This window comes from uncultured Enterovirga sp. (genome assembly GCF_964242715.1).
Classification (GTDB): domain Bacteria; phylum Pseudomonadota; class Alphaproteobacteria; order Rhizobiales; family Beijerinckiaceae; genus Enterovirga.
This window is the reverse complement of sequence record NZ_CAXTAZ010000014.1, coordinates 1-55,921: the sequence shown is the minus strand read 5'-3', so window position 1 is coordinate 55,921 and position 55,921 is coordinate 1. Positions and strand designations below refer to the sequence as shown.

At 69.4% G+C, this 55,921-nt stretch carries 53 protein-coding genes and 1 pseudogene (1 of these 54 cut by a window edge); 18 read left to right on the top strand and 36 right to left on the bottom strand.

Translation table 11 applies throughout. The features are described 5' to 3' along the window. A pseudogene (locus tag ACFE87_RS09475) lies at positions 1-387 on the bottom strand (dihydrodipicolinate synthase family protein); it reaches 548 nt to the left of the window's first position. A gap of 82 nt (positions 388-469) precedes the next feature. Continuing rightward, entirely contained in the window at positions 470-1,300 is an 831-nt protein-coding gene (locus ACFE87_RS09470) for a tetratricopeptide repeat protein (RefSeq protein ID WP_375459378.1), read from the bottom strand. Between the two features lie 72 nt (positions 1,301-1,372). Between ACFE87_RS09470 and ACFE87_RS09465 the strand changes: the two genes are divergently transcribed. The 3 genes from ACFE87_RS09465 (at position 1,373) to ACFE87_RS09455 (ending at position 4,652) form a co-directional block, all read left to right on the top strand. Next, positions 1,373-2,773, top strand: coding sequence for a M17 family metallopeptidase (locus ACFE87_RS09465; protein ID WP_375459377.1), 1,401 nt, complete (start codon positions 1,373-1,375; stop codon positions 2,771-2,773). Between the two features lie 71 nt (positions 2,774-2,844). Further along, on the top strand, positions 2,845-3,714 hold the full coding sequence (locus ACFE87_RS09460) for a C40 family peptidase (RefSeq protein WP_375459376.1): 870 nt from the start codon (positions 2,845-2,847) through the stop codon (positions 3,712-3,714). Between the two features lie 41 nt (positions 3,715-3,755). After that, positions 3,756-4,652: a histone deacetylase gene (locus tag ACFE87_RS09455; RefSeq protein WP_375459375.1), complete on the top strand. Its 897-nt coding sequence runs from the start codon at positions 3,756-3,758 to the stop codon at positions 4,650-4,652. A gap of 292 nt (positions 4,653-4,944) precedes the next feature. Here the strand turns inward: ACFE87_RS09455 and ACFE87_RS09450 are convergent, their stop codons facing one another. From ACFE87_RS09450 to ACFE87_RS09405, 10 genes are all read right to left on the bottom strand, one after another. Next, positions 4,945-5,250, bottom strand: a complete 306-nt coding sequence (locus tag ACFE87_RS09450; RefSeq protein WP_375459374.1) for a type II toxin-antitoxin system ParD family antitoxin — start codon at positions 5,248-5,250, stop codon at positions 4,945-4,947. A gap of 68 nt (positions 5,251-5,318) precedes the next feature. Beyond that, positions 5,319-6,263 carry a 2-hydroxyacid dehydrogenase gene (locus tag ACFE87_RS09445; protein ID WP_375459373.1) on the bottom strand — a complete coding sequence of 315 codons (945 nt, stop codon included), beginning with the start codon at positions 6,261-6,263 and terminating at the stop codon, positions 5,319-5,321. Then, a complete protein-coding gene (deoA, locus tag ACFE87_RS09440; protein WP_375459372.1) occupies positions 6,260-7,579 on the bottom strand; it encodes a thymidine phosphorylase in 1,320 nt (439 codons plus the stop codon). The genes ACFE87_RS09445 and deoA overlap by 4 nt, the downstream gene beginning before the upstream one ends. A gap of 28 nt (positions 7,580-7,607) precedes the next feature. Continuing rightward, on the bottom strand, positions 7,608-8,405 hold the full coding sequence (locus ACFE87_RS09435) for an NAD-dependent epimerase/dehydratase family protein (RefSeq protein WP_375459371.1): 798 nt from the start codon (positions 8,403-8,405) through the stop codon (positions 7,608-7,610). Positions 8,406-8,441: 36 nt separating this feature from the next. Next, complete coding sequence (locus tag ACFE87_RS09430; RefSeq protein ID WP_375459370.1) at positions 8,442-9,266, bottom strand: purine-nucleoside phosphorylase; 825 nt, start codon at positions 9,264-9,266, stop codon at positions 8,442-8,444. Then, on the bottom strand, positions 9,263-9,691 hold the full coding sequence (locus tag ACFE87_RS09425) for a cytidine deaminase (protein ID WP_375459369.1): 429 nt from the start codon (positions 9,689-9,691) through the stop codon (positions 9,263-9,265). Before ACFE87_RS09425 ends, ACFE87_RS09430 begins: the two co-directional genes overlap by 4 nt. A gap of 150 nt (positions 9,692-9,841) precedes the next feature. Further along, complete coding sequence (locus ACFE87_RS09420) at positions 9,842-10,528, bottom strand: hypothetical protein (protein ID WP_375459368.1); 687 nt, start codon at positions 10,526-10,528, stop codon at positions 9,842-9,844. A gap of 152 nt (positions 10,529-10,680) precedes the next feature. Beyond that, positions 10,681-10,803, bottom strand: coding sequence for a hypothetical protein (locus tag ACFE87_RS09415; protein ID WP_375459367.1), 123 nt, complete (start codon positions 10,801-10,803; stop codon positions 10,681-10,683). A 276-nt stretch (positions 10,804-11,079) separates the two neighbouring features. Next, a complete protein-coding gene (locus ACFE87_RS09410) occupies positions 11,080-11,664 on the bottom strand; it encodes a protein-S-isoprenylcysteine O-methyltransferase (protein ID WP_375459366.1) in 585 nt (194 codons plus the stop codon). Further along, complete coding sequence (locus tag ACFE87_RS09405; RefSeq protein WP_375459365.1) at positions 11,661-12,884, bottom strand: hypothetical protein; 1,224 nt, start codon at positions 12,882-12,884, stop codon at positions 11,661-11,663. The genes ACFE87_RS09410 and ACFE87_RS09405 overlap by 4 nt, the downstream gene beginning before the upstream one ends. 304 nt (positions 12,885-13,188) lie before the next feature. Between ACFE87_RS09405 and ACFE87_RS09400 the strand changes: the two genes are divergently transcribed. After that, positions 13,189-13,704: a L,D-transpeptidase gene (locus tag ACFE87_RS09400; RefSeq protein ID WP_375459364.1), complete on the top strand. Its 516-nt coding sequence runs from the start codon at positions 13,189-13,191 to the stop codon at positions 13,702-13,704. A 6-nt stretch (positions 13,705-13,710) separates the two neighbouring features. Here ACFE87_RS09400 and ACFE87_RS09395 read toward each other — a convergent pair whose 3' ends face one another. The 5 genes from ACFE87_RS09395 to ACFE87_RS09375 form a co-directional block, all read right to left on the bottom strand. Next, complete coding sequence (locus ACFE87_RS09395) at positions 13,711-14,139, bottom strand: CoA-binding protein (protein WP_375459363.1); 429 nt, start codon at positions 14,137-14,139, stop codon at positions 13,711-13,713. After that, positions 14,136-14,357, bottom strand: a complete 222-nt coding sequence (locus ACFE87_RS09390; protein WP_375459362.1) for a hypothetical protein — start codon at positions 14,355-14,357, stop codon at positions 14,136-14,138. Before ACFE87_RS09390 ends, ACFE87_RS09395 begins: the two co-directional genes overlap by 4 nt. 84 nt (positions 14,358-14,441) lie before the next feature. Beyond that, positions 14,442-15,485 (bottom strand): DNA polymerase IV, encoded by a 1,044-nt coding sequence (gene dinB / locus ACFE87_RS09385; RefSeq protein WP_375459413.1) that lies wholly within the window; start codon positions 15,483-15,485, stop codon positions 14,442-14,444. Positions 15,486-15,630: 145 nt separating this feature from the next. Continuing rightward, a complete protein-coding gene (locus ACFE87_RS09380) occupies positions 15,631-17,235 on the bottom strand; it encodes a heparinase II/III family protein (protein WP_375459361.1) in 1,605 nt (534 codons plus the stop codon). Between the two features lie 233 nt (positions 17,236-17,468). Further along, positions 17,469-18,815 (bottom strand): RsmB/NOP family class I SAM-dependent RNA methyltransferase, encoded by a 1,347-nt coding sequence (locus ACFE87_RS09375; protein WP_375459412.1) that lies wholly within the window; start codon positions 18,813-18,815, stop codon positions 17,469-17,471. 113 nt (positions 18,816-18,928) lie between these two features. Here ACFE87_RS09375 and ACFE87_RS09370 point away from each other — a divergent pair, with 113 nt between their 5' ends. Beyond that, a complete protein-coding gene (locus ACFE87_RS09370; RefSeq protein ID WP_375459360.1) occupies positions 18,929-19,162 on the top strand; it encodes a DUF1674 domain-containing protein in 234 nt (77 codons plus the stop codon). 52 nt (positions 19,163-19,214) lie between these two features. Continuing rightward, the gene (gene bla, locus ACFE87_RS09365; protein WP_375459359.1) at positions 19,215-20,108 is read left to right on the top strand and encodes a class A beta-lactamase; all 894 of its coding nucleotides are present in this window, start codon (positions 19,215-19,217) and stop codon (positions 20,106-20,108) included. Positions 20,109-20,111: 3 nt separating this feature from the next. Here bla and ACFE87_RS09360 read toward each other — a convergent pair whose 3' ends face one another. From ACFE87_RS09360 to ACFE87_RS09345, 4 genes are all read right to left on the bottom strand, one after another. Beyond that, positions 20,112-21,104 (bottom strand): Bug family tripartite tricarboxylate transporter substrate binding protein, encoded by a 993-nt coding sequence (locus tag ACFE87_RS09360; RefSeq protein ID WP_375459358.1) that lies wholly within the window; start codon positions 21,102-21,104, stop codon positions 20,112-20,114. A 103-nt stretch (positions 21,105-21,207) separates the two neighbouring features. Continuing rightward, the gene (gene pstS / locus ACFE87_RS09355; RefSeq protein WP_375459357.1) at positions 21,208-22,254 is read right to left on the bottom strand and encodes a phosphate ABC transporter substrate-binding protein PstS; all 1,047 of its coding nucleotides are present in this window, start codon (positions 22,252-22,254) and stop codon (positions 21,208-21,210) included. Positions 22,255-22,315: 61 nt separating this feature from the next. Further along, on the bottom strand, positions 22,316-24,025 hold the full coding sequence (locus tag ACFE87_RS09350; RefSeq protein WP_375459356.1) for a Na/Pi cotransporter family protein: 1,710 nt from the start codon (positions 24,023-24,025) through the stop codon (positions 22,316-22,318). A 161-nt stretch (positions 24,026-24,186) separates the two neighbouring features. Beyond that, positions 24,187-25,788, bottom strand: a complete 1,602-nt coding sequence (locus tag ACFE87_RS09345; RefSeq protein WP_375459355.1) for a glucan biosynthesis protein — start codon at positions 25,786-25,788, stop codon at positions 24,187-24,189. Between the two features lie 177 nt (positions 25,789-25,965). On the opposite strand from ACFE87_RS09345, the gene ACFE87_RS09340 reads away from it, so the two are divergent. Then, entirely contained in the window at positions 25,966-28,005 is a 2,040-nt protein-coding gene (locus ACFE87_RS09340) for a TRAP transporter permease (protein WP_375459354.1), read from the top strand. A 34-nt stretch (positions 28,006-28,039) separates the two neighbouring features. Here ACFE87_RS09340 and ACFE87_RS09335 read toward each other — a convergent pair whose 3' ends face one another. Then, complete coding sequence (locus ACFE87_RS09335) at positions 28,040-29,254, bottom strand: CoA transferase (RefSeq protein ID WP_375459353.1); 1,215 nt, start codon at positions 29,252-29,254, stop codon at positions 28,040-28,042. A gap of 179 nt (positions 29,255-29,433) precedes the next feature. Between ACFE87_RS09335 and ACFE87_RS09330 the strand changes: the two genes are divergently transcribed. Continuing rightward, entirely contained in the window at positions 29,434-30,414 is a 981-nt protein-coding gene (locus tag ACFE87_RS09330; protein WP_375459352.1) for a TAXI family TRAP transporter solute-binding subunit, read from the top strand. On the opposite strand, the gene ACFE87_RS09325 is transcribed toward ACFE87_RS09330, so the two are convergent. From ACFE87_RS09325 to ACFE87_RS09315, 3 genes are all read right to left on the bottom strand, one after another. Then, complete coding sequence (locus tag ACFE87_RS09325; RefSeq protein ID WP_375459351.1) at positions 30,411-32,204, bottom strand: ABC transporter permease; 1,794 nt, start codon at positions 32,202-32,204, stop codon at positions 30,411-30,413. The two genes, ACFE87_RS09330 and ACFE87_RS09325, sit on opposite strands and share 4 nt — an antisense overlap. A gap of 73 nt (positions 32,205-32,277) precedes the next feature. Continuing rightward, entirely contained in the window at positions 32,278-33,297 is a 1,020-nt protein-coding gene (locus tag ACFE87_RS09320; RefSeq protein ID WP_375459350.1) for an extracellular solute-binding protein, read from the bottom strand. 98 nt (positions 33,298-33,395) lie between these two features. Next, complete coding sequence (locus ACFE87_RS09315; protein WP_375459411.1) at positions 33,396-33,575, bottom strand: hypothetical protein; 180 nt, start codon at positions 33,573-33,575, stop codon at positions 33,396-33,398. 144 nt (positions 33,576-33,719) lie between these two features. Here ACFE87_RS09315 and ACFE87_RS09310 point away from each other — a divergent pair, with 144 nt between their 5' ends. Beyond that, on the top strand, positions 33,720-35,312 hold the full coding sequence (locus tag ACFE87_RS09310; protein WP_375459349.1) for a gamma-glutamyltransferase family protein: 1,593 nt from the start codon (positions 33,720-33,722) through the stop codon (positions 35,310-35,312). A 7-nt stretch (positions 35,313-35,319) separates the two neighbouring features. Here ACFE87_RS09310 and ACFE87_RS09305 read toward each other — a convergent pair whose 3' ends face one another. Together ACFE87_RS09305 and ACFE87_RS09300 are read right to left on the bottom strand one after the other, a co-directional pair. Continuing rightward, positions 35,320-35,982, bottom strand: a complete 663-nt coding sequence (locus ACFE87_RS09305) for a Fic family protein (protein ID WP_375459348.1) — start codon at positions 35,980-35,982, stop codon at positions 35,320-35,322. Then, positions 35,963-36,160 (bottom strand): hypothetical protein, encoded by a 198-nt coding sequence (locus tag ACFE87_RS09300; RefSeq protein ID WP_375459347.1) that lies wholly within the window; start codon positions 36,158-36,160, stop codon positions 35,963-35,965. The genes ACFE87_RS09305 and ACFE87_RS09300 overlap by 20 nt, the downstream gene beginning before the upstream one ends. A gap of 161 nt (positions 36,161-36,321) precedes the next feature. On the opposite strand from ACFE87_RS09300, the gene ACFE87_RS09295 reads away from it, so the two are divergent. Continuing rightward, a complete protein-coding gene (locus ACFE87_RS09295) occupies positions 36,322-37,071 on the top strand; it encodes a dienelactone hydrolase family protein (protein WP_375459346.1) in 750 nt (249 codons plus the stop codon). 80 nt (positions 37,072-37,151) lie between these two features. Further along, entirely contained in the window at positions 37,152-38,126 is a 975-nt protein-coding gene (locus tag ACFE87_RS09290) for a Bug family tripartite tricarboxylate transporter substrate binding protein (protein WP_375459345.1), read from the top strand. A 6-nt stretch (positions 38,127-38,132) separates the two neighbouring features. On the opposite strand, the gene ybaL is transcribed toward ACFE87_RS09290, so the two are convergent. Continuing rightward, positions 38,133-39,989 (bottom strand): YbaL family putative K(+) efflux transporter, encoded by a 1,857-nt coding sequence (gene ybaL / locus ACFE87_RS09285; protein WP_375459344.1) that lies wholly within the window; start codon positions 39,987-39,989, stop codon positions 38,133-38,135. A gap of 80 nt (positions 39,990-40,069) precedes the next feature. Between ybaL and ACFE87_RS09280 the strand changes: the two genes are divergently transcribed. Next, a complete protein-coding gene (locus ACFE87_RS09280) occupies positions 40,070-40,342 on the top strand; it encodes a helix-turn-helix transcriptional regulator (protein WP_375459343.1) in 273 nt (90 codons plus the stop codon). Between the two features lie 17 nt (positions 40,343-40,359). Here ACFE87_RS09280 and ribA read toward each other — a convergent pair whose 3' ends face one another. Continuing rightward, positions 40,360-41,478: a GTP cyclohydrolase II RibA gene (ribA, locus tag ACFE87_RS09275; RefSeq protein ID WP_375459342.1), complete on the bottom strand. Its 1,119-nt coding sequence runs from the start codon at positions 41,476-41,478 to the stop codon at positions 40,360-40,362. A 133-nt stretch (positions 41,479-41,611) separates the two neighbouring features. Between ribA and ACFE87_RS09270 the strand changes: the two genes are divergently transcribed. Together ACFE87_RS09270 and ACFE87_RS09265 are read left to right on the top strand one after the other, a co-directional pair. After that, positions 41,612-43,108 (top strand): hypothetical protein, encoded by a 1,497-nt coding sequence (locus ACFE87_RS09270; protein WP_375459341.1) that lies wholly within the window; start codon positions 41,612-41,614, stop codon positions 43,106-43,108. A 41-nt stretch (positions 43,109-43,149) separates the two neighbouring features. Continuing rightward, positions 43,150-43,500: a tRNA-binding protein gene (locus ACFE87_RS09265; RefSeq protein ID WP_375459340.1), complete on the top strand. Its 351-nt coding sequence runs from the start codon at positions 43,150-43,152 to the stop codon at positions 43,498-43,500. A gap of 22 nt (positions 43,501-43,522) precedes the next feature. Here ACFE87_RS09265 and ACFE87_RS09260 read toward each other — a convergent pair whose 3' ends face one another. The 5 genes from ACFE87_RS09260 to chlG all read right to left on the bottom strand — a co-directional run bounded on the left by ACFE87_RS09260 (position 43,523) and on the right by chlG (position 49,086). Continuing rightward, a complete protein-coding gene (locus ACFE87_RS09260; RefSeq protein ID WP_375459339.1) occupies positions 43,523-45,064 on the bottom strand; it encodes an alpha/beta hydrolase in 1,542 nt (513 codons plus the stop codon). 91 nt (positions 45,065-45,155) lie between these two features. Further along, entirely contained in the window at positions 45,156-45,548 is a 393-nt protein-coding gene (locus ACFE87_RS09255) for a c-type cytochrome (RefSeq protein ID WP_375459338.1), read from the bottom strand. 90 nt (positions 45,549-45,638) lie between these two features. Next, positions 45,639-46,823 carry a geranylgeranyl diphosphate reductase gene (locus ACFE87_RS09250; RefSeq protein WP_375459337.1) on the bottom strand — a complete coding sequence of 395 codons (1,185 nt, stop codon included), beginning with the start codon at positions 46,821-46,823 and terminating at the stop codon, positions 45,639-45,641. Then, positions 46,820-48,175 carry a BCD family MFS transporter gene (locus tag ACFE87_RS09245; protein ID WP_375459336.1) on the bottom strand — a complete coding sequence of 452 codons (1,356 nt, stop codon included), beginning with the start codon at positions 48,173-48,175 and terminating at the stop codon, positions 46,820-46,822. Before ACFE87_RS09245 ends, ACFE87_RS09250 begins: the two co-directional genes overlap by 4 nt. Further along, a complete protein-coding gene (chlG, locus tag ACFE87_RS09240; RefSeq protein WP_375459335.1) occupies positions 48,172-49,086 on the bottom strand; it encodes a chlorophyll synthase ChlG in 915 nt (304 codons plus the stop codon). Before chlG ends, ACFE87_RS09245 begins: the two co-directional genes overlap by 4 nt. Positions 49,087-49,209: 123 nt before the next feature. On the opposite strand from chlG, the gene ACFE87_RS09235 reads away from it, so the two are divergent. Beyond that, positions 49,210-50,244, top strand: a complete 1,035-nt coding sequence (locus tag ACFE87_RS09235; protein ID WP_375459334.1) for an alpha/beta fold hydrolase — start codon at positions 49,210-49,212, stop codon at positions 50,242-50,244. Here the strand turns inward: ACFE87_RS09235 and ppsR are convergent. Both ppsR and ACFE87_RS09225 read right to left on the bottom strand, forming a co-directional pair. Beyond that, positions 50,205-51,647, bottom strand: coding sequence for a transcriptional regulator PpsR (gene ppsR, locus ACFE87_RS09230; RefSeq protein ID WP_375459333.1), 1,443 nt, complete (start codon positions 51,645-51,647; stop codon positions 50,205-50,207). The two genes, ACFE87_RS09235 and ppsR, sit on opposite strands and share 40 nt — an antisense overlap. A 28-nt stretch (positions 51,648-51,675) precedes the next feature. Next, positions 51,676-52,536, bottom strand: a complete 861-nt coding sequence (locus ACFE87_RS09225) for a B12-binding domain-containing protein (protein WP_375459332.1) — start codon at positions 52,534-52,536, stop codon at positions 51,676-51,678. 364 nt (positions 52,537-52,900) lie between these two features. On the opposite strand from ACFE87_RS09225, the gene bchF reads away from it, so the two are divergent. The 3 genes from bchF to ACFE87_RS09210 form a co-directional block, all read left to right on the top strand. Further along, positions 52,901-53,413, top strand: a complete 513-nt coding sequence (bchF, locus tag ACFE87_RS09220; RefSeq protein ID WP_375459331.1) for a 2-vinyl bacteriochlorophyllide hydratase — start codon at positions 52,901-52,903, stop codon at positions 53,411-53,413. Continuing rightward, entirely contained in the window at positions 53,410-54,690 is a 1,281-nt protein-coding gene (locus ACFE87_RS09215; RefSeq protein ID WP_375459330.1) for a ferredoxin:protochlorophyllide reductase (ATP-dependent) subunit N, read from the top strand. The genes bchF and ACFE87_RS09215 overlap by 4 nt, the downstream gene beginning before the upstream one ends. A 1-nt stretch (position 54,691) precedes the next feature. After that, the coding region (locus tag ACFE87_RS09210; protein ID WP_375459329.1) for a nitrogenase component 1 at positions 54,692-55,921 on the top strand (1,230 nt) is incomplete at its 3' end.

Sequence of the window (55,921 nt, the reverse complement as noted above, 5' to 3'; positions counted from 1 at the left end):
CCCAACCGCCTCGGCCGCCTGGCCGAAATAGGTCACGATCTGGTCGTCGGTCCGGAGCGTCGGGGGCGGTGCGATCATCACCCCGGCCGCGCCCGCCTCCATGACGGAGGTGCTGAGAGACCGCATGGCGGCAAAGCCGGGCGCCGAGACACCGACCACGACCGGGAGCCGACCGGCCCGGCGCACGACGCGCGCGGCCACCGCGACGGCCTCGGCAGCGTCGAGCTTCGGCGCCTCGCCCATCATGCCGAGGACCATGATGCCGGAGGCGCCGGCCTCGCCGAAGGCATCGACCATGCGGTCGATCGAGGCCTCGTCGACCCGTCCGTCGGGAGAGAAGGGCGTGGGGGCGATGACGTAGACGCCCCGCGCCGTGGAATCGAGCATGGTCGGGCCCCGAAACTCAGTCGCTTCGGGTTAGGCGACGGTCAGGCTCGATGCAATCTCGGGGTCGTCCGGCAGGACCAGATCAGAGCGCCGCCTGCCGCTCCGCTCGCGCGCCCTGGTCGGATTGCCGGATCGCCTTCCAGCTATTCGCCTGGCTCACCATCCGGCGGATCGCGGCCATGTTGGTCGCAACCTCGGTCGGGCCGAGGTCGCGCTTCAGCACCGTCTCGGCCTCCGCGAACTTGCCCTGCAGGCCGAGAACGAGTGCGAGATTCTGCCGGACGCGGGCGTCGGCTCGAGGGTGGCGCGATGCCTCGGTCAGCGCCCGCTCGGCCTCGTCGAGGCGGCGGGCGAGCGCGAAGGAGAGGCCCTGGTTCGTCAGGATCGAGGGCTCGCCGGGAGCGATCCTGAGGGCGGCGACGTAGTAGCGCTGGGCGGAGGCGAAATCACCGCCCTGGTCGGCCACGGCGCCCTGGACGGACAGGATGCGCCAATCGGGCCGTTCCGGCCGGTGGGCGCTGGACAGGACGGTGGCGGCCTCCTTGAACCGCCCGACATCGGCCAGCGCCTTGCCGTAGGCGGAGAGGAGGGCCGGATCGTCGCGGGTGCGAAGCGCCGCCTGCTGCAGGACGGCGACGGCCTGCGTGGTCTGGCCGAGGCCGCGCAGGACGCGGGCATAGGCGAGCGCCACCGCCGGATCGTTGGGAGCCTCGTCGTAGCGGCGGGCGAGCGTGACGGCCTCGCGGCGGAGATCGCCCTCCGACCCCGAGGCGGCGCCGGTTGCGGATCCGATCGAGCCCGTCGTGTCGGCCGCATTGCGGGACATGCAGCCGCCGAGCGACAGGGCCACGAGGGCGGCGGCGAGCCAGGGTCGGAGCCTCGGCCGAACAGGTTGCAGCCACCGAGACGACATGACACGAACCCTCACGAACTCGGTCGTCAGGGGTAGGTCGTTAACCCTAATCGCCGGTTAAGGAGCTGCCCGATGACGTCGTCCCACCATCCTGGCTGGGCTCCCGCGGACGGGGGTGCGGCCGTCCCGGTCCGGCTCGTCACGCCGGAAACCTGGCCCGAGGTCGCGGCCGAACTCTCCCCTGTCGCCCGCGCCTTTGCGGCGGCGTCCGGTTTCGAGCCGAAGGCCGGTGCCTTGGTGCTTCTGCCGTCGACGGAGGGGTTGCTCGACGCCGTCCTGTTCGGGATCGACGAAACCGGGTCGCGCGCTCCGGACCCCTTCCTGCTCGGCAAGCTCGCTGCGGCGCTGCCGCCCGGCGATTACCGCCTGGCCGACGATCCCGCAGAACCCGCGACGGCGGCGCTCGCCTGGCTCCTCGCCGGCTACCGCTTCGACCGCTACCGCGAGCGCGCCGCGAAGCCCGTGAGGCTCGTCCCGCCCGCCGGTGTCGATGCCGAGGACCTGGGCCGGATCGCGACCGCGGTCGCGATGGGTCGCGATCTCATCAACACGCCTGCCAACGATCTCGGGCCGGACGATCTGGAAGAGGCCGCCCGCCGCCTGGCCGAGCGTCACGGCGCCGAGATCACCGTCACGACCGGCGACGATCTCCTCGACGCCGACCTGCCGCTCATCCACGCGGTCGGCCGCGCCTCCGACCGGGCGCCGCGCCTGATCGACCTGACCTGGGGCGATCCGAACGCGCCGCTCGTCGCCGTCGTCGGCAAGGGCGTGTGCTTCGACACCGGCGGCCTCGACATCAAGCCCTCTTCCGCCATGCTCCTGATGAAGAAGGACATGGGCGGGGCCGCCTCGGCGCTGGCGCTCGCCGACATGATCATGGGCGCCAACCTGCCCGTGCGCCTCCGGATGCTGGTTCCGGCGGTCGAGAACGCGATCTCCGGCTCCTCCTTCCGGCCCGGCGACGTGCTCCGCAGCCGCAAGGGCCTCTCGGTCGAGATCGGCAACACCGATGCCGAGGGCCGCCTCGTCCTGGCCGACGCGCTCGCCCTCTCCGACGAGGACGCGCCGGAGCTGATCGTCGACTTCGCTACCCTCACGGGAGCGGCCCGAGTCGCGCTCGGTCCCGACCTGCCGCCGGCCTTTACGCATGACGAGGCGCTCGCGGCCGACATCGCGCGGATCGGCCTCGCCGTGAATGACCCCGTTTGGCGCCTGCCCCTCTGGCCCGCCTACCGGAAGATGGTCGACTCGAAGATCGCCGACCTGACAAATGCGCCGGCGGGCGGTTTCGCCGGCTCGATCACGGCGGCCCTCTTCCTCGACCGCTTCGTGGTCTCCGCGAAAGCCCACCTGCATCTCGACATCTACGGCTGGGTGCCGTCCGGACGGCCGGGCCGGCCCGAAGGCGGCGAGGTCCAGGGCGCGCGGCTCGTCTACGCGCTCCTTCGGGAGCGCTACCCGCCCCACTGAGGGCCATGTCGAGCGCCGAACGGCGTGGCCATGTTAACGTCTCGCCGGCATCGTGGGCCTGGAACGCCGCCATGACAGCTCTCGACCTTCGCCTCACACCTGCCCGGCCCGACCTCGCGGACCTAAGCCTGCGCGGACGCGTCGAGGCGCCACGCTACGTGGCAGGGGTGGCTCGGCGGGTCATCGCCCCGTCTGCGCCCCTTCGGCGCCGGCCCGCCCCCGACGCGCCCCAGGACAGCGAGGCGCTGATGGGCGAGCCCGTTCGGGTCTTCGACGAGGCGGGCGGCTATGCCTGGGTCCAGCTCGAACAGGACGGCTATGTCGGCTACCTGCCGAGCTCGGTCCTGGGCGATCGGGGAGCCGGCCCGACCCACCGGATCGCGGCGCTCCGGACCTTCGTCTATCCCGGACCCGACCTGAAGCTGCCACCCGCGTCCTTCCTCAGCCTCGGAGCCGGAGTAACCGCGGCGGGACCGTCGCGATCCGGCTACCTGCCGCTCGCCACGAGCGGCTTCGTCACCGAGCGGCATGTGACGCCGGTCGAGGCGCGCGAGCCGGATTTCGTCGCGGTGGCGGAGCGGATGCTCGGCACGCCCTATCTCTGGGGCGGCAAGACGAGCCTCGGCCTCGATTGCTCGGGCCTCGTCCAACTCGCCCTGGCGGCCGCGGGAGTGGCGGCGCCGCGCGACAGCGACCAGCAGCAGGGTGGGCTTGGCCGGCCGGTCGAACGCACGGCCGACCTCGCCGGGCTCCGGCGCGGGGACCTCGTCTTCTGGCGCGGACATGTCGGCATCATGCTGGACGGCGATCGCCTTCTGCACGCCAACGGGCATCACATGGCCGTCGCGATCGAGCCGTTGGGGATCGCCGAACGCCGCATCCGCGAGAGCGGCGCGGGACCGATCACCGACATCCGCCGGCTCCAGCCTCCGCCCGCGTGATCGTGACGGGACGCCCGACCGCCCTCGCGCGTTGAGCCGCGATGGTGCCGATCGTCTCCCACCCCCTGTACGAGGCCGCTCTTCCGGCCGGGCATCGCTTTCCGATGGGGAAGTATGGCCGCCTCGCGACACGGATCGAGGCGCTCGGGCTCGTCCCCGACGGCTTCGTCCTCCCCGAACCGGCCTCGGCCGACCTCATCGCGCTCGCGCACGACCGGGCCTATGTCGATGCCGTGCTCCGCTTTGCGGTCGCGCCCGAGATCGAGCGACGGATCGGGCTGCCCGTGACCGAAGCCGTCGCGCGCCGGGCGAGCCACGCGGCCGGCGGAACGATCGCGGCCGCCCGGCTCGCGCTCGTGCATGGGCTCGCCGGCTCCGCGGCCGGAGGATCGCATCACGGCCAGCGCGCGACCGGCGCAGGTTTCTGCGTCTTCAACGACGTCGCCATCGCGGCCCGAGCCCTCCAGCTGGCGGGCGAGATCGGGCAGGCTCTCGTCATCGACCTCGACGTCCACCAGGGCGACGGCACGGCCGACTGCCTGGCCGGCGATCCCGACCTCTTCACCTTCTCGCTCCACGCCGAGAAGAACTACCCGGTCCGCAAGATCCCGAGCGACCTCGACGTCGGCTTGGCGGACGGGACCGAGGACGAGGCCTACCTGGCGGTCGTGGCCCAGCATGTGCCGGTCCTCCTCGACCGGCTCGAGCCGGACCTCGTCTTCTACAATGCAGGCGTCGACCCGCATCGCGACGACGCCCTCGGGCGCCTATCCCTCAGCGACGATGGCCTCCGCCGGCGCGACCGTTACGTCGTGGGCGAGGTGCGCCGGCGCGGCATCCCGCTCGTCTCGGTCGTGGGCGGCGGCTACGGGGCCGATCTCGACGCCCTCGCCCGGCGACATGCCTTCGTGTTCGAGGCGATGGCGGAGTTGGAGTGACGGGGCTCACCCGAATGCCGCGTCGACATCCTGACCCGAGCGGAGAATACGAACGATTTCCACCGTTCTCGTCTTCACACGGTACACGATCGTCACACGACGATCGAATGAAATGCTCCGCAGACCCGGGCCGAGTTCGCCACGCCGGCGACCGATCAAGGGCTATTCGCCGAGGAGAGAGCAGCGTTTCCGGATCTCGACAACATACAGGTAAGCAGCGGACGGGCTGCTTACGGCAATGAAGTCGTCGATCGCGTTTAGATCGCGTTCGGCTGAAGCTCTGAAAATCGTTCTATGCGGCACGTTCGCCGGCGAGCTTCATTCTCTTTCGATGCTTGAGTTCGAGCCGTTCGAACACCTCTTCCGCCGGGATGGGAGGCGTCGGGTCGTCGAGGCTTTCCTTCACCTTTGCCCGCATCCATTCGATGGTGGCCGGGTCCTCGAGCCAGGCCTCGTGATCGTTGATGTCCTCGCGCAGCGCCTGAAGCGCGTCCTGGACGACGTGATCCAAGGACAGATAACGCCCCGATGAGACGAGTTTCTCCGCATAGGATTGCATCTCGCCCAGGTTCACCCTGACCGGCTCCTTGTCGTCCATCCTGAGCTCCCGAGCCACGAGAGCATGATCCTGCCGGGAGGGTCCGCGGTCAACGTGCTCCTCTCGCCTCAATACCCTCGCCGGAGGTCGACCGCGTGCCGGAACGGCTCGCCGGCCTCATGCCGGCGGATCTGGGCCGCGATGGCGGAGGCGATCGCGTCGGGGTCGCTCATCGCGGCGTTGTGGGGCGTGACCTGCACGGCCGGATGGGTCCAGAGCCGGGAAGCCGCCGGCAGGGGCTCGCTCTCGAACACGTCGAGCGTGGCTGCGGCAAGCGTGCCGTCGTCGAGGGCAGCCAGGATGTCGGCCTCGACCTGAAGGCCGCCGCGGCCGGCATTGATCAGGATCGGACCGGCGAGGCGCCCATCGCGGGCGAGCCCGCGGAACAGGGTCAGATTCAGGAGGCCGCGCGTCGCGGGCGTGAGCGGGAGCAGCGAAACTAGGATGTCCGTCCGGGAGAGGAAGGCCGACACGCCGCTCTCGCCGGCGAAGGTCGGGATACCGTCGAGGTCGCGCGGGCTGCGGCTCCAGCCGGCCACGTCGAAGCCCATGATCGCGAGCTTGCGGGCGGCATCCTGGCCGAGGATCCCGAGCCCCATGATCCCGACCCGGATGTCCCGCGCCGCCGGCTGGTCGCGCTCGTCCTGCCAGAGTCCTTGCTGCTGCCGCTCGGCATAGAGCCAGCCTCGGCGGAGATGCATCAGGCAATGCATCACGACATATTCGCTCATCCGCTCGGTGAGGTCCTGGTCGACGACGCGCAGCACCGGCACGTCGGGCAGGTCCGGGTCGCCGACCAGGTGGTCGACGCCCGCGCCGAGCGAGAAGATCGCCTCGAGCCCCGGCAGGCCGGCGAGACTGCCCGGGCGGTGCTTCCAGGAGGCGGCGTAGCGGATCGCGGTCGGATCGTGCGGCGCGTCAGCAAAAACGACCGGGCGGTCGGGAAGCAAGGCTCGGAAACGGTCGAGCCAGGGGTCGGGATCCCAGCCCGTGATGGCGACGAGGAGGGTCATGAGGCTGCGATGCGCTCCTGGATCAGTTGCGGCAAGGAAGGCGCGCCGTCGCCGATGCGGTAGGCCCGCGACACCGCCCGGGCTACCGCGTCGGCGGCAGCTTCATCGGTCGCGTGGATGAGCGCCAGAGGACGGTCCGGACCGACGGCCTTCCCGATCCCGGCGAGTCGGGTCAGGCCGACCGCGTGGTCGATCCGGTCCTCGGCCCGAATGCGCCCTCCCCCAAGGGCGACGACGGCGAGTCCAATGGCGCGCGTATCAACGGCTTCGACGTATCCGGCCCGGTCCGGCGCCACCTCCCGAGTGATCCGGGCTGCAACAAGGTGCCGTGCCGGCCGCTCCAACAGGTCGGCCGGCCCTCCTGCTGCCGAAACCATGCGGGCGAACCGCTCCGCCGCCACCCCTGACGCGAAAACCTGCTCCATGCGAAGCCGGCCCTCGCCCTCGTCGGCGGCCAGCCGTCCCGCGACCAACATGGCGGCGCCGAGCGCAACGGTGACCTCGTGAAAGCGAGGCTCGCGGCGGCGTCCGGTGAGGTGGTCGATCGCATAGGCGATCTCGACGGCGTGACCTGCCGCGGAGGCGAGCGGCGAATCCATGTCGGTCAGGAGCGCGGTCGTCGGAAGTCCCGCGCCGCAGGCGACCTCGACGATCCGGCGCCCGAGGGCCCGGGCTTCATCCATCCCGGTCAGGAAGGCGCCGGACCCGGTCTTCACATCCATGACGAGCGCGTCGAGTCCGGCCGCGAGCTTCTTCGACAGGATGGAGGTCGTGATCAGGTCGAGCGATTCCACCGTCCCGGTCACGTCCCGAATGGCGTAGAGGCGGCGGTCGGCGGGGGCGAGGTCCGGCGTCTGGCCGATGATCGCGCAGCCGACATCGCGAACGATCGCCCGGAAGCTGTCGAGATCGGGCTGGGAGCGGTAGCCCGGGATCGCGTCGAGCTTGTCCAGCGTGCCGCCGGTATGGCCGAGGCCCCGACCGGAGATCATCGGCACGAAGCCGCCGCAGGCGGCGACCGCCGGCGCGAGGACGAGGCTGACCGTGTCGCCGACGCCTCCGGTCGAGTGCTTGTCGAGCACGGGCCCGGGCAAATCCCAGCGCAAAGTCGTGCCCGAGCGCGTCATCGCCGAGGTCAGGGCCACGCATTCGGCGAGGTCGAGGCCGCGCCAGCATACGGCCATGCAGAAGGCGGCAGCCTGGCCCTCGCCCACCTCTCCCGAGGTCAAGCCAGCGATGAAGGCGGCGATCTCGCTCTCCAAGAGAACGCGTCCGTCGCGCTTCGCGCGGATCACCTCCTGCGGAAGGAAACGCATCCGCCCTGCCCGTCAGGAGTTCCACCGATCAGGCCGACCTGTCGATTGCCACATAGGCACCGCCCTGGTGACGCTCGACGAAGGGGTCGCCGCTCAGCTTGCCCGAAACCTCGTCGGCGAAATCGTCAGCCGAATCCTTCGGCTCCCAGCCGATCGTCTCGCGGTCGTCGCCCTGCCACCAGGTCATGCGGCTGTTGCGCGAGGCTCCCCACACGACGATGCAGCCGGTGCTGTCGGCCAGCACCGCCCGCTCGCATAGGCGGCTGAGATCGTCGTAGGAGAGCCAGGTCGCCAGCATGCGGGCGTCGACCGGCTTCGGGAAGCAGGAGCCGATCCTGACGAGCACGCTCTCGACCTCGTGCTTGTGCCAATAGAGCCGGCCCATCATCTCGCCCCAGACCTTGGAGGCGCCGTAATAGCCGTCCGGCCGGAAGGGGCTCTCGGAATCGATCGTGGTCGAGCGATCGTGGAAGCCGATCGTGTGGTTCGAGGAGGCGAAAAGCACGCGTGCTCCCGCCGCGCGTGCGGCCTCGTAGACATTGTACAGGCCGGCGATGTTCGGGCCGACGACCTCGTCGAAGGGCCGCTCCACCGAGACGCCGCCGAAATGCAGGATGGCGCCGCAACCTTCCGCCAATCGCGCGACCGCGTGTCGGTCGACGATGTCGGCCTGTTCGAAGCTCGCGCCCGGCGGTACCTCGTCCGGAAACGGGGCGATGTCGGTCAGGCGAAGGGTCCAGCCCTTCTCGGCCAGAGCCCGGGTGAGAACCCGTCCGAGGGCGCCCGACGCGCCGGTCAGGAGAACCGGCTTCGAAGGTATCGACATGAGAGCTCCGTCAGACTGGTCGGGAAAGCACCGGGCTCAGACATCGTCGAGCCGGGCCAGGAAGGCATGGACGAGCTTGCGGAGCGTCGGGGCGCCGCCGGCCGCGACCGTCTTCGTATCCTGGTGCGAATGGGTGCCGAGCCCGACGCCGGCCGCGATGTTCGTGACCAGCGACAGCGCCACGACCCGAAGACCGAAATAGCGGGCCAGGATCACCTCCGGCACGGTCGACATGCCGACGAGGTCGGCCCCGAGCGTACGGGCCATGCGGACCTCGGCCGGCGTCTCGAAGCTCGGCCCCGAGAACCACATGTAGACGCCCTCGTTCACGGTGACGCCCGCGCCGACGGCGGCGAGCTTCATCTTCTTGCGGAGCCGCTCGTCATAGGCGCCGGCCATCGACACGAAACGGTTTTCAGTCCTGTCGCCGAGCAGCGGGTTCAGGCCCGAATAATTGATGTGGTCGGAGATGATTACGTGGCTCGACGGGCGGAAGTCGAGCTTCACCGAACCGGCCGCGTTGGTGAGGAGCAGCGGCGGCCCACCGAGAGCCGCCACGATGCCGATCGGCACCCGCATCGCGCCCGCGTCGCCGGTTTCGTAGTAATGAGCCCGCCCCTGGAGGATCAGGACGCGCTTGCGCTCGAGACGCCCTGCGGTGAGGCGACCGCCATGGCCCGAGACGCCCGTCTCGGGAAAGTGCGGGATTTCGGCATAGGACAGCGACACGGGTTCATCGAGGTCGTCGGCCAGTCGACCGAGGCCGGTGCCGAGGACCATAGCGCAGTCGAAACGGCCATCGAACCCGCGGCCCCGGAGGAAAGCGGCTGCCTCGTCGATCCGTGCGTCGCTGACCGTCATGCGCGCTCTCCGAGCGCCGCCCGGAGGGCGCCAGGACCGAACGCCATGGGCAGGAGATCCGCCATGTCACAGCTCCGCTCGATCCCGCCCGGCCGTGCGAAATGGACGACGGCTTCCGGATCGGCAAACTCCATCATGCGCTGGCGACAGGCTCCGCACGGGGCCACGAGTTCGTCTCCATCCGCCACCACCACCATGGCGGAAATCCGCCGGGCTCCGCCCGCGACCATGGCCGCGATCGCGCCCGCCTCGGCGCAGGTTCCGACGGGATAGGACGCATTCTCGACGTTGCAGCCGGCAAAGATCGCTCCGTCGTCGGTCAGCAACGCGGCCCCGACGGCATATCCCGAATAGGGCGCATAGGCATGCCGACGGGCCGCAAGGGCGGCCCGGAACGCCGTCTCGATCTGGCTGTGCTGAGGCATGTCGACGCCGAACCTGCCAGCCCGACGCGATCCGGGCCGGACCGCGTCCACTCGCCGGCGCCGCTCTAGCCGCAGGGCGCCCGGCCGGCAAGCCCGCGGCCGATCGAGATGCCCCTCCGGGTCGCGACGACCAGGGGCGGTGGATGCGACTCAGATCGCTCCGCTGGCCACGGTCGACTGGCCGTTATTCAGGTCCCGCAAGGCGTTGATGTAATTCGGCGGCATCAGCATCGTCGAGAGGTCGGCCTTGAGTCCCATGAAGCGGGCGATGTCGCCGACGAAGGCGTTGCAATTATAGACGGTCGCGCTCCAGAGCGTCGACGTCTTTTGCATGTCGCGGATCTTGGCCACCACTTTGTTGTATTCGGCCTCGTTCATGGTCACGCGGTAGCGCGCCGAGATGTATTTCTCGTCGAGATCGCCATCGCTCGGACCGGTCTCGGACGGGACGGGAAGGAGGTGGCCGATCATCCAGGGCAGCGAGCTGTCGCCGGCCGGGTGCAGGCCGGCCACTTCGCTCGAGACGATCTGGCCGCGGCCGTTCAGCTGGCCGAAGGCCGCGAAAGTGTGGCCGTAGCTCAGCGCATAGCGCGAGCGGAATTCCACGAAGTAGAGCCCGCCTGTCCCGATGCGGCCGCTACCCTGCCTCGCGCGCCGGACGCCGCGCCGCCGTTGGGCCGGATAGGCGACCCGGGTCACTTCGCTGGGGGAGGTGACGCCCCGTGTCGCAGAAAGGCCCTGCGCTTGCGCGGAACCGGAACCTGTCGCAACGGTCAACGACAGCAGACACAGCCCGAAGATGCTCCGGATGGCGGCCCTGCCCAGATCGGTCAGCATCGTTCGACCTCGCAAATCAATAGGAAAAGCCCGATCAGCCTACGGAGACCGCCATCGAGAATGGCGGACACGTCCGGACGCGACCAGGCACACATGACAGAACAGAAGGGTGGGAGGGCCGCCGAGCGGCGACCCCCCCAGAGAACGTGGGCTCAGCCCTTGGTGATGATCGCGGTCGGGGCCGGAGCCGGCGGCGGGGCCTTACCCTTGCCGATGCAGGCGCCGGCGCTGAGAACGACGCAAGCGACCGCGGCGATCGTGAAAACCTTCTTCATAACAAAACCCCCTTCTACAGGACAATCGGACGTTGTTGGTTTGGTACGCAGCACTGGTATCGAGGCGATGCTATAGGGGGTTTGCCGTCCCCCTCTAGTGCGAAAAAGCCACACTGGTGGCTGGCCTTGGGCCAAGTGGCGGCGAAACGGTGTCCGCCCAAGGAGTTGGTAAAGTCCTCCGGTCAGGAAAAGCTAAAAAGCGCGCGATCTCGGCCCGGAGTGTCGCCCCCCAGCCACAGGCGGAAGGACGGCTTCCGAAGCGGCTCTCCGCCTCGATCAGTAAATCCAGGGAATCAACCTCGCCGTCCGGCGCGAATAGTCCCGGTATTCGTCTCCAAAAGTCTCGACCATGAGTCGCTCCTCCTGCTCGATCCGGAACCCATAGAGGGTGCCGAATCCCACGAGACCCGACAGGCCCGCCACCCAATTCGGAAGCAGCAGCGCCTGCGCCAGGGCCCAGAGCCAGAAGGCCGTATACATGGGATGGCGGACGCGCCCGTAGATCCCGGACTCGATCAGCTTGTGGCCCTCGCGCACGTCGAGGCTGACCGACCAGTTCCGCCCGAGAGCCTTGTGCGTGAGCCGGAAGACGACGAGCGCGGCGAGCGCCAGGGCCACGCCCAGTCCGGCCAGCCAGGGCTCGAAGCTTCGTTCCGCCATGCGGGGCAATCCGGTCGCCACGTAGAGGAAGGGCACGATGCCGAGACCGGTCAGCGAGATGGCGAGCAGGACGCGCTCGCGGGTTCCCCGTGCGCTCCGGGTCACGGGCGTGCGACCGGCGCGGCGCGCATGCGGCAGCCGGATCGCATACCAGGCGACCGCCATCACGACGAAGACGATCTTGGCGAGGACGGGGGTCATGGGCGGTCTCGCGTCGCGTCGATCGTCCGGCTGGGCGCCCGTGATGAGGCCAGGCTGCCGTCCCGGGCGATGCCGGCCTCGGCTCCGAGCGGCGAGCGCGCCTGCTCGGTCACGGAGATCGGGCTGCAGACGACCATGAAATAGTCGTACACGGCCCGAAGGTCGTTCGCGCTGACGAACTGGTTGTGGATCCGGAAGAAGTCGCGCTTGATCTTCTTGTAATAGGGCCGGTGCAGCATCCGGCTGATCCGCACGATCCTGACCAATGGACCACCGGTCGGTCGCCCGAGCAGCAGCTGGACCGGGTTCGTCTTGTAGAAGTTCATCGCGTCGGTCAGCGCCTGGTACTCGACCCAGAACAGGCCGGGCGCATCGGCGACCCTGCCGAGCGCGGCCCGGAACCGCTGCGCGCCGCCGTGAAGCCCGATCTTCGGGATCGAGGATCCGACGGTGACGAGAGCCACGGCCGTGGTGCCCTCCCCGAGAGCCGGCTCGCGGGCGAGCGTCCGGTCCAGAAGGTCGACGGCCAGGACGGCCCCGAGGCTGTGGCCGAGGACGACGATCTCGTCGGCGCCTCCTGTCCGCCACGCCGACACGATCTCGTCCGCCACCCGGTCGAGGCGCGGCCCGAGCAAGGCGTCGTCGCGCCGGACATAGTCGCGGGCGAAAATCCAATCGTCGAGCAGATGAGAGAGCGACAGCCTGTGCCCGGCCCAGGCGGCAAGCGCGGCGAGAACGAGCAGGCCCGTCCCGGCCCCGACGATGGTCCAGCCCGTCGCGCGGGCGACCGCCAGGCCGAAGCCGGCAGCCGCTCCGGCCAGCATGGCGAGGAGAAGGAAGGGGTAGAGGAAGAAGAGAGCGTAGCGCCATGCGTGCCGGCCGTATCGCCAGAGCGCGCCACCGACGACGAAATCGCCGAAGGCCACCAGACCCAGGGGCAGGCGCTGCCATGCCGGGCGACGAGCGGCCGCCTCCATCACGTCGTCCCACCGGAGGAGCAGAATCTCGGTCCGAATGGTCCAGTCCGGACCGGTCGCCTCGACGGTCCAGGCGGCGGTGTCCGGACCGAGACCCAGTGCCGAGACCGCGGCCCGGACGCCCCAGGTCGATTCGAAGCGCCGGGCTTCACGGGCGAAGCGCGCATGCGCGGCTGCCGGCGACATCGGGTCGTAGCCGCCGACATGGACGAGAAGGCGCCGCTTGATCGTCGAGGAGGTCATGCGCCCGCACCTGTCCCGAACACGAACCCGTGCGCCGCGGGCGACGTACCGATCCGGAGCGAGGCGGGCCTTGCACCGTATCGCCCGTGAAATGTCCAGCCGGGCCTGGAACAAGCTAGACCATTCGCGTGTTGCCCGAACAGTCAAGCTTCGCCTGCCGGCGCCCGGATGCCAGGCCAGCGCAGCAGGGTGTGGACGAGGATCTGGACGACGCGAGCCGGGTCGCTTTGACCAAGTCTTATCGGACGCAATGATAGCGAAACACCGATCGGATCAGATCCGACGGCGATCAGGAGTGACGGGCATGCGGCGGGCAGTTGGGCGATTCTCGGTGACGGCTGCGGCGGCCGCATTCCTGTTTGCCGCGAGCGGGGCCCAGGCTGCCCGCCAGGCCGTCGCGATCGACCCGTCGATCGAGCCCGGCACGATCGTCGTCAAGACGTCCGAGCGCCAGCTCTACCTCGTCACCGGCTACGGTTCAGCCATCCGCTACCCGGTGGCCGTGGGCCGGCCCGGGAAGCAATGGTCCGGCGAGGCCGCGGTGCAGGGCAAATACGTGAGTCCGGCCTGGTCGCCACCGGACGAGGTTCGGCGCGACAATCCCCGCCTGCCGAACGTCATCCCGGGCGGCAGCAAGGGTAACCCGATGGGAACTCGCGCGCTCGTCCTCGATCGCGGACAATATGCGATCCACGGCACGAACGCGCCGGGCTCGATCGGCACCTTCGCGTCCTACGGCTGCGTCCGCATGCACAATGCCGACATCAACGACCTCTTCGATCGGGTCGACGTCGGTACTCGGGTCGTCGTCGTCAAGTAACCTGCCTCAGCGTGGCAGCCTCGCATGCTCCACGCTGATGCAGCGGTCTGAGACCACCAGCATGCCTGAAGCCCTCGCCCGAGCGAGGGCTTCATCGTTTCTGATGCCGAGCTGAGTCCAGATCGCCGGCGCTGCGACGCCGATGGCGTCGTCCACGACCTCGCCGAGGCTGTCCGAACGGCGGAACACGTTGACGAGATCGACGGGTCCGCTGATTTCGCGGAGCGCGCCGACAACCGTCTCTCCGTCCCAGATCTCGCCGCGGTGGTTCGGGTTCACGGGCAGGACCCGGTAGCCTGCCCGGCGAAGATAGCGCTGGATTCCGAAACTCGGTCGCCACGGGTCGGCACTCGCCCCGACCATCGCGATGGTGCGGGACGTCCGAAGCAGCGTCGCGATGTCGCCCTCCGGCGGCATCGCGACCGGCTGGCTCACGCCGTCGGTCCGCTCGGGATCGCGGGGCCGGGATCGATCGACGGGCCGGGATCGGGCGAGCGCCCCGGATCGGTCGCCGGGATGCCGATCGGTTCGATCGACGGTGCCGCCGGCACTTCCAGCGGCGTATGGCCGGGCGCGACCGGGCTCGGGCTCGGCGTCGAGGGCTGCGGCTGGGGGTCGTAGGGCCCGGTCGGGTTGGTGCGCGGGTCGCTCATCTTGTGTCGCTCCTTGGGCGTCCTATGGACGACAATCGACAGCCTCGGAGGCGGTTCCTCCGTGGCCCGGGCCCGGACGGGCGGCTATAGGCCGAGATCCATCTGGGCCCTGCCCCGGTCGCCGCTTTCCTCTTCGAGGCCCGAGAGCGTGACGCCGAGCAGGCGGACGGCCCTGGCCATGGGAAACAGGCTCTGGAGGAGGTCGAGCGCGATGCGCTCGAACGATGCTCGGTCCGGCACCGGGGCAAGGCCCGAGCGGGCCCGGGTGATCTGCGTGAAATCCGCGAATTTCACCTTCAGCGTCACGGTGCGGCCCCCGATCCCGCTCGCCTCGCCGTGCCGCCACACCTTCTCGGCCAGCGGGAGCAACCCCTCTCGCATGGCGTCGAGCTCCGTCAGGTCGGTGAAGAAGGTCGTCTCGGCCCCGATCGACTTCCGGACACGGTCCGCCCGGACTGCCCGATGGTCGAGGCCGCGCGCGATCGAGTGATAGAAGGATCCGGCCTTGCCGAAATTCGCCTGCAGAAAGGACAGTGTCCGGCCTCGCAGGTCGCGGCCCGTGAAGATGCCGAGCCGGTTCATCCGGGCCGAGGTGGCCGGGCCGATGCCGTGGAAACGGCCGACCGGAAGGTCCTCCACGAAGGCCGCCCCCATCTCGGGCGTGATCACGAAGAGGCCATCGGGCTTGCGGTGGTCCGAGGCGAGCTTGGCCAGGAACTTGTTGTAGGACACTCCGGCCGACGCGGTGAGCCCGCAGCGCTCCCGGATCCGCGCCCGGATCTCCTCGGCGATCCGGGTCGCGGAGGCGACCGCCTTCCGGTTCTCGGTCACATCGAGATAAGCCTCGTCGAGAGACAGCGGCTCGATGAGATCGGTGTAATCGGCGAAGATCTCCCGGATCTGCAATGACACGGCCCGGTAGACGTCGAAGCGCGGCTTCACGAAGACGAGGTCCGGGCAACGCCGCCGCGCGGTCACCGATGCCATGGCCGAGCGGATACCGAAGGCGCGCGCCTCGTAGCTCGCCGCGGCGACAACGCCCCGCTCGCGCGTGCCCCCGACCGCCACCGGCCGGCCCCGGAGTTCGGGATGGTCGCGCTGCTCCACGGAGGCGTAAAACGCATCCATGTCGACATGGATGATCTTGCGCGGTCGCTCGGTCACGTTTCGCGTCGTGGAAGCCGTTGGCGTCGTTGCGCCTCCTTATCCCGGTTTGAGGTCGGCGGCACCCGGGGGACGCGAAGGTCCGGTCAGGCCGCGATCGCCAGCCCGGTCACTCTCCCGCCGCCAGGCGAAAGCGCCAGCGGATCGTGGGCCGCGAGGCGCCCTCCCCCAAGGGCAGATCGACCACGATCTGCCGGGTGGCACGACGCCCTTCGCTGACGGCGAAGAAGATGCTGTCTTCGAGACGCGGCGGCCCCGATCCCCCCTCCGCGTCGAAGAGCCAGCGCTCTCCGCCCGACGTATGAAGGCGGATGCTGCCGGACTCGGCGGGCTCAGCCCCGGTGCCAGGATGGAGATGGAAGCGCAGGCGAGCCGCGTGGCCCTCGGGCGAACGACCCGACCCGACGCTGAGCGTGTCTTCACCCGCGAGTTCCGCGCCGTCGGCCGCCAGCCGCAAGCGGCGGACATGCGTCGCGCCAAACAGGCGCCCGTAGCCGTCGTGGTGACCGGACAGGATTTCGTCGCCCGCCGCGGTGGTGCCGCGCTCCCCTCCTGCCGAGCGCGGACCTGAGAGGAGAACAGGTCCGAGCCGCCGGTGCAGATAGGACGCGGCCCAGCCCGATGTCTCGTCCGAGAGCGCGTCTCCCGAAGATACCTCATCCAGCACGAGCGTCGAATGGGCCGCCGTCAGCCGGGCGGCATCGCGGGCCGGACCGCGCCGGGACGGGGCGCCGCAATTCACGACGATGCGGCTTTGCCCGCGCGATAGCTCGAAGGACAGGCATCCCGCATGGGCTGCGCCGGACGCCGCGAGCGGCGGCGCCGGCCCGGTATCGACGATGACGAGCGTCCGGCCGGCCTCGACCCGATCATAGCCGGACCGCGCCGCATGGAGCGCGGGCGCGCCCCGGTCGGGATCGAGGGACAGGATCGTGGCGAGGTCGCCGAGCGAGGTCCGGCCCATCCCGTTGAACAAGGCGAGTTCGCCGTCGCCGTGCCGGAAGAAGCGGAGCATCGGCATCATGCGATCCACGGCACGGTCGAGCGCCGGAGGGATCTCGACGGACCGGCTTCCGAACAGAAGCCGGAGCGGCAGGAGATCGAGCAGCAGGTCGAGCAGGATACCGGGATTCCGGCTGACATGCCCGCCATCCGCCAGGATCTGTGCGTCGAGCTCGAGCGACAGCGCGCGGATCGCGCGCCGCAACCGCCCATCCAGGCCCTGGCAGCAGAGGCCGGCGAAACAGAGCCCTATCGCCGCGACGAGGCGCTCCAGCGGTACCGGAGCCTCGCGCATGTCGCGCTCGAGCGCGGCCGCATCCCGGCCGATCGCCCCGAGATAGGCCCGGTAGAGCGAGTGATCCGCCCCGGACATGAGCAGGGGGGAATGGGCGAGAAGCGAGATGACCCGGCGGGCTACGACCGCAGGCCTGCGGGCAACGCCGCGCCCGAATTCGCGCCGATGCGCGCCGAAGGCGCTGGCCACGAGCATCCGGGCCATATCCCGGGCGGGTCCGGTATCCGCCGCCCTCAGATGCCGCAGCCAGCCGAAGCCATAGAGCTCCGCCGTCCAATCCTCAGAGGGCGGCTGCGTGGCGAAGGGCGAGTCCCGTCCGAGCCGCATCGTCCGGTCGCCGAAGACATAGATGCCGGCCGCCATGTCCTGGGCGACATCCGCGTCGGTGGTGCGGAGGTCTCGCGGGGCGAAGAGCACGCGGCTGGGCGAGCGCGACCACCGGGGGCCCCGCAGCCACCGTCGAACGACGGCAAGCGCGGCTCGACCCGCTTCGGAGAGCGCAGCCCGCCACAGGGGCCATCGATCGGGCGCCCTCGCCACCTCCCCCCTCCTCGCCATCGTGCGATGGACGGAAGATGTCTTCCCCACGCTCACCTCAATTGTGACGCACCCGTCTTAACCCATCCTTCGCCTTGATGGGCGGCCGCCCCTCACGCACGCGGTTTGCGCAGCAAGGTTGCAGCGAAGAAGCCGTCCATCCCGCCTCTCGCCTCCGGATCGTCCGCGGGGGGCGGCCAGAAATCGGGCGCCGTCCGGAGATCGCCCGCTTCGGTCACGAAAGCGGCGTCGAGACCGACGTCGTCCGCCACGAGCCCCGCCCGCTCGAAGCCCGGATGACGACCGAGAAAGGCATCGACTTGGTTCTCGCCCTCTTCCGGCTCCAGCGAACAGACGCAATAGACGAGCCGCCCGCCGGGTCGGACGAGCCCCGCGGCCCGGTCCAGCAACCCGGCCTGGAGCGAGACGAGCGCAGCGAGGTCCGTCGGTCCCTTGATCCAACCGACATCCGGGTGGCGCCGGATGGTGCCGGTGGCGGTGCAGGGCGCGTCCAGCAGCACGGCGTCGTAGGGTCGGGCCTTGTAGCTCAATCCGTCGCCGCAGACGATCTCGGCCTCGAGCGAGAGGCGTGCGAGATTGGTCCGCAACCGCTCGATACGGGGCGCCGAGCGATCGAGCGCGGTGACCCGGGCGCCCGAAGCCGCGAGCTGCGCCGTCTTGCCGCCCGGCGCCGCGCAGAGATCGAGCACGCGCTCCCCGGCTTGGGTCGCGAGGAGCCGGGCCGGCAGGGCGGCGGCCGCATCCTGCACCCACCAGGCGCCCTCGTGATAGCCGGCAAGTTCATGGACGGGGGTCCGGTCCGTGACCCGGACGCTGCCTGTCGCGAGGAGCGTGCCTCCCAGGCGCTCGGCCCATCCGGCCGGGTCCGACCGGCAGGTGAGGTCGAGCGGCGCGCCGACCCGGTGCGCGGCGGCCATCGCATCCACCCGGGCGGCGCCATAGGTCCGGTCCCAGCGCTCGGCGAGCCAGTTCGGAAGGTCGAGAATGGGCGGGGATTCGGCCAGGATCTCTTCCCGCTCCCGCGCCACCCGGCGGAGGACGGCGTTCACCATCCCGGCGAGATGCCGGGTGCGCGAGCCCTCCGTGGCGAGACGAACGGCGAGATCGACGGCGGCATGGTCCGGCACGTCGAGGAAGAGGATCTGGGCCACGCCCGTCGCGAGGAGCGCGACGACGCTCGGGTCGGAGGGCACGCCCTTTGTCAGGCGGGGTTCCAGGGCCGCCCGGATCGTCCCGAAGCGCCGGAAGGTCGTGACCGCGATGGCGCGCGACAGCCCGTGATCGTCGTCGGCCGGCCGCGTCGTCGGCGCATCGTCGAGCGTCGCCTTGAGCGACAGGACTGCCGTGACGAGCTGCGCCGCCTCGCGCCGCGAGACGAGGCCCGGGACCTCCGGCGGGCGGGCGGGCTTGGCGCGACGCGCGGGTCCCCGGTCCTTCACAGGGCCCACGGCCCCGAACGGCCGGTTCGCGCTCGGCCCACGGACAGCGCGGTCAAGGCGGGGACGGGCGCGCCCGTCTTGACGATGTCCATGATGGTCTCCAACTCCTGCCGATGCATGACGCCCCCAACGCCCCTCCTGTAACCGCGCCAGTGGCGGCTGGCGACCCGGACGCCGACCTGCCGCCCGCCGCTCGCCGGGCACTCGCCGAAGCCGAGGCACGGCGCGCCGACGTGGATGCGCGCGCCGCGACCGAGTCAGCCCCGGCGGAGCACCAGGGCCGCGGCGGCCTCGATCCCGTCCGCTACGCGGATTGGGAGATCGGCGGTCGAGCCGTCGACTTCTGACAGCCGGCGCTCCCCGCATGTGGCCAGGTGGGGCCATCCTGAGGAACAAGGCATGATCACCAGACGCACCTTCTCGCTCGGACTTGCCATGACCGGCACCGCGGCCGGCCTGTCGGGGGCACAAGCGGCGGGCTCCTGGCTCGACGTTCTACCCGAGGCGTTCCGGCGGATCGAGGCCGGGAGCGGGGGGCGGCTCGGGGTGATGGTCCTCGATACCGGAATCGGCGCGAAGGCCGGTCATCGCGCGGACGAACTCTTTCCCCTTTGCAGCACGTTCAAATTCCTTGCGGCCGCGGCCGTGCTGGCACGCGTCGATCGCGGAGGAGAGCGCCTCGACCGGCGCATCCCATTCCAGGCCTCGGATCTCGTCACATACTCGCCCCGGACCGAGTCTCGGGTCGGCGGGACCGGCATGACGCTGGAGGAATTGTGCGAAGCCGCCATGGTGGTGAGCGACAACACGGCCGGCAACCTGCTGCTGGGCTCGATCGGCGGTCCGACCGGGATCACGGCTCTGGCCCGCTCTCTGGGCGACGACGTGACCCGGCTCGACAGGATCGAGCCCCACCTCAACGAGGCGCTGGCGGGCGATCCTCGGGATACGACGAGCCCGGCCGCGATGGCGGACGTTCTCCGGGCCCTGGTGCTCGGCGAAACCGCCCTGAAGGAGACCTCGCGGGAGCGGCTCAAAGCCTGGCTCCTCGGCAACCAGACGGGGGCGACCCGCCTCCGCGCCGGCCTGCCGGCCGATTGGCGGATCGGCGAGAAGACCGGGACGGGGGACAACGGCACCAGCAACGACGTCGGCATCATCTGGCCCCCGGGGCGGCCTCCGCTCGTGATCACGGCCTACCTGACCGGCAGCACCGCCTCGGCGGACAGCCGCAATGGCACGCTGGCGGAGGTGGCGCGCGCCGTCGCAGGCGCGGCGGCGGCGGCGCGCTGAGGTTCACTCGAGCTTCGCGCCCGAGACCCGCACCATCTCCTGCCACATCGGGCGTTCCTTCAGGGCGAGTACCGTCACGTCCTCCGGCGTCGAGCCGAGCGAGCGCGCCCCGGCGATCTGGAAGCGGTTCTGCACCGAGGCCTCGGCCGAGATGTCCCGGAGCGCGGCGGAGAGCCGGTCCACGATCTCGCGGGGGGTCGCCTTCGGCACCACGAAGGCAGCCCAGGAATTGACCACGAAGTCGTTCATGCCGGCCTCGGCCATGGTGGGCACGGCCTGCATCGTCGGCCAGCGGGCCGGCGACGTCACCGCGAGCGCCCGCATCTGCCCGCCCTCGATGATGCTCGTGTAGGAGGCGAGGTTGTCGATCGCGAATTGAACGTCGCCCTTCAACATCGCCGGGATGGTGGCGGCGGCGCCCCGGAACGGCACATGCGTGCCCCGGATACCGTTTCGAACGCAGAACAGGGCGCCGGACAGGTGCGGCGTCGTACCGACTCCCGGGCTGCCGTAGAAGATGCCGTCGGGACGCGCCTTCGCCCAGGCGACGAACTCGGCGATCGTCTTCGAAGGCACGTGCTCGCTCGGAACCACGGCCACATTCGGCAATTCCCAGCTCATCGAGACCGGCGCGAGGTCGCGGTCCGGGTCGTAGGCGATCCGGCTATAAAGATACTGGTTGATCGAGAAATGCCCGACGGTCGCGGAGCCGATCGTGTAGCCGTCCGGGTCGCTCTTCGCGACGGCATCGATTCCGACATTGCCGCCCGCGCCGGGCCGGTTCTCGATCACCCAGGTGCCGCCGAGCCGGTCCTTCAGCCGTTCGCCGATGATCCGGGTGAGGACGTCGGTCGACCCTCCGGCCGGATAGGGCACGATGATCTTCACGGCCCGGCTCGGCCAAGTTCCGCCCTGTGCCAGGGCAGGCCGCGCGAGGGCCGCCGCTCCTGCCGCGCCCAGCCAGGCGCGCCGGGTAATCCTATGATGGTGCGTCATTGTTCTTGTTGCTCCCTGCCGGTTCACGGCAGCGCCAGCTTACCAAGACCGGCGGGGGCAGGGAACGGAGATCGCGAGCCTTCGTCGGTCGCGACCGATCGCGCTACCGATCGAGCCCGAAGGCGCTCGACCAATGGCCCTTGATCTGGGTCACGAGGGCCGGGGGCAGCGGGACGTAGCCGAGGGCCTGTGCGTCCTTCGCGCCGTCGTCGAGCGACCATCTCAGGAAGGCGAAGACGGCTCTCGCGCGGGCCGTCGGAGGGGTCTGCCGCTTCATGACCGCGAAGGTGGTGGCGATGATCGGGTAGGCCGTCTCGCCGGGCGCGTCGTTCAGGAGCAGGTCGAAGCCGGGCGCGGCCGCCCAGTTCGCGCCGGCGGCCGAAGCCTGGAAGCTGTCCGGCCCGGGCTGGACGAACTGCCCCGCCCGGTTGCGGAGCAGCGCGAAGGCGAGCTTCGCACGCTGGGCCTGCGCGAAATCAACATAACCGATCGCGTTCCGGGTGGCCTTGACGGCCTCGGCCATGCCGTCGTTGCCCTTGGCGCCCGCGCCGGTCGGCCAGGTGACCAGGAGGCCCTCGCCGACCTTCTCCTTCCAGACCGGGCTCTGGCGGGAGAGGTAGTTCGTGAAGTTGAAGGTCGTCCCCGAACCGTCCGACCGGCGCAGGACCGCGATGGCCGCGTCCGGCAGGGTTAGATCCGGGTTCAGCGCCCGGATGGCAGGGTCCTGCCACGTCTTCACCTGGCCGAGATAAATGTCGGCCAGGAGCTCGCCCGTGAGCTTCAGCCGTCCGGCCGGGACGCCGTCCAGATTGAGCGCGGCGACGATGCCGCCGATCACGATCGGGAACTGGCCGAGCCCGAACCGGCCGAGCTCGTCGGCGCCGAGCGGCACGTCGGTCGCGCCGAAATCGACGGCTCCGTCCCGCAGCCGCATGATGCCGGCCTGCGAGCCGACGGGTTCATAGTCGAGACCTGTCCCGACCGGCTGGAACTCGGCGTCGGTCTGCGAGCGCTGATACGCCTTGGACCATTGCGACAGGACCGGATAGGCGAAAGTCGAGCCCGCCCCCGACATCTCCTGGGCGGCGACCGGGACGGCGGCGCCGGCCAGGGCGGCGGCCAGAACCGCGACGAATGTCGAGCGTCTCACGTCGTCCTCCAGGGTCTCTCGGGCGCGGCGATCCGTGCCCGGGCAGCGTCGACGAAAAACGTCAGGCCGGGACGGGGCTGCCTGCGAGCGGCGCCTCGGGGGCGCTGTCGACGACCACCGGACGGGCCGCCGGAACGGCGCGGCTGACCGAGCGCCGCTCCGCGTCGATCCGTTCGATCAGGACGAAGATGCGCTCGGCGCTCCCGAGCAGCGCCAGGAGCGAGCCGCGGTCGGCCGCGGGCAGCTCGGGTCCGAGCTTGAGGCAGCTTTCCCGCAGCTGGACGATCGCCGGAAGCCGCGTCGCGGCCTCGGCGGGCACGGCGGACTGCTCCTGGGTGACCACCTGCATGGCCTCGGTGATCCGGTCCAGCACCGTGTCGACAAGCGCGCGTCCCGCCGGCGAGAATTCCTCGCGGTCGACGCGGCGCGCGGTCTGGTACAAAGCCTCGCCGAGACTCGCGGTGAAGTCCGCCTCCTCGATCAGGCTCGCGACGAGGTCGGCTTGGCCATAAGGAAGGTCGGGCTTGAACAGGCCGGCCGCGTAGGCCCGGATGTCACGGCTCAGGATGTCGATAGCGGCATGGTGCTCGCGGGCGTCGTCGGGCGCCGTGTCCTTGCCGCGCCCGATGGCCAGGAACAACGTCGCGGCCTCGAGGTAGCGGTCGAGCTCCTTCCGCACGTCGGGCACGGCGCGGGCGAGGTCGGCCTGGTCGTTCGGGTTGAGGAAGCGGGGCGTCGAGTAATCCTCGATGTCCTCCGTCGAGTCGCGGCCGACCCGCGACAGCACCCGCTCGAACACGCCCACGAAGGGGAACAGGATCGCGGTGTTGAAGAGGTTGAAGGCGGTCGAGTAGAGCCCCACCGCGACCGGCACGAGCGGGAAGGTCTCCTTGCCGTTGACGACCTGCGCGACCCCCGGATCGCCGCCGAACCAGCCCATGACGTAGACGAGCAACGCCATCGACGGGAAGAACAGGGGCAGCATGATCGCCACCCCGATGATGTTGAAGCTGATATGCGCGTAGGCGGCCCGCTTGGCGTTCTTGGACAGGTTGAGCGAGGCCATCCAGGACGTGACCGTGGTGCCGAGATCGGCCCCGAGCGAGAAGGCGACCGCGGTCTGCCATTCGAGGACGCCGGCAGCGCCGAGGCCCATGACGATGCCGATCGTCGCCGACGAGGAGTGGATCATGGCCGTGATGCCGGCCGCGATCAGCACGCAATAGACGAGGCCCATGAAGGTGTCGGCCTTCAGGGCCGAGATCACCGACATCACCTCCGGAATGCTGCGCAGCGGCCGCAAGCCCCCAGTCATCAGGTTCAGGCCGTAGAAGATCAGCGCGAAGCCCATGCAGGCGAGCGCGATGTTGCGGACCTTTTCGTCCTTGGCGAACACGTAGACGAGCGCAAAACAGCCGGCGAGCAGGAGGCCGAGCGGCCCGAGCGGGAGCGCGATCAGCCCGTTGCCGAGCGTCGTGCCGATATTCGCGCCCATGATGACGCTGATGGCCGGACGGAGCCCGACGACCCCGGCGTTGACGAGGCCCACCACCATCACGGTCATGGCCGTCGAGGACTGGATGATCCCGGTGATGAAGGTGCCGGCAAGCACGCCCTTGACCGGCGTCCCTGCCACCCTGGCCAAGAATCTCCGCATCTTGTTCACGGCGAGCGACTGGATGCCGTTCGACATGAACTCGAGGCCCAGCATGAAGATGCCGAGCCCGCCGATCACCGGCACGAGGACGTCCTTGAAGATATCTGCTTGCATCACCCGCCCCGAATATCGGCCCCGACGGCTGCGGCGCTTCGGATACGGGTCACGCCAGGACGCGCGAGACAGCCGAAGAGCCGCCGGCAGGCGGATGCCGGACATGTGAATGCGGATGCATGACGGCCTGACGACGGTGCGTCGCGATTACGGTGCGCCCGTCACCCCACCGGGTGGTACTGGTACAGCCACGTCTCGCTGAGCACCGCCCCTTCGCGGCCGGGGGCACCGGCCGTGCCGCGGAGGAAGCAGCGCAGGTCGACAGGTTCGCGGCCCTCGGTGGCAAGGTCGAACTGGACGCGCCAATGGCCGGGAACGTCGTTCGGGACCGCTTCCGTGCGGATGTAGGAGAAGGTGCCACGTGACGCGGTGAGGACGGGTTCGGGGAGGACGCCCTTCGGCAGGTTTTTCAGCGGGCCGCCCAGGAATTCGAGCAGGAACTTGCGGACGCCACGCGGCCGCGCCGTGCCGGGCGCGCCGCCATTGCCGAGGCGGGTCGCGATGCAGCGGGCCAGCGGGGTCGGGTCGGGCTCGTCCGCCGCCCAGGTGGTCCGGTAGCTGAAGGAGAGTTCCTGACCGGCGCGGGCCGGTTCGGCCGGCACCCACATGGCCACGACATTGTCGTGGATCTCGTCGTCGGTCGGGTTCTCGACGAGCTGCACGCTGCCACGGCCCCAATCCCCACGCGGCTCGATCCAGAGCGAGGGTCGGCGGTCGTAGAAGACGCCGTCCTGGTAATGGTCGAAATTCCGGTCGCGCTGCAGCAGGCCGAAGCCGCGCGGCGTCGCGTCCGTGAAGGCCGAGACCTGGGTGAAGGGCGGGTTGTTCAGCGGGCGCCAGATGCGCTCGCCCGAACCCGTCCACATCGCGAGCCCGTCGGAATCGTGGATCTCGGGCCGCCAATCGACCATCGTGGGCTTCGCGGTCTCCGAATACCAGAACATCGAGGTGAGCGGCGCGATGCCGAGCCGCGCGACGTCGCGCCTGAGCACGACCACCGACTCGACGTCGATCGTCACCTTCGCGTCCCGCCGCATGGTGAAGCGATAGGCGCCCGCGACGGAAGGACCGTCGAGCAGCGCACAGAGCACGACCGTGTCGCCGCCCGGCGCAGGGGTCTCGAACCAGATCTCGGTGAAGTCCGGGAACTCCTCGGCCACGTTGTACACGACCGTGTTCAGGGCGATGCCCCGGGCCGAAAGGCCGTATTGGGCGAGTTCCCCGATGGCCCGGAAATAGGAGGCGCCCAGGAATGCGACCCAGTCGTTCCGGCGCCAGTCGAGCTTGCCGTCGCGGCGCTCCTGGAAGCGGAACCCGGCAAAGCCCGTATCCTTGGGCAATTGGTGCGCCGGCGAGCTCGCAGGCATGTCGAAATAGGATGGATCGTAGAGGATCTCGCGGGCTCGTCCGCCCTCGACCGCATGCATCCGGACCGGCTTCTGGAAGAAGCGGCCGAGATGGAAGAAGGTCACCGGGAACGGGCTCGGCCCGTCGGCCCAGAGCGCGAGGTCGGTCCGGAACTTGATCCGGCCATGCTCGTCATAGTCCAGGCGGTCGAGCACGTCGGGCCGCGCCGGCTGGGGCGCTGAATAGGGAAGGCGGCCGATGCGCCTCACCTCGTCCTGGAGTGCATCGAAGGAAAAGGGCGTCGCCGGCCCGTAGGACAGGCCCGCGGCCGCGACGGCAGGGGTCGCGAAACCCGAGGCCGCGAGCCCGGCCGTGGCGGCGGCAGCCGATGCGAGGAGGTGACGTCGATCGATCATCGGGAGGTCGGCATGGAGGGCGCGGCGTCTGGGGCCGGCCTCTCTGCCGGGCATTGGAGGTAGGAGGCGAGGCCCTCTACGTCAATTGTCCTAGCGCGTCCCGGTGCCGGCCGTGCTAACCCGCCGCGAAAGGCCGGGCCGCACAACGCGCCGCCCGTCGCGGGACGAGGACACGGCATGGCGGAAGCGCGGCCCCTGACGGGCGAGGCGGCAGCGGAGACCGGCCTGAAGGAGCCGGCCGAGGTCTCGACCGAGGCGTTGCGCAAGGCCGAATCCTACATCGAGGCCGAGGAGGGCGCGACCAACCGGCTCGACGGCTGGGGCGGCCGGATCGCGATGACGATCGCCGTCCTCATGAGCCTGTTCCACCTCTACGCCGCCTATTCCATCGTTCCGACGCAGGAGCTGCGCTACACCCATGTCGGGTTCGTGCTGCTCCTGTCCTTCCTGCTGTTCCCGGCCGCGGCCCGGTTCCGCAACGCCATCAAGTGGTGGGACGTCGTCATCGGCCTCATGGCCGTCGGCATCATCGGCTATGCACTCATGGGGGGTGAGGACTTCACCGACCGGGCGACCGGGCCGGACCGGCTCGATGTCGTGCTCGGCCTCGTCTTCATCGTCATCCTGCTCGAGGCGACGCGCCGCACGACCGGGCTGATCATGCCGGTCGTGGCCGTGTGCTTCATCGCCTACGCGATGCTCGGCCCGTATCTCCCGGCGCCCTGGACCCATCGCGGCTACGACATCTACCGCCTCGTCGGGCACCTGTTCATCACGCTGGAAGGCATCTTCGGCGTCGCCGTCGACGTCTCCGCGACCCTGATCGTGCTGTTCACGATCTACGGCGCGTTCCTGGCGCAATCGGGCGCCGGCAAGTTCTTCATCGACTTCTCGCTGGCGATGATGCGCGGCAAGCCGAACGCGCCCGGCCGGACGGTGGTCCTGTCCTCGTTCCTGCTCGGCGGCCCCTCGGGCTCGGGCGTGGCGACGACCGTCATGATCGGCACCGTCGCCTACCCGATGATGAAGAAGGCCGGCTTCTCGGCCACCGCGGCCGGCGGGCTGCTGGCAGCCGGCGGGCTCGGCGCCATCCTGTCGCCGCCGGTCCTCGGCGCCGCCGCCTTCCTGATCGCCGAGTTCCTCAAGATCTCGTATCTCGACGTGATCTGGATGGCGACCATCCCGACCGTCCTCTACTACCTGTCGCTCCTGATCATGGTCGAGTTCGACGCCAAGCGCTTCGGCGCGAAAGCGGTCGAATACGACCAGGAGCTGCCGCTCTCCGTGATGCTGCGCCGCTACGGCTTCCACTTCCTGTCGCTTCTCGCGGTGGTTGGCTTCATGGTGTGGGGGTTCTCGCCGCAGCTGTCGGTCTTCTACGCGGTCGCCGTCACCTTCGCGCTGTCGTTCCTGCGCCCGGAGACGTCGCTCTTCCCGCGCAAGCTCGGCCGCGCGCTCGCGGACGGCTCCGTCGGCGTCCTCAACGCCGCCACCACCTGCGCCTCGGCCGGCATCGTGGTCGGCGTCGTGACGCTGACCGGACTCGGGCTCAAATTCTCGTCGATCGTGATCGCCTATGCCGGCGGGAGCCTGCTCCTCACCGCGATCTACACGGCGCTGATCGTCTGGGTGATCGGGCTCGCGGTCCCGGTCACGGCCTCCTATATCATCTGCGCGGTGATCGCGGCCCCCGCCCTGATCCAGCTCGGCGTGCCGGATTACGCCGCCCACATGTTCATCTTCTACTATGCGGTGCTGTCGGAGGTGTCGCCGCCGACGGCGCTCTCGCCCTTCGCGGCCGCGGCCATCACGGGGGGCGATCCCTACAAGACGACGCTGCAGAGCTGGAAATACACGCTTCCCGCCTTCCTGGTGCCCTTCGTCTTCGTGCTCGACCCCGACGGCGTCGGGCTTCTGCTGAAGATCCCGAAGGACGGCAGCTCGGTTTCCATCGTCTGGATCACCCTGAAGACGACGCTCGGCCTCGTGGCCCTGGCGGCCGCGGCCCAGGGCTGGGCGCTCAGGCGCACGACCACGGCCGAGCGCTGGCTCCTCGGACTCGCCGGGTTGCTCCTGGTCTTCCCGAGCCTGCTCGAAGCGCTGGCCGAACGGGTCAGCGGGCGCAACATCGACTATACCTGGGCCATCGGCCTCGCACTCGGGGCCGGGGTGCTGGCCTGGCAGCGGATGCGGCCGACCGTCCCGATCGCGGCCTGAGACCGGTCAGACCGCCCCGTAACCCTCGGCAGGCTCATCGCGGCCCCGCGACCACACCCTCGTCGTGAAGCCGCGCGACCTCGCCGTCGCCGTATCCGATCTCGGCAAGGATCTCGTCGGTATTCTCGCCGAGGCTCGGCGCGCGCTCGGCCGGCACCCTGTCCGCTCCCGAGAAGGCGGCGGGAGTGCCGGGCGTGAGATAGATGCCGATCCCCGGATGGTCGACGAGCGAGAAGATCGGGTTGTCGATTGAACAGTCGGGATCCTCCTCGATCGCCTGGCGGAAGCTGCGGTAGCGCGACCAGGTCACGCTCCGCGCCTCGAGGAGAGCGGCCACCTCGTCGGCCGTACGCGCCGCGAAGAAGGGTGTGAGAACCTCCGTGATGGCCCGACGGTGCTCGAAACGCACGCCTTCGCGGGTGAGGTCGGCGCCGAGCCGTTCGGCGAGCGCGGCGAGGGCCGCCTCGGTGCCCGTCGCGGCCTTCAGGTTGTCCCATTGCCGGAGCGTGAGCGCGACGACGATGACGCGCGCGCCGTCCCGGCAGGTGAAATCCTGCGCATAGGCGCCGTAGAGGGCGTTGCCGACCTTCGGGCGATCGACGCCGTTGATCGTCACCTCGCCGATGATGCCGAGATGCCCGAGCATGGCCAGCGCCATGTCCTTGAGCGCGAGTTCCACGACCTGTCCCTGGCCGGTGATGCGACGATGGCGTTCGGCGGCCAGGATCGCGAGCGCGGCCTGCTGGCCGGTGATGCAATCCCAGGCCGGGAGCACGTGGCCCACGGGCTCGGCCGACCCTTCGGGCCCGGTCGCGTCGGGAAAGCCGACCGCGGGATTCACCGTGTAGTCCACCTGCGGGCCGCCCCTTCGGTCGCCCGTGATCGACATCATGATGAGGTCGTCGCGATGCCGGCGCAGGGCGTCGTAATCCATCCAGCCGCGCCCGCGCAGATTCGTTAGGAAGATGCCCTTGCCGTCGCCGGGCGCGCAGATGAGCCGGGTCACGATCTCCTGTCCCCTGGGAGTCGTGATGTCGACCGCGAGGCTGCGCTTGCCCTTGTTCAGCCCGGCCCAGAAGAGGCTGCGACCCGTGTCCGTGACCGGCCAGCGGGTGTGATCCAGTCCCCCGCCGATGCGGTCGAAGCGGATCACGTCCGCGCCCATCTGGGCGAGCGTCATTCCGGCGAGAGGAGCGGCGACAAAGGCCGACCCCTCGACGATCCGCAGCCCCTCCAAGATCCCGGCCATGATCGCCCTCTCCGGTCCACCGCCGGTTGCGGCGATCCCCGGATGACAGATTGGACCAGCGTCGCCGCTCCGTCACGCGGCCCTCCCCTCCATAGGTCTGAGGCCGCGAAGATTGCCCCGTCCCCGTCCCGCGCCTACATCTCGCCTCAAAGCCGCTCGCGCGGCATGGGAGGATTCACATGGACTTGATCACCCGCCGTGGCTTCAACGTGGCGCTCGGCACCAGTGCGGCCGCTTTCGCGCTCCGCGGCCTGCCCGCCTTCGCTCAAGCGAAGACCTACGCGATCGGGACCGGCGGCACGGGCGGGGTATATTATCCCCTCGGCGGCGCGGTCGCGAATGTGCTGTCGAAGAACCTGCCCGGCGTGCAGGCGACCGCCGAAGTCACCGGCGGATCGGTCGACAACCTGAAGCTCATCGCGTCGGGCCAGAGCGAGATCGGCTTCTCGATGGCGGATGCCGCCCTCGACGCCCAGAACGGCCAGGACAAGTTCAAATCCGCCAAGGTCCCGCTGCGGACCCTCCTCGTCCTCTACCCGAACCGGATGCACGTCGTGACGATCGACGGGACCGGCATCGACAAGATGTCCGACCTGAAGGGCAAGCGCGTCTCGACCGGCGCGCCGGGCTCCGCGACCGAGGTCATGGCCTTTCGCGTGATCGAGGCGGCGGGTCTCGACAAGGACAAGGACATGAGGCGCGAGCGGCTCTCGGTCGCCGAGAGCGTGAACGCCATCAAGGACCGCAAGATCGACGCCTTCTTCTGGGTCGGCGGCCTGCCGACCGCGGCCGTGACCGATCTCGGCGCGACGCCGGGCGTCAAGATGAAACTCGTCGACCATGCCGACTTGGCGGAGAAGATGAACGCCAAATACGGCAAGCTCTATTCGCCCTCGACCATCCCGGCCGGGAGCTATCCGGGCACAGCAGCCGCCAACCAGAATACCGAGGTCTGGAATATCCTCGTCACGGGCGACAAGATGTCGGACGATGACGCCTACAAGATCGTGAAGACGCTGATCGAGCGGAAGGCCGACCTCGTCGCCGTGCACAAGGAGGCCGAGGCCTTCGGGATGGAGAACCAGGTCCAGGAGCGTTCGCCGATCCCGTTCCATCCGGGCGCGATGAGGTATTTCAAGGAGAAGGGCGTCGGCGGCTAGCCAGGAGCGCCGACCTCCTCTGAACCCTGCCGCTCCTTGACTGAGCCGGGAGCGGGCGGGCGTCCGATCCGCATCAGGAGCGCGAGCGGGACGAGCCCGATGGCGACGATCAAGAGGGCGGCGATCGTGCCGTCCTCGTAGGTGCCCCTGATGGCCTCGCCGTGGAGATGGGTGGCGAGCGTTTCCACGTTGAGCGGCCGCAGCAGCAGCGTCGCCGGCAGTTCCTTGGCACATTCCACGAAGACGAGAAGCGCACCGCTCGCGATCGAGGTCGCGGCGAGCGGCAGGTGGATCCGGCCGACGGTGCCGGTCCGGCGCGCCCCGAGCCCAAGGCTCGCCTCGTCGAGCGACAGCGGCACCTTTGCGAGACCGGCCTCGATGGCGCCGAGCGCGACCGCGAGGAAGCGTACCGCATAGACATAGACGAGGGCCGCGCTCGACCCGACCAGCACGAGCCCGATCTCGAAGCCTGAGACCGCCCCAACGATGCCGGCCATGATGCCGTCGATCGCCACGAGAGGGGCGAGACAGCCGACCGCCAGGATGATCCCCGGAACGCCATAGCCGAGTGCGGCCGTCCAGCGGAGCCAAGCCGAGCCGCGCGAGGGAAACAGGCGGCCGCCACAGGCGAGGACGAGCGCGAGGAGAACGATCGCGCTTGTCGCGGCCAGCGCCAGCAGCACGGTCGCGATTGTCTCGTCGACCAGCGTGGGTGAGAGGCCGGCATAGCCGATCCGGCTCGCGGCGCTCAGGACGAGGTGAAGGCTCGGGGCCGCGAAGCCGACCAAAACGGGCACGAGCGCCAGGGCGAGAGCCGCAGCCGCACGCCAGCCTGACAGGCGGCGCCGGTCGGCCCGCCCGCCTCCCTCGGGACCGGCCATGTCGCGGCGCCGTCGCGCCCAGCGTTCCGCCCCGATCAGGGCCGCGACGACGAGAAGGGTCGCGAGCGCGATCTGGGCGGCCCCGGCGAAATTCGACCGGTTCACCCAGGTCTCGTAGATCGTGACGGTGAGCGTCCGGACGCCGAGATATTCCGAGGCGCCGACGTCGTTCAGGGCCTCCAGCAGCGCGAGGCTCGTCCCGGCCACGATGCCGGGGCGGGCGAGCGGCAGCGCCACACGGCGGAAGACCTGGCCCGGCCGCGCGCCGAGCGAGCTTGCGGCGTCGAGCAGTTCCGCCCCTTGCGCCAGGAAGAGCGCGCGCGTCGGCAGGTAGACGTAGGGATAAAGCACGAAACCGAGCAGGAGGGCGCACATCCCGGTCGAGCGTACGTCCGGAAACCACCAGAGGTCGGCCGGCCGGGCCAACCCGAGGAGGCCGCGAAGGCCCGTCTGGACGGGCCCGATCGGGTGCAGGATGTCCAGATAGCAGAAGGCGACGATGTAGGTCGGGATCGCGAGAGGCAGGACGAGAGCCGGCTCCACCCACCCGCGACCCGGAAAATCGTAGACCGAGACCAGCCAGGCCGATCCCACGCCGAGGCAGAGCACGACGATGCCGGTACCGGCGAGGAGCGCGACACTGTCGAACAGAGCCCGCCGGAGCGACGTCCAGCCGAGCCCTTCCTCCCAGATGCCGGTGCCCTGCACGGCCGTGACCGCGAGCGAGAGCAGAGGGGCCGCGACCAGCGCCGCGACGACCAGCAGAACCAGTCGGAAGACGTGACGGGGCGGGTCGCCCTGGGCAGGCTCGGTCCCGTCCGAGACGAACGTCAGGGGCGGGACGACGAGGGTGGGCAGCGCCAGCTCGACGGCTTCTCGGCCCAGCCCGCGCCATCGGGACCGGCTCACGAGCGAGCGGGCTCGCCCATCCTCTCGCCTGCCGACCGGCCGGCTCTCGCTCCGGCGTGATCGCGAGGTGGGCTCAATCGTCGAACCCGACGCGCTCCACGAGGGTCGAGGCGAGCTTGCGGTTCCGCGCGATGGTGCCGAGCGGAAGTGGATCGATGCCGAGCCGGCCGAGACCGGCGATGATCGGGTCCGGCTCGGCGCCTGCCTTCACGGGATATTCGAAGGCGCCGCCGGCATAGAGCGCTTGGGCCTCGTTCGAGACCAGGTATTCGAGCAGGCGCACGGCTTCGACACGGTTCGGGGCGTGCTTGGCGACCGCCGCTCCCGAGACGTTCACATGCGTGCCTCCGCCGGCGAAGGTCGGAAGGAGCACCTTGATGGACTCGCCCCAGCTTTTCTGGTCGGGACCGCCCCGTCCGCTCCGCATCAGGCCGACATAGTAGGAATTGCCGAGGCCGATCTGGCAAAGGCCCGCCTTGATGTCCCGGGCGACTTCCCGGTCACCCCCGGACGGACGACGGGCGAGGTTCGCCTTCACGCCGCGCAGCCATTCCTCGGTCTTCGCCTCGCCGTGCTTCGCGAGATGAGCGGCCACGAGCGCCGTGTTGTAGGGATGCTGGCCCGAGCGCAGGCAGATCTTGCCCTTCCAGCGCGGCGAGGCGAGATCCTCGTAGGTGATCGCGGAGAGGTCCGCGAGGGCCGGGTCGGCATAGACGACGCGGGCCCGCACCGACAATCCAAACCACTGCCCATCCGGGTCGCGCAGGTTTTCGGGGATCGCGGCAGCCAGGATTTCCGACCGGAGCGCCTGCGTCGTGCCCTTGTCGACGAGTTCGACCATGTTGCCGATATCGACCGTCATGAGGACGTCGGCAGGTGACCGCGCGCCTTCGGCGGCGACCCGCTCGGGCAGTCCCTTGTCGATGAAGACGGTGTTGACCTTGACGCCCGTCGCGGTGGTGAAGGCGTCGAGCAGCGGCCGGATCAGGCCGGGCTCCCGCGTCGTGTAGAGGTTCACCTCGGCGGCGGCGGCCGGAGCCGCGACGGTCAGGACCAAAAGGCCGCCGAGGAGGACGGACAGCAAAGCGCGCATGGGACGTTTCCTTTGGACCCGCCCCAAAAGCCCCAATTGCAGCAAAAAGGCAAGAAAATCAGTAGTTTAGACTTAGAACGATTTGAAACTCGGCCCGATCAGCGATGAGGATCGGTGGTGGTCGCCTTGCGCCAGAGCTGCACCATGAGCCAGACCGCCATGAGGCCGAAGACGAACATCAGGCCGTAGCCGACGTAATCGCCGAGTTCGAACAATCCGGCGATCGCCCATCCTCCCGCGAGGGCGACGGCGAAGACCTCGACCCCGATCAGCACCATCAGGCTGAGCGTCGTCAGGATGGCCGACCCATCAGGTCGGCGGGTCGGCTTGGCCACGCTCTGCTCCGCAAACATAGGGCCGTCTACCGTGAACGGCCCGGCCCGTGCAACAAGGCGAGACGCCTCACGGAACCGCCGAGCCCCATGCCCGACACGCCGACCTTCACCTCAGCCGCAGTCGCCGCGCCCCATCGTCTGGCTGCAGCATCGGGCCGCAACGTTCTGATCGGCGGCGGCAATGCTCTCGAGGCGATGGTCGCGATGGCGGCCACGATCGCCGTCGTCTACCCGCACATGAACTCGATCGGGGGCGATGCCTTCTGGGTCGTCAGGGAGCCAGGCGGGCGCGTGCGGGCGATCGAGGCCTGCGGCCCCGCCGGGTCGCTCGCGACCGCTGCGCGCTACCGCGAGAAGGGCTACGACGCGATCCCGTTCCGCGGTCCGGAAGCGGCCCTGACAGTGGCGGGCGCCGTTGGCGGATGGGCGCTCGGTCTCGAATACGCGAAGAGCCTCGGCGGCCGCTTGCCCCTCGCCGACCTGCTGGCCGATGCGATCAGCTTTGCCGGCGATGGCTGTCCCGTCTCCGCTTCGGAACTCCGGACCGTGCCGAACGAGGCCGAGGCGCTCTGGGCGGCGCCGGGCTTCGCCGAGACTTTCGGCTTCGACGGCAAGCCGCCCAAGGACGGCGACGTCCGCCGCAACCCAAAACTCGCCGACACCCTGTCCCAGCTTGCCTCGGCCGGGCTCGAAGACTTCTACCAGGGCGACATCGCCCGCGAGATCGCGGCCGATCTCGAGCGGATCGGCGCCCCGGTGACGCGGGCCGATTACCAGGCCTTCCGGGCGGTGGCCCGCGAACCCCTCCAAGCCCGGCTCCGGCACGCGACGGTCTACAACAAGGCGCCCCCGACCCAGGGTATGGCGGCGCTCCTGATTCTCGGCATCTACGAACGGCTCGGCGTCACCGGAGCGGAGGGCGTGCGCCACCATCACGGGCTCATCGAGGCGACGAAGCGGGCCTTCCGCATCCGGGACCGCGTGGTCACCGACTTCCGCGAGCTCCGCCACGATCCGGCGACCTTCCTGACGCCCGAGGTGTTCGAACGCGAGGCGGCCGCGATCCGCATGGACCGGGCGGCGCCCTTCCCGATGCCGGCCGGCGACGGCGACACGGTCTGGATGGGCGCGATCGACGGATCGGGCCTCGCCGTCTCCTACATCCAGTCGGTCTATTGGGAATGGGGCTCGGGCTGCGTCCTCCCGCAGACCGGCATCGTGATGCAGAACCGCGGCGCCTCGTTCTCGCTCGACCCCGCCTCCGTCAACCCGCTGGAACCTGGCCGGCGGCCCTTCCACACCCTCAATCCGGCGCTGGCTGCGTTCCATGACGGCCGGGTCATGCCGTACGGCGCGATGGGGGGCGACGGCCAACCCCAGTTCCAGGCGCAGCTCTACACGCGCTACGCCGATCTCGGCGAGACCATCGCCCAGGCAGTCGAACGGCCACGCTGGCTCCTCGGCCGCACCTGGGGTTCGACCTCGACGTCGCTGAAAATCGAGAGCCGTTTCGATCCGAACATCGTCGAAGGGCTCGAACGCCTCGGCCACGAGGTCGAGGAGGTCGGCCCCTATTCCGACGGGCTCGGCCATGCCGGCATGCTGGTGAAGCATCCGCGCGATGGCCGCGTCGAGGCGGTGCACGATCCCCGGTCGGATGGGGGTTCGGAGGGGGTTTAGCGCGAAGTCAGGCCCGACCGCCGGCGGTTTCGAACACGCGCGCGAGTTGCTGGGCTAGAAGGCTCTCGAGGAGAGCCTCCATTTTCGACAGATCCAGTACCTGTCGCTTCCAGGCATCATCTGCCGCATCGAGCGCATCTTCGTAGGATATTCGATGGCTTACGATCAACTCGGGGAAGGTCGGCGTTCCCGGAAGCACTCCGCCAAGCTTCGCCGAGAGGACGACGAAAGAGGTGGCTCGGGACGTACGCCCATTTCCGTCCGCGAAAGGATGGATCCAGTTTAGCCTCCACATTACGTAGGCGGCGAGTTGTATGGCGGTCGCGTCTATCCAGCGCTCGTTCACCTCGTCGCACATGTCTTCAACAAGCGCCGCAACAAGATGGGCACCAACCGGTTCGTGCTTGCTGCCTCTTATCTCGACATCACCCGGCCGGAAGTTGCCAGCATAGGAGCTGATCCCTCGCAAGGCCTCGCGATGAAGGGACAACACCATCGATGGCCGCAAGCGGAAGCTTTGTCTCTCCACGGATTCGAAGACGAACTGAACGGCGAGATCGTATTGCCGTAGGCCGTTCCGCCCTTCGGCTTCCGCCTTGGCGTGAGGATCGGTGATGATTTCCGGTTCGAGCGCCTGGCTGTGTCGCTCCTCACGCACGGGATCGGTCATCCGCGTCTTGCTCCCGCTCCAGCTTCTCCGCCTGCTGGTCGATCATCTCGCGGGTGATCAGGGAGTTCTCGAACGCGGTGTTTCCGAAGGCGAAACTACGGCGCTGCTTCTCCCGATCCTCGGGCGTGGGACGCAAGCGCTGCGCAGCCTCGATCATAGCCTTGAGGGTCTCGGTCATCGGAGGCTCCACGAACGAACGGCCAGCATGTCATGGTGAGTCGACCACCGGCAACTGTTCGGCTCGTGATACGACGTTCATGTGCCGCGATCTGCCGCAATCGTCGCCGCTTGCCGCCGCGTTGCGCCGCACCATCTGACGCCGGTCCTCATGAGGTGACGATGGTGGATCGACGCCAGATCACGGTCGGGATGGCTGCCTCGCTGGTGGTGGCTTCGGATGCGCGAGCAGGCGACCAGGGGACGAAAGCCGGCATGGAAAGCTTCACCTCGGGCGGCCTTCCGATCGGCGTGGAATGGTTTCCGGCCGGGAGCGGGACGGGGCCGGCCGTGCTGCTGCTGCATGGCGCCGACGGCCTGACCTTCGCAGAAGGGTATCGCCTCGCCGCCCGCGTCCTCGCCTCGGCCGGATACCATGTCGGCTTCGTGCATTACCTTGATCGGACCCGGGACCGGCGGGTCGTCTATTCGCGCATCAAGCAGGATTATCCGACCTGGATGACGGTCACGCGGGATGCGGTGTCCTGGATCGCGAACCATCCGGGGGTCGATCCGGCCCGGATCGGGATCGTCGGCGTTTCGCTCGGGGCCGCGCTCGCGATCGACACGGCCGGGGCCGACACGCGCATCAAGGCGCTCGTGGATTATTTCGGCCCCGTCCTGGACGGGGTGCACGGCCGGGTGAAGCGTCTCCCCCCGACGCTGATCCTGCACGGTCAGATGGACGGCGTCGTCGGCATCGAACACGCCCACGCCTTCGAGGCGATGCTGAAGCGGCTCGGCACGCCCTACGAGATCAAGATCTACCCCGACCAGGGCCACGGCTTCATCGGCGCGGCCCAGCTCGATTCCGCCGCCCGCGTCTCCGCCTTCCTAGGCCGTCATCTCGGAGCAGCAGCGCGGCCGGGATGAGTGGCCCGCGAAGAGGGGCGCTTGAAGATGGTCTGATTGTCTGACAACGGTGGACTCCACGAGCGCACCGGGAGGACAATGTGAAGCGTATCTGGTGGGCGGCGATCGCCTTCATGGCGGCCGCCCCGGCGGCCCTAGCGCAGCAGCCCTTTCCCTCCAGGCCCGTCACCTTCGTCGTGCCCTATGCCCCGGGCGGCACGACCGACGTGCTGGCCCGCATCATCGGCAAGGCGATGGGCGCCCAGCTCGGCCAGACGGTCATCATCGAGAATGCCGGCGGAGCGGGCGGGACGACCGGCACGCAGCGCGTCGTCCGGGGCGAGCCCGACGGCTACACGCTCAGCTTCGGCAATATGGGCTCGCTCGCGGCCAACGTATCGCTTTATCCGCAGCTCTCCTTCGATCCCCGCCGCGACCTCGTTCCGGTCGGCCTCGTGGCCACGGTCCCGATGGTGCTCTCGGTCAGCAAGAAGTCGGGCATCACGACGCTCGCGGCCTTCGTCGAGCGGCTCAAGGCGAAGGAGGGCGGCGTCAATTTCGGCACGGCCGGGATCGGCTCGACGAGCCATCTCGCGGCCGCGGCCTTCACGAGCGCGAGCGGCACCAAGGCGACGCTGGTGAATTACCGCGGCTCCGGACCCTCGATCAACGACCTCGTGGCAGGGGTCGTGGACGCCGTCATCGACCAGACCGTCACGATGATCCCGATGCACAATGGCGGAAGCGTCACGGCAATCGGCGTGACAGGCGCCACCCGGGTACCGCAGATGCCGGACGTGCCCACCTTCGCAGAGGGCGGCGTCCCGGCCTTCGACCTCAGCGTCTGGAACGCGCTCGCGGCGCCGCGCGCCACCCCGCCCGCGATCCTGGCCCAGCTCGAGTCGGCCCTCTCCGCGGCCCTCGACGATCCCGAGGTGCGCCAGCGCTTCACCGATCTCGCGGCAGGTGCACCCGCCGGCGCCGGGCGCGGGTCGGCCGCGCTCGGCCGGCTCATCGCCACCGATGTCGAACGGCTGGGTCGGATCGTCGAGACGGCCGGGATCAAGCCCGAATAGGCGCTCTCAGCGGCCGGTGTCGGCCACAACAGGGTCGTCGGACCGCGCCGGGGTGTCGGGGGTATCGAGCTCACGGAGGGTAGAGGGCTCCTCCCGCGAAGCGGGTTCCTCCGGCCTGGCCGGAAGGGCGGAGGGCGCCGGCATATCGTCATCGCCGATCGCGCCCGACACGTAGGCCGCCATCCCGCGGGCGATCTCGCGTTCGCCGACCACGATGTAATCCGCCCCGTAGCGGCGCAGGTGCTCCACCTCGGCATCGGAATGCGCCCGGGCGACGATGCGCAGGTTCGGGTTCGCGGCCCGACCGGCCTCGATGAGGTTCGAGGCCTCGAACGGGTTCGGGATCGCGCTGATCAGCCAGCGCGCGCTGCCCAGATTGGCGGCATCGAGCAGGCCGGGCTGTCCGGCCGACCCGGCGATCACTTCCATGCCGTCCCGCCTGAGGCGCTCGACCGCGCCATCACGCTCCTCGATGACGAGAAACGGGGTGCCGGCATCCCTGAGCGACCGGGCGACGAGGCTGCCGACCCGCCCGTGGCCGACCAGGACGGTGTGGCCGACGAGAGCCGTGCGCGGCAGGATCGGCGCCTCCGATTCGAGATCGTCCGATGCGGCGCGGGGCAACGGGCCTCCCTCGGTCCTCGGAGCTCCCCAACGGTCGATCGCCGCGAAGACGAGCGGGTTCAGGATGATCGACAGGAGGGCGCCGGCCAGGACCAGGTCCCGCCCGGCTTCTGGGAGAAGACCGAGGCTGATCCCGAGCGTCGCCAGGATGAACGAGAATTCGCCGATCTGCGCGAGGCTTGCCGAGATCGTCAGCGCGGTCGACAGGGGGTGGCCGAAGGCCCGCACGATCGCGAGTGCGGCGAGCGACTTGCCGATCACGATGATGCCGAGGGTCGCCAGGACCGGACCCGGCTGCCGAATCAGGATGCTGGGATCGAACAGCATGCCGACCGAGACGAAGAAGAGGACCGCGAAGGCGTCCCGCAGCGGCAGCGTCTCCTGCGCAGCCTGATGGCTGAGCGGCGATTCCGCGAGGATCATCCCGGCGAAGAAGGCGCCGAGCGCGAAGGAAACCCCGAAGAGCTCGGCCGAGCCAAAGGCGCAGCCGAGCGCGATCGCGAGGACCGAGAGGCGGAACAGCTCGCGCGACCCCGTATGGGCGACGTAATGCAGGATCCAGGGGATGACGCGGCGGCCGACCACCAGCATGGCAGCCACGAATCCTACGAGCTTGAGGAGCGTGAGGCCGAGGACAGCCCATACGCTCTGCGGGTTCAGCCAAGCCGCGAGACCGCCCGGCGCGACCGGCGCTGCGCCGCCATCGGCCTTGCCGCCGAGGAGGCCCGCCACAGCCGGCAGAAGCACGAGCGCCAGCACCATCGCGAGGTCCTCGACGATGAGCCAGCCGACAGCGATCCGGCCCTTCTCGGTCTCGACCAGCCGGCGCTCCTGCAGGGCGCGGAGCAGCACCACGGTCGAGGCGACGGAGAGGGCGAGCCCGAAGACGAGGCCCCCGCCCATCGGCCAGCCAAGCAGCCAGGCGAGGCCCATCCCGAGGCCGGTCGCGATCACCATCTGGCCGACGGCGCCCGGGATCGCGATCGCCCGCACGGCGAGAAGGTCCGCGAGCGAGAAGTGCAGGCCGACGCCGAACATCAGGAGAATGACGCCGATCTCGGCGAGTTGCGGCGCGAGTTCCTGGTCCGCCACATAGCCGGGCGTGAACGGTCCGATCAGTATCCCGGCCACGAGATAGCCGACGAGCGGCGACAGCCGAACCCGTTGCGCGAGCGTACCGAAGATGAAGGCGAGGCCGAGGCCGGCCACGATGGTGGCGATCAGCGAGGTGTGGTGCATCGGTTCCTGTTCGAGGACGGGACCTTGCCCTTCGCAAAGCCCGCACCCATCTCATTCCCAACCAATATGGTTGTTAACGGGTGAGGAACAACCCTCTGCCGACACGCAAGCTCCAGAGTTCGGCCTTGTCGCCGGCCTTGTGCCGGGCGGCCCGCGGCCTTCTCGACTGGACCCAGGAAGAGCTGGCGGAACGGGCCGATGTCTCGCGCTCAACCGTTCGCGACTTCGAGAAGGAGAGGCACGGGCTCCAGGCCGCCTCCGCCGAGCAGATCGTCGCCGCCTTCGACAAGGCCGGCGTACTGTTCGTCGCAGCCGACGGCGTCGGCCGCGGCGTCCGGCTACGGGGCCTCTGACCCGACCGGACGCGGCCTCAATCGGCGCGAGATCGATTGCCGGCCGAACCCGGCTCGAGCTCGATCAGGTGACCGAAACGGTCGCGTTTCGCAGTGAGATATAGAAGGTTTTCGGGCGTCGTGCGCCCGGGCGAGCGCCGATGCGTCACGACGTCGATCCCGGCCTTCGTCAACGCCTCGATCTTGTCCGGATTGTTGGTGATCAGGTTGACGCGCCGGATGCCGAGCAGGTCCAGCATGGCGGCCGCGAAATCGAACCGGCGCTGGTCCGGACCGAAGCCCAGCATCTCGTCGGCGTCATAGGTGTCGTAGCCCTGTGATTGCAGCTTGTAGGCCCGGATCTTGTTCGCGATGCCGTTTCCGCGGCCCTCCTGGTCGAGATACAGGAGCACGCCGCCGCCCTGTTCCGCCATGAACCGGACGCTGGTCCGCAGCTGGTCGCCGCAATCGCATTTCAGGCTGCCGAACAGGTCGCCCGTCAGGCAGGCCGAGTGGAGCCGCACGGTCACGGGCTCGGCGATGTCCGGACGCCCGATCACGACCGCGATCTGGTCGCGCAGTCCCTCGCCGCCGCGAAACACCACGAACTCGGTCTCCGGCGCGCCCTCCAACGGGACAGGGGCGCGGCCGACGATCTTGAGGTCGCGCACCCGCGCGGCCCGGTAGGCGCGAACCGAGGCAGCCGGCACCCGCAGCACGGAATGGTCGACCTCGATCGAGCGCCCGAGCGGGATCGCGACCACGGCCGGCAGCGCCAGCGCGAGGCGGGCGAGTTCGAGCGCATCCTCGTCCAGGGACGAGGTCCCCCGGACCGGCGCGTCGATCCGGGCATCGATCGCGAAGGCGAGCGAGGCGATCCGCTCGGGATCGACGCGCGGCAGCGCCACGACCCCGTTCTCGCTCCGCTCGAGACCGAGCCGGTTCAGCCGGGCGGCCGGGAGCACGAGCCGCGCCCCGCCGGCCGCGATGGCGTCGAGCTTCGCAGCATGATCCGGGGTCAGGTCCTCGATGCCCTGGACGAGGGCAGCGTTGGCCGCGTCGTCGAGCAGAACAGGACGGCCCATGCGCAGTTCGGCAATGGCGCGCTCGACGGTGGTCCGTTCCGGGCTGTCCGAGAGGCTGAGGGTCAGTCGCATCGGTTCAATATGGTCGGAGGGCGGGAGGGTGCAACTCGTCCCGGCTTCTCGGGGCCTGCAGGGTGGTTCGGCTTTCGCCGTAACCGAACCGCAATCACCCTCTGTCAGGCTCTCGCCTTTCGACGGACGCACCATGAGAGCAGCCACGCTCGCCGCCCCGGATGCTCGGCAGGCCCGCCCTGCCTCGGCCGAACCGGGCTTCCGCTGGGCCGACCCGCTGCTTCTCGGCGGCGCCGTCCTTGTCGGCCTGATACTGCTGGGTGACCGTCTGCTCGGCGATTCCGACACGCAATGGCACGTCGCGATCGGGGCCGAGATCTGGCGTGATCGGGGGCTGCCCTGGACCGACACCCACAGCCACACCTTCGCCGGGGCGCCCTGGATCGCCAAGGAATGGCTGTCGCAGCTCCTGCTCGCGGGCGCCTATGCGGCCGCGGGCTGGCCGGGCGTCGTGGCGGTCGCGGCGCTTGCGCTCTCGGCCACCTTATCCACCCTGTTCGGCTGGCTCCAGCGCCGCCTCCGGGCGAGCGTCGCCTTTGCCCTCACAGCGCTGCCGATCATGTTCCTGGCGCCGCATGCCCTCGCCCGGCCCCATGTCTTCGCGCTGCTGCCGCTCCTTCTCTGGACGATGGGCCTCGTCGCGGCCGTCGAGCGCGGGAGGGCGCCCTCGCCCTGGCTTCTCGCACTCCTGGCGCTCTGGGCGAACCTGCATGGCAGCTTCACGATCGCCTACCCGCTGGCTGGCCTGATGGCGGCGGAGGCCGTGCTCGCGGCCCCATCCGGGCGGCGCATGGCGCTGGCCTGGCGGTGGGGCCTGTTCGGCCTGGCCTCGCTCGCGGCCGGTTGCGCCTCGCCCTACGGTATCCGGGCCATGGCGGTGACGGCCGGTCTCTTCGGCAGCGGCGAGTCGCTGCCCTTCCTGACCGAGTGGCAGCCCCTGGTTTTCGATGCGATCGGCCTGACGGCCCTCGCCTCCGCGGCCGCCCTCGTGGCCGCGCTCGCCTCCGCCCCGCGCGCCAATGCGGCCCGGATGGCCATCCTGCTCCTGCTGACCGCGCTGTCGGTGCGTCACACCCGCTTCCTCGACGTCTTCGCGCTCGTCGCGCCCGTGATCGCGGCCGCTCCCCTTCTCAGGCGCTGGCCGACGCTGGTCCCCGAAGCGAACGCCAATGGCGCGGGCCCAAGGGTTCGGTGGACGGCGCTCGCCATCCTGGGCCTCGCCGCCGTTGGACTCGCGGCGACGACCCGGCCCGAGCCGGCCGCGGCCGTCACGCCCTCCGCGGCCCTCGCGGCGGCGCAGCGGGCGGGCGTCGCGGGTCCGCTCTACAACGACTATGACTTCGGCGGCTTCCTGATCGCGCGCGGCGTCCCGACCTTCATCGACGGCCGCACCGACCAGCTCTTCCTCCAAGGCTTCATCTCGGGCGTGTACCGGGCGGTGCGGGCCGAGGATCGCACGGCCTTCGTCGCGCTCCTCGACCGCTACCGGGTCACCTGGGCGCTGGTCAGGCCGACATCGGCCGAGGCCCGGCATCTCGACGGAGCGGCCGGCTGGCGGCGGATCCATGACGATCCGGTGGCCGCGGTCTATGTCCGGGGCGGACTTCCCTCGGGCCGCGCCGCCCCGTAAGCGAGGCCTCCCGCCGCCAGAGTGACGGGACGGACACGCTTATGGCCACACCTTCCGACCGCATCACCTTCGACGACTTCCTCAAGGTCGACATCCGGGTCGGCCGCGTGGTCGCGGCCGAGCCCTTTCCGGAAGCCCGCAAGCCCGCCTTCCGGCTCACGATCGATCTCGGGCCGGAGATCGGGGAAAAGCGCTCCTCGGCGCAGATCACCCGCAATCACACCCTCGAGGACCTGCCGGGCCGGCTCATCCTCTGCGTGGTCAATTTCCCGCCGCGTCAGATCGGCCCGATGATGTCCGAAGTCCTCACCCTCGGCGTACCGGACGAGCATGGCGAGGTCATGCTGATCGGCCCGGACCGCGATGTGCCGGTCGGCGGCCGGATGTATTGACGGATGAGGGATCCGATCCTGCCTACCCTCCGGCCGCGAGCAGCGGAAAAGTGACCCCGATCGCCCAGGCGAGCGCAACGGCGTTCGACACGCCCGCGACGAAGGGATGTCGCGTCCGGCCGTAGATCCAGCTGCTGAACAGTCCGTGGACGACGAAGAAGAGCAGGATCACGGGCAGGATGATGATCAGGAAGAACAGTCGTTCGAAGTCGAGCGCGACGGCAAGCGCGAGCGAGAGGAGCAGCGCCAGCTTCGATGCCGCATAGCCGCCTCTGGCGCTCCCCCGCCCCCGCGTCAGCCACTCGTCGGCCAGGACATAGCTCAGCGTGCCGGCCAGCATGGCAACGACGAGCACCGACCGGAGGCCGCCCGCGACGAAGGAGGTGACATAGGTGTCGATAGGCCAGACGAGCCCGACGAAGCCGTAGGCGATGGCGGCCGAGGCGGCGGCGATGAGCGCGGCTCGCGAGGCCGCGATGCGGACCGGCGACGGACCTCGCCGTCGCACCCACAGCAGGCACGATGCCGTGAGGAGGCCGTAGAGCGCGAAATGCGCCGCGAGGTAATCCCCGACCAGAACCGGCAAGACGTTGGTCGGGACGAGCCGGAGGATGAGCGGGGTCGCGACGGCGGGTGCGAGGAGCGGCAGCCACAGGCGGCGCCATCCGAGGCCCGCACCCGCGGGGGCGGCCGCGACGACCGGGAGAAGGCCGGCCAGCGGCCGGGCCAGCAGGACCGCCCCGGCGAGCAGGATCAGGATCCAGGGCCCGCGCCGATCGAGATAGGGAGGATCGGTCCGGACGCGCGCGAAGGACATGTCGAGCCAAGTCACGGCCTCCCTGAGGCCATCCTGGCTGTAGAGGACGCCGACATATTCGACGCTCCCGCTGACCGCAGCCCGGCGGGCGAGCCCGCTCGCGACGTCGCCGTAGGTCTTGCCTTCCTCCGGCGTGGCGGGAGCGGAGACGAGTCCGACGGCGCGCAGCGCCTCACGGCGCAGCATGCCCTCCCATTCGCCCGAGATCACGAGCAGGTTGCGAGGGCTCGACGGCGTGACGGCAGGAGAGAACATCGAGACTGCGACTGTGGCCGTCGCCTCCGGCCGCGCCGCGGCGACCCGGACGACGATGTCCGAGGCCATCGAATGCCCGAGAAGCGCGAGCCGGCCATCGCCGAGGGTGAGCGCGAGATCGACGATCCGGGACGTCTCCGCGACGAGCGCCCTCGTGGCACCGTCCTCCCGCGTGATGCTGCCCGCGAGCGGCTTCGGATTGCGGCCGTGACCCGGGAAGTCGAAGGTGATGGCGAGATAGCCGCTGCGAGCCAGCGTCGTCGCGAAAGCCTGCATCAACTGCTGGGATCCGGCGAAACCATGCGCCACGACGACGGCAGGGCCGCGGGCGTCTCCGGCCGGGCGGTAGATGGTGGCAGGCGTGCCGGCAACCTTCGTCCGCCGCACCGACAATCTCTCTTCCGCTGATCGGATGGCCACGAGGGCGCTTCCCATCATGGCCAGAGCAACGAGCGCCGTGACGATCCGGAGAGTGCGGGCCCGACCTGTCATGAGAAGGCGGCCCTGAGCGGACCTCCGCGCTGCCTTGCCGACGGACCGGAGCCCCGGCCCGAAGGTCGAGGCTCCGGAAATGCGGTGCAGGTCAGTTCGCGACCGTCTTGTTCCCGCTCTCGTCGTATTGCTTCAGGAATGCGATCAAATCCGTGATCTGCTGCTCGTTCTTGAGGCCCGGATACACCATCTTGGTGCCCGGTATCTTGGCTTGCGGCGCCCGGATATACTCCCGGAATGTGGCCTCGTCCCAGGTCAGGCCGGAATTCTTGTTCGCGTTCGAGTAGGCATAGCCAGGATAGGTGCCGGCTTTGCGGCCCAAGAGACCGTTCTGAGCCGGTCCGACCGCGTTCTTCGCCGTCGGCCCGATCTGGTGGCACGCCCGGCATTGCGAGAAGACCTTTTCGCCGGCGGCAGCGTCCTGCGCCTGGGCCAGGCCTGTGCCGGAGAGCACGAGCGCGAAACCGATCACGAAACTCCGCATGGGCGATCTCCTCCAGGCCGTCTGCGCGGATGCGGTGACGGGCTTGTCGTGGTCAATGGACACGTTCTGAACTGGTTCCTGCGCCCTCGATCACGGAGTCACGAGGCGGAACAGGTGAGCCAGATCCTTGAAGAAGATGCGCATATGCGCGACGGGCTTCGCCCGAACGAGGCGCTTGTTCATATAGGCTTCCCAGGTGAGCTTCTGGACGTCGGCATCACGGCAGATGCTGACGAACCGCTCCCGCATCGCGTCGCTGCGGTACCAGAACCATTGCATGATCCCGAGCACCCAGAAGACGCGGCCATGCTCCTTCATGAAGCGGCGACGGGCGGCGCGGAGAGCCCGGGTGTCTCCCGTCTGCAGGAAGGTGTGGACGGCATCGCCCGCGAGGCGCCCGCCCAGCATCGCGTAATAGATCCCCTCCCCTGACGCGGGCGCGACCGCGCCTGCCGCATCGCCGGCGAGCACGACATCGCGGCCGTTGTCCCAGCGCCGAAGCGGCTTCATCGGGATGGGCGCGCCCTCGCGCCGGATGGTCTCTGCGGTCCCGAAGCCGGTGCTGTCCCGGAGCGTCGTGACGGCGCCCCGCAGAGAAAAGCCCTTGCGGGCCGATCCCGTGCCGATGCTGGTCGTGTCGCCGTGCGGAAAGATCCAGGCGTAGAAGTCCGGCGAGAGCTTGCCCTGATAATAGATGTCGCATGGGGCGGAGGCCGCATCCGCATGCTGCGGCGTCCGCACGATCTCGTGATAGGCAAAGACGTGCCGGACTCGATCGGCGCCCGGGACCCCCGCCTGTTTGCCGACAGCCGACAGCGCGCCGTCGGCCCCGATGACGCTCCGGGCCCGGACGGAGCCAGGCGCCCCGGATTTGTCGCTGTAGCGCAGGACGGTCACCCCATCCGGGTCTCGGTCGAGCCGCTCGAAGGTGCCGGAGCGCCGAACGGCGCCGGCCTCTTCGGCCCGGACCCGCAGCCATTCGTCGAAGCTCTCGCGGTCGACCATGCCGACGAAGCCGCCCTCGATCGGCATGTCGACGCGGCGTTCGGCGGGCGAGTGCATCCGGGCGCCCGTCGCGCGCGCGACCAGGATATCCTCCGGGATCGCGAAGTCGCGGATCAGGCGTGGCGGGATCGCGCCGCCGCAGGGCTTGATCCGGCCTGCCCTGTCCAGCAGCAGGGTTCGCAGTCCCTTGCCGGCGAGATCGGTCGCGGCGGTTGCGCCCGCGGGGCCTCCCCCCACGACCACGACGTCGAATTCTTCGAGGGCGGTCATGCGCTGGCTCCGCTGAAGGCGGGTGATGGGTCCGGCACTCGGGGGACGGCCGGATTCCGGCTTGGGTGGGCGGGCCGGAACACTCCGATGGCGAGATGCGCGGCCCACAGGAAGAGGATGGCCTGGGCCAGGAAGACGGTTCCGTAAGCGAGGCCGAGCGAGCCGAAGACGAGCCGGCCGAGGTCGCTGAGCGCGGCGCCGGAAAGGCCGCCGAGCCCGAAGGCGACGGCCTGCGCGCCGCCCCAGAGGCCCATCCGGACTCCCTCCCGCGATCCGCGGCCGGCGCCGACGAGCTGCATCATGGCGGCGATCGCCGCGATCGCGAAGGCGCCGTTCGCGACGCCGCTCGCGAAGACCGTGGCAACGAGCGGCCAGCCCGGGCCCACGAGGGCCGCGGCCAGGAGCGCGAGCGCGCCGAGCGCGGAAGCCAAGCATCCGCCCGCGGTCCAGGTCCGCATCGCACCGAGCGTCCGGCCGGAGAAGAGCGTGCCGGCGACCGCGACCAGGATCATCCCGGCGAGAAGCCCCGCATGCTGCGTACCCGACAGCTTCGTGGTCGCCCCGGGCGCCATCTCGAACACGGCCCCCGCGAATGGCTCAAGCACGAGATCCTGGGACGAATAGGCCAGCATCGACACAAACACGAACACCGCGAAGCGCCGCGCCTGCGGCTCGGCCCAGACCTCGCCCAGGGCTTGCCGGAAGGGCACGGCCGGCTCCTGGGGGCTCGGCCGGGAGAGCCGCGGTGCACCGTCCTCGATTCCCCAGACCGCGAGCGTCGCGAGCAGGAAGGCCGTCACGCAGACGCCGCCCGTGACCTGGATGAGGCGGAGGGGAGAATAGGGATCGAGCAGATGGCCGGCGGTCGCCGCCGTCACCACGAATCCGGCGATCATGGTGATCCAGACGATCGTAGCGGCGGCCGGCCGGCGGCGCTCGTCGACGGCCGAGGCGAGCAGGACGAGGAGCGAGGTTCCGGCCGCCCCGACGCCGAGCCCGATCAGCCCGAAGGCCAGGATCGCGACCGCGATCCCGGCGACCGGGTGAGTGGCCATCGCGGCCGTCGCGGCGGCCGCGAGCGTCGAGCCGAAGGCCAAGACGGCCATTCCGCCCAGAATCCAGGGCGTGCGCCGGCGGCCGAGGTCAGACCCGTAGCCGAGGCGGGGGCGCAGGACCTGCACGGCGTAATGCAGGCCGACCAACAACCCCGGCACGATGGCCGGCAGCGAGGCCTCGACCACCATCACCCGATTCAGCGTCGAGGTCGCCATGATGACGATGCCGCCGAGCGCGGCCTGGACGAGGCCGAGCCGGACGATCCCGATCCAGCCGAGGGGAGCCTTCTCCTTCACGATGGAGCGCCCATCCGGCTGAGCGCGAAAGCCGCGACCAGCATGCCAAGAACGTAGAGCGTCGTGCCGGTCGCGTTGTACCAGGGCGCCCGCTCGCGCGGTGCCGCGAGAAGCCTGGCCATCAAGGCCCCCTGGGCCGCAAGGAGCGCCACGACCGCCCCGCCATGCCAAGGCGCGTTCCAGGCAAAAAGGAGCACCGCCACCACGACCTGAGGGACGGCCATGACCCAGCAGGCGAGCCGGGCGGCGGTATCGATCCCGAGCGTCGCCGGAAGGGACCGGACGCCCATCCGCCGATCTCCTTCGACGGACTTGAAGTCGTTCAGGGTCATGATCCCGTGGGCGCCGAGGCTATACAGAGCGAGCGTCGCGAGAACGCGCCCGTCCGGGAGGCTTCCGGCCATGATGGCCGCGCCGGTGAACCAGGGCAGGCCCTCGTAGCAGAACCCGACGGCGGCGTTGCCCCACCAGCCATTCTCCTTGAGCCGGAAAGGCGGCGCGCTATAGGCCCAGGCGAGCGTCAGGCCGAGGATCGTCGCCGCGAAGGCCCAGGGCCCGAGCGGGGCGGCGACCAGGAGGGAGAGCAGGGTCCAGCCAAAGGCGATGTAGAGGCCCCAGCGACCGGGCATCCGGCCGGACGGGATCGGCCGATCCGGCTCGTTGATCGCGTCCACATGGCGGTCGAACCAGTCGTTCGCGGCCTGGCTGGTCGCGCAGACGCACGGTCCGCACAGGATGACACCCCCCAGGAGGAGCAACCAGCTGTTTCCGATAGCGCCTCCCGACGACACCACACCGCACAGAAAGGCCCACATCGGGGCGAACCAGGTGATCGGCTTCAAGAGTTCGAGCACCACCGCGAGATCGGGACGGGACCGATCGGGGGCAGTAAGGGCCGACGCGCGCTGCATCGAGTGAAGCTAGATTTGACAGCCTTGACTGTCAAGACAGTTAGACAATCGGCGCGTCGGTTGTGGAACTGGTCGTCAGAGGCTTGCTGCTCCATATGCAGGCCGGGGTGACGGGAGACCGGGATGGCGACGGCGTTAGGCAAGTGGCTCGGGATCGCGGCAGGCGTGTCCGCGACGGCGGTGGCGGGAGCCGTCGCCTATGGCCGGTACGGGCTCCCGCAGCAGTTCCCCCTGCCGCCTGCCCTGCCCGGCGAGCGCCGGGTCATGTCCCGGCGCGCCGGACCGCTCAGCTACTACGTGTCCGGCTCGGGCGCGCCCTTGCTTCTGATCCACAGCGTCAACGCGGCGGCCTCGGCCTACGAGGTCCGCCCCCTGTTCGAGGCGCTGTGCGCAGAGCGCCGCGTCTATGCGGTCGACCTGCCCGGCTTCGGCTTCTCCGACCGCTCGGACCGGTCCTACAAGCTAGGCCTGTATATCGACGCCCTGCACGACATGGTGGACGAGATCGCGGCCGATTCGGGCCTGGGCGCCATCGACGCGCTCGCCTTGTCGCTCTCGGGCGAGTTCCTCGGGCGCGCCGCCGTCGGGCGGCCAGAGGCTTTCCGCACGCTATGCCTCGTGACTCCGACCGGTTTCGAGCATGGAGCGGACGCGAGACGCGGACCGAATGGCACAGGCCGCGAGGTCCGGGGCCTGCATGCCACGCTGAGCGTGCCGGTCTGGAGCCGCGGACTCTACAATCTGCTGGTCACGCGGCCGAGCATCCGCTTCTTCCTCGAGAAGACCTGGGGCTCGAAGCATATCGACGAGGGTCTCCTCGCCTACGACTATCTGACCACGCACCAGCCGGGTGCCCAGCATGCGCCCTATGCCTTCGTGTCCGGAAAGCTCTTCTCGGGCGACATCCGGACGATCTACGAGCAGATCGAGCGGCCGGTCCTGCTGCTGCACGGGACGCGCGGAGAATTCCAGGATTTCGCGGAGGCGGACTGGATCGAGGACCGGCCGAACTGGCGCCGGGTCGCGCTGGATGCCGGAGCGCTCGCGCATTTCGAGGTCCTGCCCGACATGCTGCGGCACTACCGGAGATTTCTGGCCAATCCGCCGGGCGAGGCTGCTCAGTCCTCGTCGTCCCCGTCCAGGTCGCCGAGGCCGTAGCGGCGCAGCTTGGCATAGAGGCTCTGCCGGCTCAGCCCCAGCATCTCGGCGGCGGAGGCCCGGTTGTCGGCCGTGAGTTCGAGCGCAGCCTCGATGCAGAGGCGTTCGACGACGTCGGTCGTCTCCCGGACCAGGTCTTTGAGGGAGACCCGGCCGACGAGTTCAGTCAGCTGCGACACCGATTGCTGCACCTCGCCCGACCGCGCGACGTCGTGAGCCTGCCGGCGTCCGGCATGACGAATCGTGAAGCCGAAACAGGGCTGATCGCCCGTCGCGACCGACACCGCCGAGACCTCGACATCCTCCGCCGAACCGTATTCGCCGCGCACCACCGTCATGAAGCGCTGAACCGATCCGTGCTCGCGCAGCGACGCCACGAGGACGTTGAAGTCGACCCCGGAGCGGCCAAGCCAGCGATCCAGCGGCTCGCCCCGCGCAAGCTCCTCGGATGCGAGCTGCGTCATGTCGAGGAAGGCCCGGTTGACGGTCAGAATACGGCGGTCGAGGCCGGCCACCACGAAACCGTCGGGCAGGTTCTCGACGACACTGAGAAGACGGGACTTGGTCCGCGGTACGATGATCGCGCCGGAGCCAACCTGGAGGGCGCCGAGGCGGACCAGGAAATGCGAGGACCTGTCCTGCCGAAACAGGGACGCCGTCACCCGCAGCTCACGGTCGGTACCGGCGAGGCGCGCCTGAATGTCCTGGCCCCGTCCGGCGGCTCTCACGGTCGCGAGAAGCGCCCGCACCTCGTCATGGCTCGCAGGCTCGAAGATGTCGGTCATCGACTTTCCGACGAGCCGTTGCGTATCGGTCCCGATGAGATCGGCCGTGGCCGGGTTGGCATCGATCACCTTCAAGTTTGCGGCATCGACGATGACCACGGCCTCGGAGGCGAGATGGAACAGGAGCCGGTACCGGGTCTCCGCATGGCGAAGACGCGAATACTCGCGCTCCATCGATTGCTGGGCCTCGACGAGGCGTTGCTGCAGCACGGCAACGGGACGGAGGTCCCGCCCCACGGCCACGATGCGGCCACCCTCGCCCACCGGCACGGCGGAATACAGGACCGGGATATCGGTTCCGCCGAGGACCGGGTGATTGACCTGCCGGGGGCGGGGCGACTCGCCGCCCGCATCCGCGAGCATGGCCTCGACCTTGGCCCGGCTCTCGACCGTGACCGTGTCGATCCAGGGCCGGCCGACCCATTCGTCCTTGCCGAGTTCCGCAAGCTCTTCGCTGTGCGACGCCACGTCCTCGACCACACCGTCGGCGTCGATGATGATCGCGACGTCCGTCGCTGCCGCGATGAGCTTTCCCACGACATCGGCGCCGATCTGTCCCAGCGAATGCGCTGGCGTCCGGAACTGTGTCACGAGCTTGCCGGTACCGAGGGTCTCCATGAACGGCTTTCTCGTCTGGCTGTCCCTCTCAGCAGCGCGCAAGGTCGAATCCCAGGCAAGCGTCGGCCCGACGGAGGGCGTCGGGCGCGTCGGACGCCGCGACGTCGGCACCGATCAGAGTAGCATGATCGGGATGATCCACGAAGTAGCGCCCGCCTACCATCATCAGGACAGATCGGTTTTTCGACGCGGCCCGGAGGGCGGGGATAAGGGCCCGAACAGGCTCGTACAAGACGTCCGAACTCAGAGACAAGCCGATCGCGTCGAACCGTTCCTCTCGCGCCAGGCGCAACAATTCGTTCCGGTCGTGCGCCCCGCCCCCGCTGACGTCCCAGCCCGCACGTCGAAAGAAACTCTCCAGCATGGAGAGCCCGAAGCTGTGCTGCTCGCCGGGGACTGACGCGAGGAGGATCCGACCCCGCACATGGAGGCGGTCCTCGTCTTCGAAGCTCGGGCTCAGGTCGCGAAGCACCTGCTGCAGCCGCGAGAGTCCGATGGTCACGTCGGTGAAGCTGCACAGGTCCGCCGCCCACATGTCCCCGAGGAGACGGGCGGTCGGCCCGAGAAGATGGAGGAAGACGTCTTCGAGCGAATGCCCCGCCTCCCGGATGGCCCCGGCGTAGCTCAGTACCCCGGCGACCTCGTCCTCGAGGACGATGCGGGTGAAATCCCGGACGTCGGCGGGCGTCAGGGCCGGTTGCGGGACGGTCCCCTCTTCCGGCTCCGCGATATGCGTGAGGAGGAGGCGCGGGATGATCTCCGTCTCGATCATGCGCGACAATCGGCGGGGTGCCTCCCGGGCTTCGAGCCGCGCCGACAATCCCGGCACGGACAGGCAGCGATCCAGCGCCTCCTGTTCGGCCGGCCCCCAGGTCACTCCCGACCTCATGACACCCACGTTTCCCATGAGCCCCTCCACACCCCCATCCATCGGGACGGGGTACCGGGGCAAAGACCGCGCAGAACCTCAGACGTCGAAGAGGAAAGAAAGCGCGTTCTCGACCTGGTTTCTCGCTTCTGACTTCGCGGTTGTCCAAAACTAAACACGCTTCGCCGGCCACCGCCAGAGACGAAATTCGCTGCGCTGCACAAAGCCGAACGGTGGTGGTGGTCACGGCTGGCCTGCCCTCCGTAAGGCTGCATGCCGAATGTCAACTCAGATTGACGTAAAGCTAGATTGACAGTCAAGCGCCACGCGAATTACGTTCGCCGTCACGGGTCGAGCGAACGGTCCCGGGAGGCGCGTTTCCAGCATGAGCCGTCGCGAGACCGAACGGTTCCCAGGTGCCCCGGCCCTCTACAGCCCGGAGGAGCGACTGAGGCGGGACGCCTCCGTCTGGACCCTCGTCCAGGGCATCCTCGCCCCGGTCCAGTTCCTGATCTTTCTGGTGAGCCTGGCGCTGGTCGTGCGCTTCCTCCTGACCGGTGACGGCCTCGAAGCCGCGATGATCTCGGTCGTCGTGAAGACCCTCGCTCTCTATGCCATCATGATCACGGGCTCTATCTGGGAACACGATGTCTACGGCCAATATCTCTTCGCTCCGGCCTTCTTCTGGGAAGACGTGGTCAGCATGCTGGTCCTGGCTCTGCACACGGCTTACCTGGCGTCTGCCGTGGCGGGCAGTCTCGGCCCGCGCGAACTCATGATCTTGGCACTGGCCGCCTATGCCAGCTACGTCGTCAATGCTGGCCAGTTCTTGTGGAAATTGCGGGTTGCACGGCTCCAGGGTGCTGGTGCCGGCACAATCGCGGGGGCGGCCGCATGAGCGCCCGTGTCGCCGCTCCGGGCGCGAGCTCCGTGGAGCGGCCGGTCCTGCGGGAGCGGGGCCAGCGCGAGGTGTTTTGCGGCCTCACCGGAATCGTGTGGCTGCACCGCAAAATCCAGGACGCCTTCTTCCTCGTCGTCGGCTCGCGGACCTGCGCGCATCTCCTGCAATCCGCCGCCGGCGTGATGATCTTCGCAGAGCCGCGTTTCGCGACGGCGATCCTGCAGGAGAAAGACCTCGCCGGCCTTGCCGACGCCAACGACGAACTCGACGCGGTCGTCACCCGGCTTCTCGAGCGGCGGCCGGACATCCGGCTTCTCTTCCTGGTCGGCTCCTGCCCGTCCGAGGTGATCAAGCTCGACCTCGCCCGCGCCGCGCAGCGTCTGTCGAAGACCTTCGCGCCAGACGTGCGCGTGCTGAATTACTCCGGCAGCGGCATCGAGACGACCTTCACGCAGGGCGAGGATGCGTGCCTCGCGGCGCTCGTGCCGGATTGCCCCGACGCGGGCGACGATGCGGCCCCCTCCCTTCTCGTCGTCGGCGCGCTCGCCGACGTGGTCGAGGACCAGTTCCGGCGTCTTTTCGACGAACTCGGGATCGGACCGGTGCATTTCCTGCCGCCCCGCAAGGCGGCCGACCTGCCGCCCGTCGGCCAGAATACCCGCATGCTGCTGGCCCAGCCCTTCCTGGCCGACACCGCGCGGGCCCTCGAAGAGCGTGGCGCCCGCCGCCTGCCGGCTCTGTTTCCCCTCGGGGCCGAGGGCACGACCGCTTGGTTCAAGGCCGCCGCCGATGCCTTCGGGATACCGGCCGAGCACTTTCGCACGGTCATCGCGCTGCCGGAAGCGCGCGCTCGCCGGGGATTGGAGCGCTACCGGGCCGAACTCGGGGGAAGGCGACTCTTCCTGTTCCCCGATTCGCAGCTCGAACTCCCGATCGCCCGCATGCTGTCGCGCGAACTCGGCATGCGGATCGTCGAGGTCGGGACCCCCTTCCTGCACCGACAGCATATGGAGGACGAACTCCGACTCCTGCCCGCCGACGCTCTGCTGAGCGAGGGCCAGCATGTCGACAAGCAGCTCGACCGCTGCCGCGCCGCCCGGCCGGATCTCGTCGTGTGCGGGCTCGGCCTCGCCAACCCGCTCGAGGCGGAGGGCCTGACCACCAAGTGGTCCATCGAACTCGTCTTCACGCCGATCCAGGGCTACGAGCAGGCCGGCGACTTGGCCGAGTTGTTCGCCCGTCCCCTGGTCCGGCGGACCCGCCTGGTGGCCTGACATGCAGCTCGCGGTGTGGACATACGAGGCGCCGCCGCATGTAGGCGCGATGCGGGTCGCGACCGCGATGGAGGGGCTGCATTACGTGCTGCACGCCCCCCAGGGCGACACCTATGCCGACCTCCTCTTCACGATGATCGAGCGGCTGCCGAAGCGGCCGCCCGTCACCTACACGACCTTCCAGGCGCGCGACCTCGGCTCCGACACGGCGCAGCTCTTCAAGGATGCGGCGGCGGACGCCTACGAGCGCTTCCGTCCCGAGGCGATGATCGTCGGAGCCTCCTGTACGGCCGAGCTGATCCAGGACGATCCGGGCGGCCTCGCCCGCGCGCTCGCGCTGCCGATCCCGGTGATCCCGCTCGAGCTCCCGGCCTACCAGAAGAAGGAGAATTGGGGCGCGGCGGAGACGTTTTACCAGCTGGTCCGGACGCTGGCCGCGCCCCGCCTCTCCCCTTCAGCGGGAGAGGTCGAGTCAGCCGCGGCAGCGGGTGACCGGGTGAGGGGAGCCACGGCATCCGGAGAGGTCGCCCCCCTCTCCCGGTCGGCTGGCGCCGACTCGACCTCTCCCGCTGAAGAGGAGAGGTCAGGCCGCCCCCGCTGCAACATCCTCGGCCCGACGGCGCTCGGCTTCCGGCATCGCGACGACGTCGCCGAGATCACCCGTCTTCTCGGCATTCTCGGAATCGACGTGAATGTCACGGCGCCCCTTGGCGCGCGCCCGGCCGATCTCGCGCGGCTCGGCGATGCCGATTTCAACGTCGTGCTCTATCCCGAGGTCGCCGCGACGGCGGCGCGCTGGCTCGAGAAGACCTACGGCCAGCCCTCGACCAAGACGGTTCCGATCGGCGTGATGGCCACCCGCGACTTCGTTGCGGAAGTCGCGAAGCTCGCCGACGTTGATCCGGCGCCCGCCCTCGCCGGTTCGCCCTCCCGCCTGCCCTGGTATTCGCGCTCGGTCGATTCGACCTACCTGACCGGCAAGCGGGTCTTCATCTTCGGCGATGCGACCCATGCGATCGCGGCCGCCCGGATCGCAGCGGCCGAACTCGGCTTCGCGGTGGTCGGCCTCGGCACCTACAGCCGGGAGATGGCGCGCGAGGTTCGCGAGGCCGCCAAAGTCCACGGCCTCGATGCTCTGATCACCGACGATTACCTCGAGGTCGAGGCCCGCATCGTCGAGCTGCAGCCGGAGCTCGTGCTCGGCACCCAGATGGAGCGCCACGTCGCGAAA

Coding starts and splice junctions, on each gene's coding strand:
- ACFE87_RS09445 (WP_375459373.1), bottom strand. CDS start 6,263: ATGACCCTCCTCGTCGCCATCACGGGCTGGGATCCCGACCCCTGGCTC.
- dinB (WP_375459413.1), bottom strand. CDS start 15,485: ATGGATGCGTTTTACGCCTCCGTGGAGCAGCGCGACCATCCCGAACTC.
- chlG (WP_375459335.1), bottom strand. CDS start 49,086: ATGCAGCGCGCGTCGGCCCTTACTGCCCCCGATCGGTCCCGTCCCGAT.
- deoA (WP_375459372.1), bottom strand. CDS start 7,579: ATGCGTTTCCTTCCGCAGGAGGTGATCCGCGCGAAGCGCGACGGACGC.
- ACFE87_RS09435 (WP_375459371.1), bottom strand. CDS start 8,405: ATGTCGATACCTTCGAAGCCGGTTCTCCTGACCGGCGCGTCGGGCGCC.
- ACFE87_RS09350 (WP_375459356.1), bottom strand. CDS start 24,025: ATGCAAGCAGATATCTTCAAGGACGTCCTCGTGCCGGTGATCGGCGGG.
- ACFE87_RS09225 (WP_375459332.1), bottom strand. CDS start 52,536: ATGAGGTCGGGAGTGACCTGGGGGCCGGCCGAACAGGAGGCGCTGGAT.
- ACFE87_RS09330 (WP_375459352.1), top strand. CDS start 29,434: ATGGACTTGATCACCCGCCGTGGCTTCAACGTGGCGCTCGGCACCAGT.
- ACFE87_RS09420 (WP_375459368.1), bottom strand. CDS start 10,528: ATGCTGACCGATCTGGGCAGGGCCGCCATCCGGAGCATCTTCGGGCTG.
- ACFE87_RS09360 (WP_375459358.1), bottom strand. CDS start 21,104: ATGACGCACCATCATAGGATTACCCGGCGCGCCTGGCTGGGCGCGGCA.
- ACFE87_RS09315 (WP_375459411.1), bottom strand. CDS start 33,575: ATGGTGCTGATCGGGGTCGAGGTCTTCGCCGTCGCCCTCGCGGGAGGA.
- ybaL (WP_375459344.1), bottom strand. CDS start 39,989: ATGCACCACACCTCGCTGATCGCCACCATCGTGGCCGGCCTCGGCCTC.
- ACFE87_RS09235 (WP_375459334.1), top strand. CDS start 49,210: ATGGCGACGGCGTTAGGCAAGTGGCTCGGGATCGCGGCAGGCGTGTCC.
- ACFE87_RS09460 (WP_375459376.1), top strand. CDS start 2,845: ATGACAGCTCTCGACCTTCGCCTCACACCTGCCCGGCCCGACCTCGCG.
- ACFE87_RS09470 (WP_375459378.1), bottom strand. CDS start 1,300: ATGTCGTCTCGGTGGCTGCAACCTGTTCGGCCGAGGCTCCGACCCTGG.
- ACFE87_RS09320 (WP_375459350.1), bottom strand. CDS start 33,297: ATGCGCGCTTTGCTGTCCGTCCTCCTCGGCGGCCTTTTGGTCCTGACC.
- ACFE87_RS09415 (WP_375459367.1), bottom strand. CDS start 10,803: ATGAAGAAGGTTTTCACGATCGCCGCGGTCGCTTGCGTCGTTCTCAGC.
- ACFE87_RS09265 (WP_375459340.1), top strand. CDS start 43,150: ATGGCCACACCTTCCGACCGCATCACCTTCGACGACTTCCTCAAGGTC.
- ACFE87_RS09295 (WP_375459346.1), top strand. CDS start 36,322: ATGGTGGATCGACGCCAGATCACGGTCGGGATGGCTGCCTCGCTGGTG.
- ACFE87_RS09465 (WP_375459377.1), top strand. CDS start 1,373: ATGACGTCGTCCCACCATCCTGGCTGGGCTCCCGCGGACGGGGGTGCG.
- ppsR (WP_375459333.1), bottom strand. CDS start 51,647: ATGGAGACCCTCGGTACCGGCAAGCTCGTGACACAGTTCCGGACGCCA.
- ACFE87_RS09410 (WP_375459366.1), bottom strand. CDS start 11,664: ATGACCCCCGTCCTCGCCAAGATCGTCTTCGTCGTGATGGCGGTCGCC.
- ACFE87_RS09340 (WP_375459354.1), top strand. CDS start 25,966: ATGGCGGAAGCGCGGCCCCTGACGGGCGAGGCGGCAGCGGAGACCGGC.
- ACFE87_RS09450 (WP_375459374.1), bottom strand. CDS start 5,250: ATGGACGACAAGGAGCCGGTCAGGGTGAACCTGGGCGAGATGCAATCC.
- ACFE87_RS09390 (WP_375459362.1), bottom strand. CDS start 14,357: ATGAGCGACCCGCGCACCAACCCGACCGGGCCCTACGACCCCCAGCCG.
- ACFE87_RS09255 (WP_375459338.1), bottom strand. CDS start 45,548: ATGCGGAGTTTCGTGATCGGTTTCGCGCTCGTGCTCTCCGGCACAGGC.
- ACFE87_RS09305 (WP_375459348.1), bottom strand. CDS start 35,982: ATGACCGATCCCGTGCGTGAGGAGCGACACAGCCAGGCGCTCGAACCG.
- bla (WP_375459359.1), top strand. CDS start 19,215: ATGATCACCAGACGCACCTTCTCGCTCGGACTTGCCATGACCGGCACC.
- ACFE87_RS09430 (WP_375459370.1), bottom strand. CDS start 9,266: ATGACGGTCAGCGACGCACGGATCGACGAGGCAGCCGCTTTCCTCCGG.
- ACFE87_RS09250 (WP_375459337.1), bottom strand. CDS start 46,823: ATGACCGCCCTCGAAGAATTCGACGTCGTGGTCGTGGGGGGAGGCCCC.
- ACFE87_RS09345 (WP_375459355.1), bottom strand. CDS start 25,788: ATGATCGATCGACGTCACCTCCTCGCATCGGCTGCCGCCGCCACGGCC.
- ACFE87_RS09270 (WP_375459341.1), top strand. CDS start 41,612: ATGAGAGCAGCCACGCTCGCCGCCCCGGATGCTCGGCAGGCCCGCCCT.
- ACFE87_RS09260 (WP_375459339.1), bottom strand. CDS start 45,064: ATGACAGGTCGGGCCCGCACTCTCCGGATCGTCACGGCGCTCGTTGCT.
- ACFE87_RS09310 (WP_375459349.1), top strand. CDS start 33,720: ATGCCCGACACGCCGACCTTCACCTCAGCCGCAGTCGCCGCGCCCCAT.
- ACFE87_RS09335 (WP_375459353.1), bottom strand. CDS start 29,254: ATGGCCGGGATCTTGGAGGGGCTGCGGATCGTCGAGGGGTCGGCCTTT.
- ACFE87_RS09425 (WP_375459369.1), bottom strand. CDS start 9,691: ATGCCTCAGCACAGCCAGATCGAGACGGCGTTCCGGGCCGCCCTTGCG.
- ribA (WP_375459342.1), bottom strand. CDS start 41,478: ATGCGACTGACCCTCAGCCTCTCGGACAGCCCGGAACGGACCACCGTC.
- ACFE87_RS09455 (WP_375459375.1), top strand. CDS start 3,756: ATGGTGCCGATCGTCTCCCACCCCCTGTACGAGGCCGCTCTTCCGGCC.
- ACFE87_RS09400 (WP_375459364.1), top strand. CDS start 13,189: ATGCGGCGGGCAGTTGGGCGATTCTCGGTGACGGCTGCGGCGGCCGCA.
- ACFE87_RS09300 (WP_375459347.1), bottom strand. CDS start 36,160: ATGACCGAGACCCTCAAGGCTATGATCGAGGCTGCGCAGCGCTTGCGT.
- ACFE87_RS09370 (WP_375459360.1), top strand. CDS start 18,929: ATGCATGACGCCCCCAACGCCCCTCCTGTAACCGCGCCAGTGGCGGCT.
- ACFE87_RS09215 (WP_375459330.1), top strand. CDS start 53,410: ATGAGCGCCCGTGTCGCCGCTCCGGGCGCGAGCTCCGTGGAGCGGCCG.
- bchF (WP_375459331.1), top strand. CDS start 52,901: ATGAGCCGTCGCGAGACCGAACGGTTCCCAGGTGCCCCGGCCCTCTAC.
- ACFE87_RS09405 (WP_375459365.1), bottom strand. CDS start 12,884: ATGACCTCCTCGACGATCAAGCGGCGCCTTCTCGTCCATGTCGGCGGC.